The sequence below is a fragment of the Thalassobaculum sp. genome, from assembly GCF_040219615.1.
Taxonomy (GTDB): domain Bacteria; phylum Pseudomonadota; class Alphaproteobacteria; order Thalassobaculales; family Thalassobaculaceae; genus Thalassobaculum_A.
This window is the reverse complement of record NZ_JAVJSE010000009.1, coordinates 56466-110566: the sequence shown is the minus strand read 5'-3', so window position 1 is coordinate 110566 and position 54101 is coordinate 56466. Positions and strand designations below refer to the sequence as shown.

57 protein-coding genes (1 of these 57 only partly in view) are annotated in these 54101 nt (G+C 71.6%); 19 read left to right on the top strand and 38 right to left on the bottom strand.

Annotated elements, in window-relative coordinates; all coding sequences use genetic code 11:
• Nucleotides 1-92, top strand: the 3' end of a protein-coding gene (locus tag RIC31_RS04665) for an HpcH/HpaI aldolase family protein (protein ID WP_350103553.1). The gene continues 688 nt to the left of window position 1, outside the view; only the last 92 of its 780 coding nucleotides appear in the window; its start codon lies off the left edge, out of view; it ends in the stop codon at nt 90-92.
• A 9-nt stretch (nt 93-101) separates the two neighbouring features.
• Here the strand turns inward: RIC31_RS04665 and RIC31_RS04660 are convergent, their stop codons facing one another.
• The 5 genes from RIC31_RS04660 to deoA all read right to left on the bottom strand — a co-directional run bounded on the left by RIC31_RS04660 (nt 102) and on the right by deoA (nt 5551).
• Nucleotides 102-1457 (bottom strand): sodium-dependent transporter, encoded by a 1356-nt coding sequence (locus tag RIC31_RS04660; RefSeq protein WP_350103551.1) that lies wholly within the window; start codon nt 1455-1457, stop codon nt 102-104.
• Nucleotides 1439-1951, bottom strand: coding sequence for a DUF2937 family protein (locus RIC31_RS04655; RefSeq protein ID WP_350103548.1), 513 nt, complete (start codon nt 1949-1951; stop codon nt 1439-1441). The genes RIC31_RS04660 and RIC31_RS04655 overlap by 19 nt, the downstream gene beginning before the upstream one ends.
• Nucleotides 1952-1957: 6 nt before the next feature.
• Entirely contained in the window at nt 1958-2845 is an 888-nt protein-coding gene (locus RIC31_RS04650; RefSeq protein ID WP_350103546.1) for a phytanoyl-CoA dioxygenase family protein, read from the bottom strand.
• Between the two features lie 163 nt (nt 2846-3008).
• Entirely contained in the window at nt 3009-4232 is a 1224-nt protein-coding gene (locus tag RIC31_RS04645; RefSeq protein WP_350103544.1) for a phosphopentomutase, read from the bottom strand.
• Nucleotides 4229-5551, bottom strand: coding sequence for a thymidine phosphorylase (deoA, locus tag RIC31_RS04640; protein ID WP_350103543.1), 1323 nt, complete (start codon nt 5549-5551; stop codon nt 4229-4231). The genes RIC31_RS04645 and deoA overlap by 4 nt, the downstream gene beginning before the upstream one ends.
• Nucleotides 5552-5709: 158 nt before the next feature.
• Between deoA and RIC31_RS04635 the strand changes: the two genes are divergently transcribed.
• Nucleotides 5710-6213: an Hsp20/alpha crystallin family protein gene (locus RIC31_RS04635; protein WP_350103540.1), complete on the top strand. Its 504-nt coding sequence runs from the start codon at nt 5710-5712 to the stop codon at nt 6211-6213.
• Nucleotides 6214-6387: 174 nt separating this feature from the next.
• On the opposite strand, the gene RIC31_RS04630 is transcribed toward RIC31_RS04635, so the two are convergent.
• The 8 genes from RIC31_RS04630 to RIC31_RS04595 form a co-directional block, all read right to left on the bottom strand.
• The gene (locus RIC31_RS04630; protein WP_350103538.1) at nt 6388-7212 is read right to left on the bottom strand and encodes an acyl-ACP desaturase; all 825 of its coding nucleotides are present in this window, start codon (nt 7210-7212) and stop codon (nt 6388-6390) included.
• 121 nt (nt 7213-7333) lie between these two features.
• Nucleotides 7334-8098 carry a deoxyribose-phosphate aldolase gene (deoC, locus tag RIC31_RS04625; RefSeq protein ID WP_350103536.1) on the bottom strand — a complete coding sequence of 255 codons (765 nt, stop codon included), beginning with the start codon at nt 8096-8098 and terminating at the stop codon, nt 7334-7336.
• Nucleotides 8095-8940, bottom strand: a complete 846-nt coding sequence (locus RIC31_RS04620) for a purine-nucleoside phosphorylase (protein WP_350103533.1) — start codon at nt 8938-8940, stop codon at nt 8095-8097. Before RIC31_RS04620 ends, deoC begins: the two co-directional genes overlap by 4 nt.
• A complete protein-coding gene (locus tag RIC31_RS04615; protein ID WP_350103531.1) occupies nt 8940-9914 on the bottom strand; it encodes an ABC transporter permease in 975 nt (324 codons plus the stop codon). The genes RIC31_RS04620 and RIC31_RS04615 overlap by 1 nt, the downstream gene beginning before the upstream one ends.
• Nucleotides 9911-11014, bottom strand: coding sequence for an ABC transporter permease (locus RIC31_RS04610; RefSeq protein ID WP_350103528.1), 1104 nt, complete (start codon nt 11012-11014; stop codon nt 9911-9913). The genes RIC31_RS04615 and RIC31_RS04610 overlap by 4 nt, the downstream gene beginning before the upstream one ends.
• Before the next feature lie 207 nt (nt 11015-11221).
• A complete protein-coding gene (locus RIC31_RS04605) occupies nt 11222-12514 on the bottom strand; it encodes an anti-phage deoxyguanosine triphosphatase (RefSeq protein WP_350103525.1) in 1293 nt (430 codons plus the stop codon).
• Nucleotides 12511-14076 carry an ABC transporter ATP-binding protein gene (locus RIC31_RS04600; protein WP_350103522.1) on the bottom strand — a complete coding sequence of 522 codons (1566 nt, stop codon included), beginning with the start codon at nt 14074-14076 and terminating at the stop codon, nt 12511-12513. The genes RIC31_RS04605 and RIC31_RS04600 overlap by 4 nt, the downstream gene beginning before the upstream one ends.
• A 186-nt stretch (nt 14077-14262) precedes the next feature.
• The gene (locus RIC31_RS04595) at nt 14263-15279 is read right to left on the bottom strand and encodes a BMP family lipoprotein (protein WP_350103520.1); all 1017 of its coding nucleotides are present in this window, start codon (nt 15277-15279) and stop codon (nt 14263-14265) included.
• A 131-nt stretch (nt 15280-15410) separates the two neighbouring features.
• Here RIC31_RS04595 and RIC31_RS04590 point away from each other — a divergent pair, with 131 nt between their 5' ends.
• From RIC31_RS04590 to RIC31_RS04580, 3 genes are read left to right on the top strand one after another with little or no spacing between them, the layout of a single operon-like run.
• Nucleotides 15411-15755: a DUF1491 family protein gene (locus RIC31_RS04590; protein ID WP_350103517.1), complete on the top strand. Its 345-nt coding sequence runs from the start codon at nt 15411-15413 to the stop codon at nt 15753-15755.
• Nucleotides 15756-15757: 2 nt separating this feature from the next.
• Nucleotides 15758-16996, top strand: coding sequence for an aconitase X (locus RIC31_RS04585; RefSeq protein WP_350103576.1), 1239 nt, complete (start codon nt 15758-15760; stop codon nt 16994-16996).
• Complete coding sequence (locus RIC31_RS04580; protein ID WP_350103516.1) at nt 16993-17403, top strand: aconitase X swivel domain-containing protein; 411 nt, start codon at nt 16993-16995, stop codon at nt 17401-17403. Before RIC31_RS04585 ends, RIC31_RS04580 begins: the two co-directional genes overlap by 4 nt.
• Before the next feature lie 17 nt (nt 17404-17420).
• On the opposite strand, the gene RIC31_RS04575 is transcribed toward RIC31_RS04580, so the two are convergent.
• The 4 genes from RIC31_RS04575 to RIC31_RS04560 all read right to left on the bottom strand — a co-directional run bounded on the left by RIC31_RS04575 (nt 17421) and on the right by RIC31_RS04560 (nt 20055).
• The gene (locus RIC31_RS04575; protein ID WP_350103512.1) at nt 17421-17696 is read right to left on the bottom strand and encodes a helix-turn-helix domain-containing protein; all 276 of its coding nucleotides are present in this window, start codon (nt 17694-17696) and stop codon (nt 17421-17423) included.
• Nucleotides 17693-18019, bottom strand: a complete 327-nt coding sequence (locus RIC31_RS04570) for a type II toxin-antitoxin system RelE/ParE family toxin (RefSeq protein ID WP_350103509.1) — start codon at nt 18017-18019, stop codon at nt 17693-17695. Before RIC31_RS04570 ends, RIC31_RS04575 begins: the two co-directional genes overlap by 4 nt.
• A 128-nt stretch (nt 18020-18147) precedes the next feature.
• On the bottom strand, nt 18148-19041 hold the full coding sequence (locus tag RIC31_RS04565; protein WP_350103506.1) for a DMT family transporter: 894 nt from the start codon (nt 19039-19041) through the stop codon (nt 18148-18150).
• Nucleotides 19042-19044: 3 nt separating this feature from the next.
• A complete protein-coding gene (locus tag RIC31_RS04560; protein ID WP_350103504.1) occupies nt 19045-20055 on the bottom strand; it encodes an NAD-dependent epimerase/dehydratase family protein in 1011 nt (336 codons plus the stop codon).
• A 161-nt stretch (nt 20056-20216) separates the two neighbouring features.
• Between RIC31_RS04560 and RIC31_RS04555 the strand changes: the two genes are divergently transcribed.
• Nucleotides 20217-21386, top strand: a complete 1170-nt coding sequence (locus RIC31_RS04555) for an alpha/beta fold hydrolase (protein WP_350103501.1) — start codon at nt 20217-20219, stop codon at nt 21384-21386.
• A 138-nt stretch (nt 21387-21524) separates the two neighbouring features.
• On the opposite strand, the gene RIC31_RS04550 is transcribed toward RIC31_RS04555, so the two are convergent.
• The 3 genes from RIC31_RS04550 to RIC31_RS04540 form a co-directional block, all read right to left on the bottom strand.
• Entirely contained in the window at nt 21525-22547 is a 1023-nt protein-coding gene (locus RIC31_RS04550; RefSeq protein WP_350103499.1) for an amidohydrolase family protein, read from the bottom strand.
• Nucleotides 22548-22705: 158 nt separating this feature from the next.
• A complete protein-coding gene (locus RIC31_RS04545) occupies nt 22706-23197 on the bottom strand; it encodes a peptidylprolyl isomerase (protein ID WP_350103496.1) in 492 nt (163 codons plus the stop codon).
• Nucleotides 23198-23326: 129 nt separating this feature from the next.
• Nucleotides 23327-23773, bottom strand: coding sequence for a metallopeptidase family protein (locus RIC31_RS04540; RefSeq protein WP_350103494.1), 447 nt, complete (start codon nt 23771-23773; stop codon nt 23327-23329).
• Nucleotides 23774-23959: 186 nt separating this feature from the next.
• Between RIC31_RS04540 and RIC31_RS04535 the strand changes: the two genes are divergently transcribed.
• Genes RIC31_RS04535 through RIC31_RS04520 form a run of 4 tightly spaced genes read left to right on the top strand, consistent with a single transcriptional unit; the run spans nt 23960 to nt 26876 of the window.
• A complete protein-coding gene (locus tag RIC31_RS04535; protein ID WP_350103490.1) occupies nt 23960-24745 on the top strand; it encodes a 3-hydroxybutyrate dehydrogenase in 786 nt (261 codons plus the stop codon).
• A complete protein-coding gene (locus RIC31_RS04530; protein WP_350103488.1) occupies nt 24742-25872 on the top strand; it encodes a patatin-like phospholipase family protein in 1131 nt (376 codons plus the stop codon). Before RIC31_RS04535 ends, RIC31_RS04530 begins: the two co-directional genes overlap by 4 nt.
• A gap of 60 nt (nt 25873-25932) precedes the next feature.
• A complete protein-coding gene (locus RIC31_RS04525) occupies nt 25933-26247 on the top strand; it encodes a 4a-hydroxytetrahydrobiopterin dehydratase (protein ID WP_350103486.1) in 315 nt (104 codons plus the stop codon).
• A gap of 38 nt (nt 26248-26285) precedes the next feature.
• Nucleotides 26286-26876, top strand: coding sequence for an NADPH-dependent FMN reductase (locus RIC31_RS04520; RefSeq protein WP_350103485.1), 591 nt, complete (start codon nt 26286-26288; stop codon nt 26874-26876).
• 325 nt (nt 26877-27201) lie between these two features.
• Here the strand turns inward: RIC31_RS04520 and RIC31_RS04515 are convergent, their stop codons facing one another.
• On the bottom strand, nt 27202-27963 hold the full coding sequence (locus tag RIC31_RS04515) for an SDR family NAD(P)-dependent oxidoreductase (protein WP_350103482.1): 762 nt from the start codon (nt 27961-27963) through the stop codon (nt 27202-27204).
• 120 nt (nt 27964-28083) lie between these two features.
• Here RIC31_RS04515 and RIC31_RS04510 point away from each other — a divergent pair, with 120 nt between their 5' ends.
• Nucleotides 28084-28527 carry a DUF3429 domain-containing protein gene (locus RIC31_RS04510; RefSeq protein ID WP_350103574.1) on the top strand — a complete coding sequence of 148 codons (444 nt, stop codon included), beginning with the start codon at nt 28084-28086 and terminating at the stop codon, nt 28525-28527.
• Nucleotides 28528-28530: 3 nt separating this feature from the next.
• Here the strand turns inward: RIC31_RS04510 and RIC31_RS04505 are convergent, their stop codons facing one another.
• The 3 genes from RIC31_RS04505 to RIC31_RS04495 form a co-directional block, all read right to left on the bottom strand.
• Nucleotides 28531-29049, bottom strand: a complete 519-nt coding sequence (locus RIC31_RS04505; RefSeq protein WP_350103480.1) for a PAS domain-containing protein — start codon at nt 29047-29049, stop codon at nt 28531-28533.
• Between the two features lie 109 nt (nt 29050-29158).
• The gene (locus RIC31_RS04500; protein ID WP_350103478.1) at nt 29159-30667 is read right to left on the bottom strand and encodes an adenylate/guanylate cyclase domain-containing protein; all 1509 of its coding nucleotides are present in this window, start codon (nt 30665-30667) and stop codon (nt 29159-29161) included.
• Nucleotides 30668-30767: 100 nt separating this feature from the next.
• On the bottom strand, nt 30768-31724 hold the full coding sequence (locus tag RIC31_RS04495; protein WP_350103475.1) for a DMT family transporter: 957 nt from the start codon (nt 31722-31724) through the stop codon (nt 30768-30770).
• A gap of 294 nt (nt 31725-32018) precedes the next feature.
• On the opposite strand from RIC31_RS04495, the gene RIC31_RS04490 reads away from it, so the two are divergent.
• Nucleotides 32019-32936 carry a diguanylate cyclase gene (locus RIC31_RS04490; RefSeq protein WP_350103472.1) on the top strand — a complete coding sequence of 306 codons (918 nt, stop codon included), beginning with the start codon at nt 32019-32021 and terminating at the stop codon, nt 32934-32936.
• 19 nt (nt 32937-32955) lie between these two features.
• On the opposite strand, the gene RIC31_RS04485 is transcribed toward RIC31_RS04490, so the two are convergent.
• The 4 genes from RIC31_RS04485 to RIC31_RS04470 all read right to left on the bottom strand — a co-directional run bounded on the left by RIC31_RS04485 (nt 32956) and on the right by RIC31_RS04470 (nt 37390).
• Complete coding sequence (locus RIC31_RS04485; RefSeq protein WP_350103469.1) at nt 32956-34242, bottom strand: TRAP transporter large permease; 1287 nt, start codon at nt 34240-34242, stop codon at nt 32956-32958.
• Between the two features lie 262 nt (nt 34243-34504).
• Nucleotides 34505-34963 carry a TRAP transporter small permease gene (locus RIC31_RS04480; RefSeq protein WP_350103466.1) on the bottom strand — a complete coding sequence of 153 codons (459 nt, stop codon included), beginning with the start codon at nt 34961-34963 and terminating at the stop codon, nt 34505-34507.
• Nucleotides 34964-35050: 87 nt separating this feature from the next.
• Entirely contained in the window at nt 35051-36043 is a 993-nt protein-coding gene (gene dctP, locus RIC31_RS04475) for a TRAP transporter substrate-binding protein DctP (protein WP_350103460.1), read from the bottom strand.
• A gap of 162 nt (nt 36044-36205) precedes the next feature.
• A complete protein-coding gene (locus RIC31_RS04470) occupies nt 36206-37390 on the bottom strand; it encodes a CaiB/BaiF CoA transferase family protein (RefSeq protein WP_350103456.1) in 1185 nt (394 codons plus the stop codon).
• Nucleotides 37391-37499: 109 nt separating this feature from the next.
• On the opposite strand from RIC31_RS04470, the gene RIC31_RS04465 reads away from it, so the two are divergent.
• A complete protein-coding gene (locus RIC31_RS04465; protein ID WP_350103454.1) occupies nt 37500-38438 on the top strand; it encodes a LysR family transcriptional regulator in 939 nt (312 codons plus the stop codon).
• A gap of 7 nt (nt 38439-38445) precedes the next feature.
• On the opposite strand, the gene RIC31_RS04460 is transcribed toward RIC31_RS04465, so the two are convergent.
• The 4 genes from RIC31_RS04460 to RIC31_RS04445 all read right to left on the bottom strand — a co-directional run bounded on the left by RIC31_RS04460 (nt 38446) and on the right by RIC31_RS04445 (nt 44510).
• Entirely contained in the window at nt 38446-38784 is a 339-nt protein-coding gene (locus tag RIC31_RS04460) for a P-II family nitrogen regulator (protein WP_350103452.1), read from the bottom strand.
• Nucleotides 38785-38795: 11 nt separating this feature from the next.
• A complete protein-coding gene (locus tag RIC31_RS04455) occupies nt 38796-40106 on the bottom strand; it encodes an ammonium transporter (RefSeq protein WP_350103449.1) in 1311 nt (436 codons plus the stop codon).
• Between the two features lie 142 nt (nt 40107-40248).
• Nucleotides 40249-43398 carry an efflux RND transporter permease subunit gene (locus RIC31_RS04450; RefSeq protein ID WP_350103446.1) on the bottom strand — a complete coding sequence of 1050 codons (3150 nt, stop codon included), beginning with the start codon at nt 43396-43398 and terminating at the stop codon, nt 40249-40251.
• A complete protein-coding gene (locus RIC31_RS04445) occupies nt 43395-44510 on the bottom strand; it encodes an efflux RND transporter periplasmic adaptor subunit (RefSeq protein ID WP_350103442.1) in 1116 nt (371 codons plus the stop codon). Before RIC31_RS04445 ends, RIC31_RS04450 begins: the two co-directional genes overlap by 4 nt.
• 175 nt (nt 44511-44685) lie before the next feature.
• Between RIC31_RS04445 and RIC31_RS04440 the strand changes: the two genes are divergently transcribed.
• Nucleotides 44686-44976 carry a hypothetical protein gene (locus tag RIC31_RS04440; RefSeq protein WP_350103438.1) on the top strand — a complete coding sequence of 97 codons (291 nt, stop codon included), beginning with the start codon at nt 44686-44688 and terminating at the stop codon, nt 44974-44976.
• A 16-nt stretch (nt 44977-44992) separates the two neighbouring features.
• Here RIC31_RS04440 and RIC31_RS04435 read toward each other — a convergent pair whose 3' ends face one another.
• Complete coding sequence (locus RIC31_RS04435; RefSeq protein WP_350103436.1) at nt 44993-45904, bottom strand: transcriptional regulator GcvA; 912 nt, start codon at nt 45902-45904, stop codon at nt 44993-44995.
• A gap of 161 nt (nt 45905-46065) precedes the next feature.
• Here RIC31_RS04435 and RIC31_RS04430 point away from each other — a divergent pair, with 161 nt between their 5' ends.
• Nucleotides 46066-46305, top strand: coding sequence for a DUF1127 domain-containing protein (locus RIC31_RS04430; RefSeq protein ID WP_350103434.1), 240 nt, complete (start codon nt 46066-46068; stop codon nt 46303-46305).
• Nucleotides 46306-46534: 229 nt separating this feature from the next.
• Here the strand turns inward: RIC31_RS04430 and RIC31_RS04425 are convergent, their stop codons facing one another.
• Together RIC31_RS04425 and RIC31_RS04420 are read right to left on the bottom strand one after the other, a co-directional pair.
• The gene (locus RIC31_RS04425; RefSeq protein ID WP_350103432.1) at nt 46535-47788 is read right to left on the bottom strand and encodes a methyltransferase; all 1254 of its coding nucleotides are present in this window, start codon (nt 47786-47788) and stop codon (nt 46535-46537) included.
• A 19-nt stretch (nt 47789-47807) separates the two neighbouring features.
• Nucleotides 47808-48878 (bottom strand): asparaginase, encoded by a 1071-nt coding sequence (locus RIC31_RS04420; protein ID WP_350103430.1) that lies wholly within the window; start codon nt 48876-48878, stop codon nt 47808-47810.
• A gap of 69 nt (nt 48879-48947) precedes the next feature.
• Between RIC31_RS04420 and RIC31_RS04415 the strand changes: the two genes are divergently transcribed.
• Entirely contained in the window at nt 48948-49523 is a 576-nt protein-coding gene (locus RIC31_RS04415; RefSeq protein ID WP_350103428.1) for an RNA methyltransferase, read from the top strand.
• Between the two features lie 10 nt (nt 49524-49533).
• Here the strand turns inward: RIC31_RS04415 and RIC31_RS04410 are convergent, their stop codons facing one another.
• Nucleotides 49534-50205 carry a ChrR family anti-sigma-E factor gene (locus RIC31_RS04410; protein ID WP_350103425.1) on the bottom strand — a complete coding sequence of 224 codons (672 nt, stop codon included), beginning with the start codon at nt 50203-50205 and terminating at the stop codon, nt 49534-49536.
• Nucleotides 50198-50770 (bottom strand): sigma-70 family RNA polymerase sigma factor, encoded by a 573-nt coding sequence (locus RIC31_RS04405; RefSeq protein ID WP_350103423.1) that lies wholly within the window; start codon nt 50768-50770, stop codon nt 50198-50200. The genes RIC31_RS04410 and RIC31_RS04405 overlap by 8 nt, the downstream gene beginning before the upstream one ends.
• 204 nt (nt 50771-50974) lie before the next feature.
• Here RIC31_RS04405 and RIC31_RS04400 point away from each other — a divergent pair, with 204 nt between their 5' ends.
• Together RIC31_RS04400 and rlmN are read left to right on the top strand one after the other, a co-directional pair.
• A complete protein-coding gene (locus RIC31_RS04400; protein ID WP_350103421.1) occupies nt 50975-51487 on the top strand; it encodes an invasion associated locus B family protein in 513 nt (170 codons plus the stop codon).
• A 57-nt stretch (nt 51488-51544) separates the two neighbouring features.
• Complete coding sequence (gene rlmN / locus RIC31_RS04395; protein WP_350103418.1) at nt 51545-52720, top strand: dual-specificity RNA methyltransferase RlmN; 1176 nt, start codon at nt 51545-51547, stop codon at nt 52718-52720.
• 28 nt (nt 52721-52748) lie between these two features.
• Here rlmN and RIC31_RS04390 read toward each other — a convergent pair whose 3' ends face one another.
• Nucleotides 52749-53093, bottom strand: coding sequence for a hypothetical protein (locus tag RIC31_RS04390; RefSeq protein ID WP_350103416.1), 345 nt, complete (start codon nt 53091-53093; stop codon nt 52749-52751).
• 205 nt (nt 53094-53298) lie between these two features.
• On the opposite strand from RIC31_RS04390, the gene RIC31_RS04385 reads away from it, so the two are divergent.
• The gene (locus RIC31_RS04385; RefSeq protein ID WP_350103414.1) at nt 53299-54030 is read left to right on the top strand and encodes a Bax inhibitor-1/YccA family protein; all 732 of its coding nucleotides are present in this window, start codon (nt 53299-53301) and stop codon (nt 54028-54030) included.
• Nucleotides 54031-54101 lie beyond the last annotated feature (71 nt).

The window sequence follows — 54101 nt, the reverse complement described above, 5'->3', positions numbered from 1 at the left end:
AGCTGCTGGCCGGGATCGCCGATTCCGGGGCGCTGCGGGCCGCCTTCGTGGCCGACGTGGCGGCCTTCGCGCCGGCGAAGCGCAAGGGCTGACCGGCGCCGTCAGCCGGCGGCGGAGCGGATCAGGATCGCGGCGATCGCCAGCGGTACCGGCAGCCGCAGCAGCCAGACCCACAGGGTCCCGGTCCGGGTCTGGGCGAGGTCGGCCTCGCGCAGTGCGAGGCCCTTCTCGATCCGCCAGCCGACGAACAGCGCAATCGCCAGGCCGCCGAGCGGCAGCAGCAGGGTCGAGGCGAAGGCGTCGATCGCGTCGAGGATGCCGTGCCGGCCGATCCTGACCTCGGCGAGCCACCCGAAGCTGAGGGCCGAGGGCAGGCCGAGGGTGAACACCAGTGCGCCGACCGCCAGCGCCGCGGTACGGCGGCGCAACCGCAGGCGGCGCATGGCGACCGCCACCGGCACCTCCAGCAGCGAGATCATCGAGGTGAGGGCGGCGGCGGCGAGCAGCAGGAAGAACAGGGTGCCGACGATCCGGCCGCCCGGCATCGCCAGGAAGATCTGCGGCAGGGTGATGAACGCCAGCTCGGGGCCGGCCCGGGGGTCGAGCCCGAACGCGAACACCGCGGGGAAGATCGCCAGCCCGGCGAGCACCGCGAACAGGGTGTCGCCCAGGACGATCGCGGTCGCGGACGCCGGCAGCGCCACGCTGCGCGGCAGATAGCTGCCGTAGGTCGCGAACACCGCGCATCCCACGCCGATCGAGAAGAACGCCTGGCCGAGGGCCGCGGCGTAGACCTCGGGCCGCCCGAGCGCCTGCCAGTCCGGCGCCAGCAGGAAGCGCACCCCGGCTTCGGCGCCCGGCAGGGTGACCGCGTGCAGCGCCAGGCCGAGGACGATCGCTGCCAGGGCCGGCATCAGCCAGCGGTTCAGGCGCTCGATGCCGCCCTGCACGCCGCCGACCACCACCGCGGTGGTGACCGCCAGCATCGTGGCCTGACACAGCACCGGCCAGACCGGCCCGGCGATGAACTCCCGGAAGTAGCCGCCGTAGCCGGCCGCGGCGACCGTCCAGAGTTCGCCGGTGACCGCCCCGGCGGCGTAGCCGAGCGCCCAGCCGGCGATCACGGCGTAGTAGCTCAGGATGATGACGGCGCCGGCCACGGCGATCCAGCCGGCGACCGGCCAGGAACCGGGGACGGCGGGATCGGAGAGCGTGAAGGCCGACACGGCGTCGCCCTGGGCGCGCCGGCCCAGGGACAGCTCGGCGATCACCAGCGGCAGGCCGATCAGGACGACGAACAGCAGGTAGACGACCAGGAACACTCCGCCGCCGTTCTCGCCGGCAACATAGGCGAATCGCCAGATGTTGCCGATCCCGACCGCCGAGCCGACGGTTGCCAGGATGAACCCGGTACGCGACCGCCATTGCTCCTGACCGGTCATCGCCGGCGCGGCCATTGCGGCCGGGCGATCCGCTCGATCAGGCGGGTGCCGCCGGCAAGCCCGGCATGCAGCAGCCAGCCGAGCAGCAGCCCGACCCCGCCCCAGCGCGGGTCGATGGTCAGGCTCGGCCGCCACTGCGCGTAGGCCCGCTCCAGGATCGTCCGGTCGTGCGACCGGGCCACCACCCACGGCCGCGACCAGGGGCCCGCCTCGGCCATCTCCTGCTGCAGGGCCGACAGGACCACGACACGCTCGACCAGCCGTTCGACGGCCTCGCCGGTCCGGCGGAAGGCGAGGTCGTCGGTGGTCGCCATGCGGCGGCGGTAGTCGTCGAAGCTGAGGCCGGCGCCGGCCGCAGCGCGCTCGAAGCTGTCGAGCGTGGACCGGGCCTCGTCGAGCGCGCCGCCCAGCCGTTGGGCGTAGGCGTCGACGAAGTTCGGGACCTGCGAGCCGAGAACCGCGCCGCCGATCACGAATACCAGGAACACCAGGTCGCGGATCACCACCATGGCCGCTCAGTCCGTCATGTCCGAGAAGCCGCGGAAAGGCATGCCCGGCGACCGTCGCAGCCAGTTGCCGGGATGCCAGCGCGCCGTCCCGTCCACCATGTGCAGGGTATAGGCCATCCGCGACCGGTCGGAGGTGTTCGGCGCACTGCCGTGCGGCAGCCGGCCGTGCAGCACCACCAGGGTGCCCTTGCGGGCCGGCAGCGGCACCGCGGCCGCGTCGTCGAACGGCGCCGGGTCCAGGGTCTCGGCGACCAGCGCACCGTCGACCTCGCGGAACAGCTGGCGCAGCGGGCCGCGATGGCCGCCGGGGATGGCATAGAGGCAGCCGTTCGACTCATCGGCGTCCTCCAGCGCCAGCCAGAAGCCGACCACGCTCTCCGGCTCGGTCACCAGGAAGGTGGCGTCCTGGTGGCAGGTGACCTCGCCGCCGACCGCCGGCGGCTTCCAGATCACCATGGACTGCACCAGCAGCGGGTCGGCGAGGCCGAGGCCGTGCGCCAGCGCCGCCAGCGTCGGCCGCCGCGACACCCGCTCGAACACCGGGTCCAGGTCGTGCATGGCGTGGCCGAGCTTGTTGACCGCCGCCCGCTTTGGCCGGGTCAGCGCGCCGCCGGCATCGACCGCGCCGGCCTCCAGGAACACCCGGATCTTGTCGCCGGAGTCCCGGAACCAGCGGTCGGCGGCATGCTTCGGGGCGGTGGTCGAGAACACCGCCGCTCCCTCGGCCGGGTCCCAGGTATCGACGATCGCCCGCGACCGCTCGATCAGCGCGTCGCAGTCGGCGTCCGGCACCGCGTCCTCGAGCACCAGCACGCCGTCGCGGTCCCAGGACGCCAGCATGGCCGGGGTCGGCGCGCCGTCGGCGGTCGCGGCGAAGCGCGGGACGGCGGTCATGGGAAGGGGCTCCACGGCCGCCCGACGTCGTCGAGCACCCGTCGCTTCGTGGGTCCCGGAGCCGCCCGCTCGCGCGGGCCCTCCGGGATGACGGTCTCAATTTTGTTCGTCATTCCGGAGAGGGCGCACGAGCGCCCGGCTCCGGAACCCACCCGCCGCTCCGTCATGCCGGCCTTCCCAACACGCTCCGACCGTACTCTCCCGGCGACAGTCTCAGATGCGCCGCCAGTGTCGCCCCGACATCGGCGAAGGCCATCGGCCCGAGGTCGCCGCGCGGCGCCGCCGGGCCGGCCAGCAGCACCGGCACCTGCTCGCGGGTGTGGTCGCTGCCCGGCCAGGTCGGGTCGTTGCCGTGGTCGGCGACCAGCACCGCCAGGTCGCCGGGACGCAGCCGGGCGAGGAACTCGGGCAGCCTGCGGTCGAAGGCCTCGAGCTCGGCGGCATAGCCGGCGACGTCGCGGCGGTGGCCCCACAGGCTGTCGAAATCGACGAAGTTGACCACCACCAGCGCACCGTCCGGGGCGGTGCCGGTGGCCTCCAGCAGGGCGTCCCACAAGGCGGGGTGGCCGCTGGCCTTGACCTCCTCGCCGGTGCCCCGGTGGGCGAAGATGTCGCCGATCTTGCCGATCGAGATCACCGGGCCGCCGGCATCGGAATGGCGCTGCAGCAGGGTCGGCGACGGCGGCGGCACCGCCAGGTCCTTGCGGTTGCCGGTGCGCGCGAAGTCGGCCGCACCGGTGCCGACGAACGGCCGGGCGATCACCCGGCCGACCGTGTCCGGCGCCAGCCGGCGGGCGATCCGGCACAGCTCGTACAGCCGCGCCAGCCCGAACGCCTGCTCGTGGGCGGCGATCTGCACCACGCTGTCGGCCGAGGTGTAGAGGATCGGCCTGCCGGTGCGGAGGTGCTCCTCGCCGAGCCGGGCGATGATCTCGGTGCCGCTGGCGTGGCAGTCGCCGAGCACCCCGGGCAGCCCGGCCTCGCGGATCAGCGCAGCGGTGAAGTCAGGCGGGAAGGCCGGCACGGTGGCGGGGTAGTAGGTCCAGTCGAAGTCGACCGGCACGCCGGTCAGCTCCCAGTGCCCGCTCGGGGTGTCCTTGCCGCGCGAGGTCTCGGCGGCATGACCCCAGGCGCCGGTCGTCGCGGCGGCGGCCTCCAGCCCGGGCGGCTCGGTTCCGGCGGCGCCCCGGTGGGCGGCGCCGAGGCCGAGCGACAGCAGCACCGGTATCCCGAGCGGCCCGGACCGGCCGTGGCCGTCGCCGTTCCCGGCGGCACAGGCCTCCGCGATATGGCCCAGGGTGTCGGACCCGACGTCGCCGAACGCCGCCGCGTCGGGCGCGCCGCCGATGCCGACGGAGTCCAGCACCACCAGGAAACCGCGGCTCACGGCCGAGCCCCGGTGCGGCGCTCGATCACCGCCGGCCCGACGTCCTTGCGATCCGCTCCGACGGTCACGGCGCGGCGCACCGCTTCGGCGGCGCGGTCGGCATCGCCGTCGCTGCGGGCGTGCACCAGGGCGACCGGGCGGTCGCCGCCCACCGGCTCGCCCAGGCCGGCGACCGCGTCCAGGCCGACCGCGTAGTCGATACCGTCGCCCGCCCGCCGTCGCCCGCCGCCGAGCTCGATCACCGCCACGCCCAGGGCCCGGGTGTCGACCTCCGTCACGAAGCCCGGGGCATCCGGGTGGACCGGCCGGACCACCGGCGCCTTCGGCAAATGCGCGTCCGGGCGTTCGAGCAGATCGGCCGGCCCGCCCAGGGCCGCGACCATGGCGGCGAAGCGTTCGGCGGCGCGGCCGTCGGCCAGCGCGGCCTCGGCGATCCGTCGCCCGGCGGCCGGATCGCCGGCCAGCCCGCCGAGCGCCAGCATCTCGCCGGCGAGAGCCAGGGTGACCTCCAGCAGGCGCGGGTCGCGCGCCGATCCGGTCAGGAAGTCGACCGCCTCGCGCACCTCCAGGGCGTTGCCGGCGGTGCGGCCCAGCACCTGGTTCATGTCGGTGACCAGGGCGACGGTCGGCAGCCCGGCCCGGTTGGCGGTCTCGGCGATGGCGTCGGCCAGGTTGCGGGCATCGTCGAGCGCGGCCATGAAGGCGCCGCTGCCGGCCTTCACGTCCATCACCAGGCCCTGCAGCCCGGCCGCCAGCTTCTTCGACAGGATCGAGGCGACGATCAGCGGGATCGACTCGACGGTCCCGGTGACGTCGCGGATCGCATAGAGCCGGCGGTCGGCCGGGGCCAGGTCGTCGGTCTGGCCGATCACCGCGCAGCCGGCCCGGCGCACCACGGCCTCGAAGGTGGCGAGGTCCGGCGAGGTCGAGTAGCCGGGGATCGAGTCGAGCTTGTCGAGGGTGCCGCCGGTGTGGCCGAGGCCGCGTCCGGAGATCATCGGCACGTAGCCGCCGCAGGCCGCGACGATCGGCGCCAGCATCAGGCTGACCTTGTCGCCGACCCCGCCGGTCGAGTGCTTGTCGAGCACCGGGCCGGGGAGGTCCCTCCAGGCCAGCACCCGGCCGCTGTCGGCCATCGCCCGGGTCAGGGCGGCGCGCTCGTCGGCGTCGAGGCCGCGGAAGAACACCGCCATGGCGAAGGCGGCGGCCTGGCCCTCGCTGATCGAGCCGTCGCTGACGCCGGCGACGAAACCGGCGATGGCCGCGGCCGGCAGGCGGCCGCCGTCGCGCTTGGCGCGGATCAGTTCCTGGGGCAGCACGGCCGAGCCTTCCGGTTCGCGTTCATCGGGTCACGCTAGCATCGCCGCCGCCCACTGCAAGTCGCCGCAAGGTTGATCTGGCTCAATGCCGGGCCGTCGCCGGCCGCGCAGGCTGCGGCATCTGGTGACATCACTATGGATCCTTGAGGAGGTGGATCATGGCTGAGCAGGACAAGGCTTCGGTTCCGACGACTGCGTCGGCGCGGGCGGTCGACCCGTTCTCGGCATTCCGCAGCGAGATGGACAGGGTCATCGACGGGTTCTTCGGCGGCCGCTCCCCGTTCGGGATGCCGTCCTTCGGCATGCCCGACCTCCGGGTCGGCGAGGTCGCGCTGGTCCCGCAGGTCGACGTCAGGGAGGACGACAACGCGATCAGCGTCACCGCCGAGCTGCCGGGCCTGACCGAGAAGGACGTCGAGGTCACGCTCGAGGACGGGGTGCTGACCCTGAAGGGCGAGAAGCGCGAGGAGAAGACCGACGCCGACGCCAAGCTGACCGAGCGCCGCTACGGCCGCTTCATGCGCAGCTTCCGGCTGCCGGACGGCATCGACGAGGACAAGGTCACGGCCTCGGTCGACCACGGCGTGCTGCACGTCAGCGTGCCGAAGAACCCGAATGCGGCGCCGAAGGCGCGCCGCGTCCCGATCGGCGGGAAGAGCTGAGGGGTGGGGAAGCGCCCGTCGCGCCGTGGGTTCCGGCTCGGTCGCGCCGTTAGGCGCGCCCGTCCGGAATGACGTCAGGAAGGGGAGGGCGTCCCAATCAAGTCGTCATTCCGGACCGGACCGCTGCCAGCGGGACGGATCCGGAACCCACCCGCCGCCTCGGAGGTGGAGGCGCTACGCCGCCATCTTCGCCAGCTCGCGCTGGCGCTTGGCGAGCAGCCACTTGGCGCCGTAGCTGGTGGCCTGGAACAGCTTGGAGTGGGGCTTCAGGCCGCAGGCCTTGAAGATCATCGCCAGCGCCTTCTCGATATGCGGGTCGCGGTAGTACTGGTAGGCGCGCCGCATGTAGGCGCGGCTGTTGCGCTCGCGGTCGTAGGGCTCGCCCTGGTTGTTGGCGGCGTAGAAGGCGTAGGCGAGTTCGTCGTCCTCGGTCTCCATGATCCGGCCCATCGCCAGGCGCAGGCGCTGCAGGGTGCCGATCTTGTCCTGCTCCAGGAACCGCTTCAGGTGGTCGTAGAACAGCTTGTAGTGCCGCAGCTCGTCGCCGGCGATGTAGCGGCAGATCGCCTTCAGCGCCGGTTCCCGGGCGGCGTCGCCGAGCGCGCGGTAGTAGGAACTGGTGCCGACCTCGACCATGCAGCGGGCGACCAGCTCGCCGGCGCGCGAGCCGCGGATCGACTCGGTGGCGTCGACGTCGGGGCGGAAGCCCGCGCGGAACACCGCGAAACGGGTCTCGAAGTCGAAGCCCGGATCGGCCAGCGCCGCCCACTTGCCGAGCGCCTGGCCGTGCTGGCGCTCCTCGAGGCCCCACGCCGCCGCGGCCTCCATGAAGCCCGGGTCGTCGCGGAACACGCTCTGCAGGTAGCTGACGTAGTCGGCGGAGTTGTACTCGACCATTGCCGCCGCCTTCACGATGGCGAGCTGGTCGGGTTCGACCTTGGCCGGGTCGAAGGCATCCCACGGCACGTCGTCGAGCGTCCAATGCGTGTCGGGCTTCACGGTCTTCTCACTCCATGAACGAGCTGCCCAGCGGGCTCACGGCATTCGTATCTACATGCGTCAACCGAATCGGCGGCGCAATGGTGCTGGATTTCGGTTCGGAACGGAACGCCCCGGGGATCTAGTATCCGCTGCGCGGAACCGGCCCGGCCGTCCCGTCGCCGAGCGTGGCGAGCAGGGCGCCGAGCAGCCCGCTCGCCCCGAACCGGAAACGGTCGGGGCCGACGGCAGTTCCCAGCACGCCGTCGGCGAGCCGCAGATAGGCGGCGGCCTGGGCCGGGGTGCGCACGCCGCCGGCGACCTTGACCCCGACCGGGCGGCCGGCGGCGGCCGCCACGTCGAGCAGCAGATGCGCGGATTCCAGGGTCGCCGATACCGCCGTCTTGCCGGTCGAGGTCTTCAGGAAATCGGCACCGGCCACCACCGCGGCGGCGGCGGCCGAGGTGATGGCGGCGGCGGTCATCAGCCGGCCGGTCTCCAGGATCACCTTCAGGGTGCGATCGCCGGCCGCGGCGCGGGCCGCCTCGAGCACCGCGCGGGCCGGGTCGCGGCGGCCGGACAGCCAGGCCTGGTAGGGCAGCACCACGTCGATCTCGTCGGCGCCGTCGTCGACCGCCGCCCGGGTCTCGGCGGCCACCGCCGCGGCGTCCTCGCGGCCGTGCGGGAAGTTGACGACCGTGCACACCCGCACGCCGCTGCCGTCCAGCAGCCGCCGGCACAGCGGCACGAAACGGGGGTAGACGCAGACCGCCGCGACCGGGCCGGCCGGGGTCACGGCGCGGCGGCACAGCGCTGTGATTGCCGCGTCGCTGTCGTCGTCGTTCAGCGAGGTCAGGTCGAGGCAGGCGATCGCGCGGACCGCGGCCTCCGCGAGGGTGTCGGTCATGTCCGGTCGCTCGGTTGGGGCCAGGCGGTCAGGCAGCGGGCGAGCAGGCGGGCGAGCTCGCCGGCCATCGCCGAGCCCCGGGTCATGGTCTCGGCGTGGTCGAGGGCCGAGCCGGCGACCATGCCGGCGGCCAGGTTGGTGATGCCCGAGACCGCCGCCACCCGCACCCCCATATGGCGCAGCGCGATGGTCTCCGGCACCGTCGACATGCCGACCGCGTCGGCGCCGAGGGTGCGGAACGCCCGGATCTCCGCCGGGGTCTCGAAGCTCGGCCCGAGCGCCCAGTAGTAGACGCCCTCGGCGAGGTCGATGGACTCGGCCCGGGCGGCGTCGCGCAGCCGGTCCTGCAGCCCGGCGTCGTAGGCCGACGTCATGTCGAAGAACCGCTCGCCCAGCGCCGCCTCGTTCGGGCCGGCCAGCGGGTTCAGGCCGGTGCCGTTGATGTGGTCGGTGATCAGCATCAGCCGGCCGGGGCCGACCTCGGCGCGCAGGCTGCCGGCGGCGTTGCTCAGGATCACCGTGCCGCAGCCGAGCCGGGCCAGGGTCCGCACGGGGCGCACCACGTCGGCCAGGCCGTGCCCCTCATAGGCGTGGGCGCGGCCCTGCAGCACCGCCACCGGGGCACCGCCGAGGGTGCCGAGCCGCAGCCGGCCGGCATGGCTGGCGACCCCCGGCCTCGGGAAGCCGGGGATCTCGCCATAGGGGATGTCGACCGCATCGGTCACCGCGTCGGCGACCGCGCCGAGGCCGGAGCCGAGCACGATCCCGACCGCCGGGGCGGCGGCCGGGGCGGCGGCCCGGATCGCGTCGGCGGCCGCGTCGATGGCATGCAACTCGGTCATCACCGCTCCTTCACATAGGGCACGCCGATCGCCTTCGGTGCGATCGCCTTGCCGATGAAGCCGGCCAGCAGGATCACGGTCAGGGCGTAGGGCAGGGCCTGGATCAGCGCCACCGGCGCCTGGCCGATGCCCGGCAGCTCGACGCCCTGCAGCCGGGTCGCCACCGCGTCCAGGAACCCGAACAGCAGGCAGGCCAGGAACGCCGGCACCGGCCGCCACTTGCCGAAGATCAGCGCGGCCAGCGCGATATAGCCCTTGCCGGCGGTCATGTCGCGCACGAAGCCGGCGGACTGGGCGGTCGAGAGATACGCCCCCGCCACCCCGCACAGCGCCCCGGTGATCAGCACCGCGCGGTAGCGCAGCGCCTGGACCGAGACCCCGGCGGTGTCGACCGCGGCCGGGGTCTCGCCGACCGCCCGCAGCCGCAGGCCGAAGCGGGTCCGGAACACCACCCACCAGGTCATCGGGACCGCGGCCAGCGCGACATAGACCAGCACGTTATGGCCGCTCAGCAGCTCGCGATACAGGTGGCCGAGCACCGGCACGTCGTGCAGCAGTCCGGCGAACGGCAGCTCGATCGGCGCGAACCGGGCGCCGTAGCCGAGCGCCGGGGTCTGGCCGCCCTGGTCGAACCAGGCGATGCCGAGCACCACCGTCAGCCCGGCCACCATGACGTTGATCGCCACCCCGCTGACCACCTGGTTGCCGCGGTAGGTGATGCAGGCCAGGCCGTGCAGCAGGGCCAGGCAGCCCGACACCAGGATCGCGACCAGCAGCCCCAGCCAGGCCGAGCCGGTGACCGCCGCGGTCGCCGCCGCCGCGAAGGCGCCGGCCAGCATCTTGCCCTCGAGGCCGATGTCGATCACCCCGGAGCGCTCGCTGAACAGCCCGGCCATGGCCGCCAGGATCAGCGGGGCGGCGACCCGGACCGTGGCGTCCAGGGTCAGGACCACCAGCAGCCAGCTCTCGCTCACGGTGCGCCCTCCCGCCTTAGGCGCTGCCACAGCCGGAGCGCCAGCGGGTGCAGCATGTAGGCCAGCGCGCCGGAGAACAGGATCACCAGCCCCTGGATCACCACCACCAGGTCGCGGGTGATGTTGTCGAACTCGAAGTCGAGCTCGGTGCCGCCCTGGTACAGCGCGCCGAACAGCAGGCTGGCCAGCACGATGCCGACCGGATGGGCCCGGCCCATCAGCGCCACCGCGATGCCGGTGAAGCCGTAGCCGGCGGTGAAGTTCAGCAGCAGCCGGTGCTGGACCCCGAGGATCTCGTTGATCCCGACGAAACCGGCCAGCGCGCCGGAGATGCACATGGTGCCGACGATCACCCGCTTCGGGTCGATGCCGGCATAGACCGCCGCCGCCTCGTTATGGCCGACCGTGCGGATCGCGTAGCCCCAGCGGGTGCGGTTGATCAGCAGCCACACGAACACGCAGGCCAGCCCGGCCCACAGGATCGACAGGTTGAGCGGCGAGCGCGCGACCTTGATGCCGGCCCAGGCCAGCATCTCGTGCACGAAGGGCAGCCAGACCGACGGCGCGAACTCCCGGCTCTCCGGCGACATCTGGCCCGGCTGGATCAGCACGTTGACCATCAGGTGCACCATCAGGGCCGAGGCCAGGAAGTTGAACATGATGGTGGTGATGACGACGTGGCTGCCGCGATGCGCCTGCAGCCAGCCCGGCAGGAACGCCCAGGCCGCGCCGAACAGGCCTGAGGCGGCGACCGCCACCGGGATCACCGCCCAGCCCGGCAGCACCCCGTCCAGGCCGAGGGCGGCCAGCCCGACCCCGAGGCCGCCGATATAGGCCTGGCCCTCGCCGCCGATGTTGAACAGTCCGGCGTGGAAGGCGACGGCGACCGCCAGCCCGGTGAACACCAGGTTGGTGGCGTAGTAGAGGGTGTAGCCGATCGCCTCGTCGTAGCCGAAGGCGCCGTTGACCAGGACCGCCAGCGCCTCCAGCGGGCTCTCGCCGGCGATCAGCACCACCAGCCCGGCGACCAGGAACGCCATCAGGATGTTGACCGCCGGGATCACCCCGACGTCGATCCAGCGGGGAAGGTCGCGGTTCACCGACGGGCCTCCGGGCGGACGCCCGTCGCTCCGTGGGTTCCGGATCCGTCCCCTCGATCAAGTCGAGGGTCCGGTCCGGAATGACGGGGATGGGGGGCGGACAGAGCCCTACACCTGACGTCATTCCGGACGGACGCGCCGCCCCGGCGCGGTCGAGCCGGAACCCACCGGCTGCCTCGCCGGTCCTGCCTCGGCGCGATCATCCCCTCACAGCTCATCGGTGCTGTTCCCGTAGCCCGGTTCGAACAGCCGGCGCCAGACCCGCTCGGCATAGGCGTCGGTCATGCCGGCGACGTAGTCGCAGACCCGGCGCGGCACGGTCTCGCGCGGGTCGAGGCCGTCCCAGAACGAGCGCGGGATCAGCTCCTCCGGGGCGGTCAGGAACTCGTCGAACATGGCGGCGATCAGGCGCCGGCCCTTGCGGCGCAGCTGCACCACCTCGGCGGTCCGGACCACGTGCTGGCGGGTGAAGTCCATCAGGAAGTCGCACAGCGCCCGGGCCTGCGGCGGCAACGTCGCGTTCCAGCGCAGCAGCGGATGGGCGAAGTCCCTGAGCTCGACCAGCGCCACATGGGTGACGAAGAAGTTCACGAGCGCGGCGATCGCCTGCTTGCGGTCGTGGCTGTGGGCCGAGAACAGCAGGCGCTGCAGGGTGTCGCGGTCCATCGACAGGCCGAGCCCGGTCAGCGCCGCGAAGTCGAGGGCGTCGTCGGCGGCGTCGAGCGCCGCCTCGAACTGGTCGCGGATCACCATGCGCCGGCCGATCGCGTCCTCCAGGTCGTGGACCGCGTAGGCGATGTCGTCGGCGCAGTCCATGATCGAGCAGTCGAACGACTTGAAGCGGGCCCTGCCGGCGGCGTCCATCGAGGTGAACAGCGCCCGGTCGGCGTCGGCGAACGGCTGCAGGATCCAGTCGACGGTGTCGCGCTCGGTGTCCATGTAGCATTTCGGCGGCCGGTCGCTGTCGGCCGGCAGCCGGCGCCGCGCCTCGGAGTAGGGCACCGGGTATTTCAGCACCGCCAGCAGCAGCCGGCGGGTCGGGTTCAGGCCGACGCCCCTGGCACGGTACTTCTCCAGCTTGGTCAGCACCCGCAGGGTCTGGCCGTTGCCCTCGAAACCGTCGTCGTCCTTCATCTTGCCGTGGATCGCCACCTCGCCGTCATGGCCGTAGGGCGGGTGGCCGAGGTCGTGGGCGTGGCAAGTCGCCAGCACCAGCGAGCGGTCCGGCAGCCATTCGCGCGCGACCGGGTCGGTCACGGTGCGCGACAGCTTTAGCAGCACGCCTTCGCCGATCTGCCCGACCTCGATCGAATGGGTCAGCCGGGTGCGGTGGAAGTCGCCCTCGCTGGTGCCCATCACCTGGGTCTTGCCCTGCAGCCGGCGGAACGCGGCGGAGTGGATCACCCGGCCCTTGTCGCGCTCGAACGGGTTGCGCACGTCCTCCGGCCTCGCCGGCTCCGGCTGGCGCCGCTCCTCGAAGCGGTCTGGCTCGGCGTTCACTGTCGGATCTCCCCGTGCCTGATTTCGTCCGGCGACACGTTGGCCATCATCAGGCCGAGGGTGCGTTCGTCGGCGCCGGCGGCGTCGATGCAGCCGACGATCCGGCCGCCGCACATGACGATGATGCGGTCCGCCAGGCTCATGATCTCGTCGAGCTCGACCGACACCAGCAGGATCGCCGAGCCGGCGTCGCGCATCGCCACCAGCTGCCGGTGGATGAACTCGATGGCGCCGATGTCGACGCCCCGGGTCGGCTGGCCGACCAGCAGCAGCTTCGGATGGCCGGCGAGCTCGCGCGCCAGCACCAGCTTCTGCTGGTTGCCGCCGGAGAACAGTGATCCGCGCAGGTGCGGGTCGGCCGGCCGCACGTCGAACGCCTGCATCTTGGCGGCGCAGTCGGCGGTGACCGCGTCGTAGTCCATCAGCCAGCCGCGGTTGTAGGCCGGGCTGTCGTGGCGCCCCAGGATGGCGCTCTCGGCGGCCTCGAACGGCAGCACCATGCCCATGCGGTGACGGTCCTCCGGCACGTGACCGACCCCGGCGGCCCGCACGGTGCGCGGATCGGTCGGCCGGTCCGGCGCGATCTCCAGGTCGCCGATGCGGATCCGGCCGGCGGCGACCGGGCGGATCCCGGCGAGCGCTTCCAGCAGCTCGCTCTGGCCGTTGCCTGAGACCCCTGCGACCCCGACGATCTCGCCGGCGGCGACCGCGAACCCGACCCCGTCGACCCGCGGCACGCCGTCGCCGTCGACCACCCGCAGGCCCTCGACCTCCAGCACCGGCCGGCCGGCATGGGCCGGTCCCTTGTCGACCCGGAACAGCACCTTGCGGCCGACCATCAGCTCGGCCAGCTCCTCGCGGCTGGTCTCGGCCGTCGGGCGGTGCGCCACCATCTCGCCGCGGCGCATCACCGAGACGGTGTCGGTGACCGCCAGGATTTCGCGCAGCTTGTGGGTGATCAGGACGACGGTCACGCCCTCGTCGCGCAGCGCCCGCAGGATCCCGAACAGCCGGTCGGTCTCCTGCGGGGTGAGCACGCCGGTCGGCTCGTCCAGGATCAGGATGCGCGCGCCGCGGTACAGCGCCTTGAGGATCTCGACCCGCTGCTGCAGCCCGACCGCCAGGTCGCCGACCAGGGCGTCGGGATCGACCTCCAGGCCGTAGTCGCGCTCCAGCCGCTCCAGCTCGGCCCGGGCCCTGGCGCGGCCGCCGGCCAGCAGGGCCGCGCCCTCGGCGCCGAGCATCACGTTCTCCAGCACCGTGAAGGTCGGGACCAGCATGAAGTGCTGGTGCACCATGCCGATGCCGGCGGCGATGGCGTCGGACGCGTTGCGGATCGCCACCGCACGGCCGCCGACCCGGATCTCGCCGGCATCGGCCTCGTAGAAGCCGTACAGGATGCTCATCAGGGTCGACTTGCCGGCGCCGTTCTCGCCGACGATGCCGTGGATCGTGCCGGCCGCCACGGTCAGCGACACGTCGCGGTTGGCCTGCACCGGCCCGAACCGCTTGTCGATCCCGATCAGCTCGATGGCGGGGGAGGTGCGTGTGCCAGCCTGCATCGGGTCACGCCGAGGCGGCGGGTGGGTTCCGGAGCCGGGCGCTCGCGCGCCCTCTCCGGAATGACGGTGGCGGCCGAGAGAGCCCCCCCTTCGCCCTCGTCATCCCGGAGAGGTCCCGGACTTGATCCGGGACGGCTCCGGGATCCACCGCGTGACGGCATGCCATGTCCTGCACGCTCGCCCCGCTTACATCGGGCAGGAATTGTCCGCCATGTAGTCGTGCACCTTGATCGAGCCGTCGACGATGCCGGCCTTGGCCTTCTCGACCGCCGCCTTCATGGCGTCGGTGATCAGCGCCTTGTTGTGCTCGTCGAGCGCCCAGTCGATGCCGCCCTCGGCGACGCCCAGCACCTGGAAGCCGGTGGTGAACTTGTCGTTCTTGGCGTCCATGAAGGCCTTGTAGGCGGCCACGTCGACCCGCTTCAGCATCGAGGTCAGCATGGTGCCCGGTTGCAGATGGTTCTGGTTGCTGTCGACGCCGATCGCCAGCTTGCCGCTGTCGGCGGCGGCCTGGTAGACGCCGATGCCGGTACCGCCGGCGGCCGCGTAGACCACGTCGGCGCCGCGGTCGAACTGGCTGCGCGCCAGCTCGCCGCCCTTGGTCGGGTCGTTCCAGGCCGACGGGGTGGTGCCGGTCATGTTCTGGAACACCTCGGCGTTGGCGTTGGCGTATTTCACGCCCTGCACGTAGCCGCAGGCGAAGCGCCGGATCAGCGGGATGTCCATGCCGCCGACGAAGCCGACCTTGCCGGTCTTCGAGGCCATCGCCGCCAGGATGCCGACCAGGAACGAGCCCTCCTGCTCCTTGAACACGATGGAGCGGACGTTCGGTAGCTCGACCACGCCGTCGATGATCGCGAACTTGGTGTTCGGGTTCTCCTTGGCGACCTTCTCGATCGCCGGCGCCTGGGCGAAGCCGACGCCGAGCACCGGGTTGGCGCCGCGGCTCGCCATGCGGGCGATCGCCTGCTCGCGCTGGGTCTCGTTGGTGACCTCGAATTCCCTGTACTTGATCCCGGTCTCCTTCGAGAACTTCTCGACCCCGTTGTAGACCCCCTCGTTGAAGCTCTTGTCGAACTTGCCGCCCATGTCGAAGACGACGGCCGGCTCGATCTCGGCGGCGGCGGCGATGCCCGTGGTCGCCAACAGCGACAGCGCGAGGGCGGCGCCCAGGACACGGGATGGCAGAACTCGCTTGCTCATGATGGTCCCCGTTCAGAAGCTCTTGGTTTCTCCGCCCGGCAGGCGGTTTACAGGCTAATCTAGGGCAAACCGAGGCCTGTTCCCAGCGGGGAACACGGCTTCCGACCGGTGGTACGTGCGGGGAACACGCCATGACCGAGGCGCGCCTGAAGGCGCAGGTGCTGGTGCAGTCGGCGATCCGCCGGGCGTCGATGCGCGGCATTGCGGCCACCGTCGCCCGCCGCGGCGACCCGGACGCCGGCGCGGTATACGTGAAGGTGAACCGCGGGCCGGCGGCCGGCTGCACGGTGCTGGCGCCGACCCGCGACTACGAGCGCGAGGTGACGTTCTGGCGGCAGGCCACCGGCGACCAGCCGGTGCCGGAGGCCGAGGCCGACGCCTATATCGAGCGCGAGCGCCGCATCGACCCCGACCTGTGGGTGCTGGAGATCGAGGACCGCGAAGGCTGGCACCCGTTCGGGGAGGATACAGCGTGAGCATGGAACTGTCGGAGAGTGACCGCGCCCTGCTGGCCGGCGAGCAGGGCGAGGCCGCGCGCTTCGCCATGGGGCTGCTGGTGCGGTTCGCCGAGGCGGTCGGGGCGCCGCGGCTGGTCGACGCCGAATGCGCCCATATCGACGGCTGCCTGTATCACGGCCAGGTCAGCCTGGACTTCGTCGAGCACCTGGTGGCGCTCGGCGGCCGGGTGCGGGTGCCGACCACCCTGAACGTCGGCTCGGTCGACCTGATCCACCCGGAACTGTTCATCGGCGACCCCGATCTCGGTACCGCCGGCGCCCGGCTGATGCGCGCGCACGAGGAACTGGGCTGCATCCCGAGCTTCACCTGCGCGCCGTACCAGACCCTGTACCGGCCGCGCTTCGGGGCGCAGATCGCCTGGGCCGAATCCAACGCCATCGTGTTCGCCAACTCGGTGATCGGCGCCCGCACCGAGCGCTACGGCGACTTCATCGACCTGTGCTGCGCGGTCACCGGCCGGGTGCCGCATTACGGGCTGCACCTGACGGAGAACCGGCGGGCCACGGTGGTGGTCGAGGTCGAGGCGGTCCCGCCGGAATGGGACGACGCCGGCCCGGCCTGCGTCGCCGTCGGCCATGCGGTCGGCCGGCGCTGCGGCGACCGGATCGCGGCGATCGTCGGGCTGCCGGCGAGCGCGACCGAGGACGACCTGAAGGCGCTGGGCGCGACCGCCGCCTCGGCCGGATCGGTGGCGCTGTTCCATGCCGTCGGCCTGACCCCGGAGGCGCCGACCCTGGAGGCGGCGCTGCAGGGCGGCCGGCCGGAGGAGACGATCCGGCTCGCCGCCGACGACCTGCGCGACATTGTGCGGCGGCTGTCGACGGTGCCGGAGGGCACGGCGCTGTCGGCGGTCAGCCTCGGCACCCCGCATTTCTCGGTCCGCGAGTTCGAGCGGCTGATGCCGCTGCTCGACGGCCCGGCGCCGGCGGTCGGCCTGTACGTCAACACCGGCCGCGAGGTCATGGCCGAGGTCCGGGCGCGCGGCTGGGAGGACCGGCTGAACGCCGCCGGGGTCACGGTGGTGCTGGACACCTGCACCTACGTCACCGCGATCATGCGCGACCTGTCGGGGGCGGTGATGACCAACTCCGGGAAGATGGCCTACTACGCGCCCGGCAATCTCGACATCGAGATCGCCTTCGGATCGCTGGCCGACTGCGTGGCGTCGGCGCGCGCCGGCCGGGTGGTGCGGCTATGAAGGCGGTCACCCTGGTGCCGGGGACGGCGGCCGGCGAGGTGTTCGTGATGGCCGAGCCGCTCAGCTTCTGGGGCGGGCTCGACGCCGCGACCGGCGCGATCATCGACCGCTGGCATCCGCAATGCGACGCCGTGCTGACCGGCAAGGTGGTGCTGATGGAGCGCGGCCGCGGCTCCAGCTCCGGCAGCTCGGTGCTGGCCGAGGCGATCCGCGCCGGCACCGGCCCGGCCGCCATCCTGCTGCTGACCCGCGACGCCATCGTCACCCTCGGCGCCCTGGTGGCGCGCGAGCTGTACGGGGCGGACTGCCCGGTGGCGATGGTGGACGCGGCGGACTGGCCGGCGCTGACGGCGGCCGGTCGGCTGACGGTCGAGGCGGGTGCGGAGGGGACGACGATCAGCGGTTGAATGGCTGGCGGTAGCTGTCAGTCCGCATTGATCAGCGCGATACGCCGCCCGGTTGCCGCCGCGTAGCGCGTGACCATTTCCAGGCTCGGCAGGCGACGGGCGTTTTCCAGACGGGCAATGACCGACTGCTTCGTGCCCATCCGCTCTGCCAGCTGCGCCTGGGTCAGGCCGGCGTCGTGGCGTGCGTCGATCAGGGCGCCGACCACCTCGTAGACGGGGCCGAGGCGGTCGTACTCGGCCTTTACTTCCGGGTCCCGCAGAAGCTGTTCCCTGAGATCCGCGAGCTTCGTCACTGCAGTACCTCCTTCGCCCGTTGCTCGGCCAGCGCGAGAGCCGATCGGGGAACCTTCCGCGTCTTCTTCGCGAACGCGTGGACGACGATGACCCGTCGCCCCGCCGCAGTGACGTAGATCGCGCGTCCGATACCGTCGCGGCCGTTCAGACGCATCTCCCAGAGCTTGCCGCGCAGATGCTTGAGATGCGGCTCGCCGATCCGCTCGATGCCGACGATCTCGATCCGCTCGGACAGGCGCAGGAAGGCAGCACGGAGGTCCTTGGGCAGTGCGCGTATTTCAGCGTCGACAGTCTCGTTCAACGTCTCGACCGACCACTTCATCGACCCGATCGGCAAATTATAGCCAATTGGCTATAATTCATCAACCGCCTCCGGAATCCGGTGATCCTTCCCGCGCTAAGGACGGTCTTGGGCTGAAACCGCTCGAGTCGAGGGACGGCAGCCGAGCCTTACCCGCGCCTCCCCGCCAGCTGCAGCAGCAATATCCCGCCGATCACCATGGCGCCGCCGGCGAACTGGCTCGCGGTCATGGCTTCGCCGAACAGCAGGAAGGCGGCGACGATCGAGGTCACCGGCTGCAGGTTGTTGATGATCGCGCTGGTCTCGGCGCCGATCCGCGGAATGGCGGCGAAGTACAGCGGGATCGAGCAGCCCTGCAGCAGCACCACGCCGGCCGCGCCGATCCAGCCGAGCGTGGTCGCCGGCGGCGTCAGGCCGGTGATCGCCGGCACCGCGACGCTGAGCACCACCGCGGCGGTCAGCGCCATGTGGAACATCACCACCAGGCTGTCGCGGCCCTTCATGACCCGGCTGGTCCAGGTGACCTGGATGCCGGCCGCGACGCCGGCGCCGAGGCCGAGCGCCAGGCCGACCGGGTTCAGCCGCTCGAACCCGACCCCCAGCATCACCGCCAGCCCGCCGAAGGCGATCAGGAAGGCGGTCAGCCGCAGCAGCCCGGGCCAGCGCCGGTCGAGGATCGCGGTGAACACGGCGACCAGCGGCGGATAGACGAAGAACAGCAGGGCCGCCACCCCGACCGGGATGAACTTCACGGCGCCGATGTTGCCGAAGAACATGTAGCCGAGCAGGGTGCCGAGGCCGACGCAGTGCAGCCAGGTGCGGCGGTCGACGCGCAGGCCGCGCCCGGACGCGACGCACCACAGGCCGACCAGCAGCACCACGAACCAGGCCCGCACGGTCGCCACCGACTGGCCGTCGGTGCCGCCCTCGAAGGCGATGCGGGCGACCGCCACGGCCAGCCCGAGGCCGATCGACGAGGCGAAGGCGAGCGCGAAGCCGGCGGCGCGACCGCCGGGCTCGGCGCCCTTCGCGTCAGTCGGCACGGTTCAGCTCTGGCCCCAGAAGTCGTCATGGGCGTCCAGCCAGCCGACGAAGTCGCGCATGGTGGCGTCCAGGTCGTCGGGCAGCCGGTGCCCGGCCTCGTCGGCCAGCCGGTCGGGCTTCATCGGAAACCGGTCCTTGTCGCCGTACAGGTCGACGGTCGGCGTCTCGCCGGGGCCGGCCAGCCGGTATTCGAAGGCCGGGAACCGGCGCTTCAGGGCGGCGCACATCTGCAGGACGCTGACCTGGCGGGCCGAGGTGACGTTGAAGATGTCGCTCTTCAGCCGCTCGCGCGGGGCCGCCATCAGGGCCTGCAGGGCGCCGCCGACATGCCGCGAGTAGGTCCAGTCCAGCTTGTCCTCGCGGGCGAACAGGGCGGGCTTGCCGGCGCGCGCCAGCAGGGTCGCCTGCATCGGCGCCGACAGGGTGTCGCGGGCGCCGGAATCGATCTCCCAGGCGCCGAAGATGGTGGACAGCCGCACCGACACCGCGTCCAGCCCGGTCAGCTCGGCGTAGCGCCGCACCAGCCGTTCCGAGCCGAACTTGGTCATGCCGTAGATCTTGAACGGCTCCTCGCGGGTGCCGTACTCGTCCAGCGGGCCGTCCCAGCCGGTGTCGCCGAACGCGCCGGTGCCGTAGGCCGCACCCGAGGAGACGTTGATCAGCCGCCGCACCCCGGCCCGGTGGGCCGCCTTCAGGGCCTGCGACAGGCCGACCAGGTTGACCTCGATCACGCTCTCCGGGGCGTCGCGCTCGCGGTCCGGGCCCGAGGTCACGGCGGCGGCGTAGACCACCGCGTCGGCGCCGTGGTCGGAGACCGCCCGGCGGATCGGCTCGGCGTGCCGGATGTCGCCGATCACCACCGTGCATCGACCGGGCAGGGCGTCGAAGGCGCGGCGGGCCACCGGGTGCAGGTCGTTGCGGTCGAACAGCACCACGTCGGTGCCGTCGGCGAGGTAGCGTTCGGCGGTCGCCAGCCCGATGAAGCCGCAACCGCCGGCGATAAGGACCTTCATTGCCTCCCCTTTCGCCGGAACAGGTCCGGCCATCCTCGTCCCCACCTCCCCTGTGGATAGCGCGAAACCGGCACGGCTGCCACCCGGGGGCGCCGACTATCCGGTCGGCCGGGGCTCCGCTACCCTCGGCGGCGACGACAGGACAGCGGAGGAGACGACCGATGGCCGACACCGGGCCGCTTCCCAGCGAACTGCTGCCGCCGGGCGTGCGCGCCCGCTTCGTCGACAATGGCAACGGCCTGTCGATGCATGTCCTGGAGGCCGGGCACGAAGGCCCGGGCGCGGCCGACCGGCCGACCGTCCTGCTGCTGCACGGCTTCCCGGAGATCGCCTACAGCTGGCGCGACGTCATGCCGGCGCTGGCCGCCGCCGGCTGGCACGTGGTGGCGCCGGACCAGCGCGGCTATGGCCGCACCACCGGCTGGAGCGCCGGCTACGACGACGATCTCGCGCCGTTCTACATGCTCAACCTGGTGCGCGACATCCTCGGGCTGGTCGCGGCGCTGGGCCGGCGCCGGGTCGCCGTGGTCGGCCACGACTACGGCTCGCCGGTGGCGGCCGCCTGCGCCCTGGTGCGCCCCGACGTGTTCCGCTCGCTGGTGCTGATGAGCGCTCCGTTCGGCGGGCCGCCGTCGCTGCTGCCGGACCCGGCGGCCGCGCCCGGGGTCGCGACCGGGCTGTCGAACGCCGACCTGACCCGCGACCTCGCCGCCCTGGCGCGGCCGCGCAAGCATTACCAGTGGTACTACTCGACCCGGCCGGCCGACCGCGACATGCGCGACTGTCCCGAGGGGATCCACGCCTTCCTGCGCGCCTATTTCCACATGAAGAGCGCCGACTGGGCCGAAAACCGGCCGCACCCGCTGCAGGCATGGCGGGCCGACGAGTTGGCCAAGCTGCCGACCTACTACGTCATGGACCTGGACCGCGACATGCCGGCGACCGTGCGCCCGGAGATGCCGTCGCCGGCGGCCGCGGCCGCCTGCCGCTGGCTGCCCGACGAGGCGCTGGCGGTCTATGCCGACGAGTACGGCCGGATCGGCTTCCAGGGCGGGCTGCAGTGGTACCGGGTGGTCACCGGCGGGCATTGGGGGCGGGAGCTGAGGACCTTCGCCGGGCGCAGTATCGACGTGCCGTCGATGTATGTCGCCGGCGCCAGCGACTGGGGCGTCCACCAGAAGCCGGGCGAGTTCGAGCGCATGCAGAACGGCGCCCTCACCGACCTGCGCGGCGTCCACCTGCTGGACGGCGCCGGCCACTGGGTGCAGCAGGAGCGGGCCGAGGCGGTGGCCGGGCTGCTGGTCGAGTTCCTGGGGCAGACACGGGGCTGACCGCGGCGGCGGCCGGTGGGTTCCGGAGCCAGACGCTCACGCGTCTCCTCCGGAATGACGAAACATAATCATATTGAGACCGTCATCCCGGAGGGGCTGCGTGAGCAGCCGGCTCCGGGACCCACGAAGCGACGGGCGCTACAGCCGGTACACCCGCGCCGCGGTGTCGTGGAACATGGCGGCCCGCTCGCTCGCCGAGTAGCCCTCGGACAGGATCTTGAAGCTGTTCCACACCACCGTGTAGCCGAAGCCCGACTTGTCGACCGGGAAGTTCGACTCGAACATGCAGCGCTCGGGACCGAAGGCCTGGATCGCATGCTCGTACCAGCGCCGGGTGGCGTCGGCGACGTCGCGGCTGGACGGTGCCGCCGGGCGGCTCTCCCAGTCGTGGCCCATCACGTCCATGCCCGAGCCGCCGAGCTTGATCACCACGTTCGGCAGGGCGGCGATGGCGTCGATCTTGCCGCGCCAGTCGGCGAACACCTCGTCGGCCTTGCCGGCATAGGGGCCGATCCCGATCGGGCCGCCCAGGTGGTTCAGGATCATGGTGGTGCCGGGGAACGCCCGGGCCAGGTCGATCGCCTCGGGAATCTGCGTGTGGTAGCACAGCATGTCGAAGCTGAGGCCGCGCGCCGCCAGCTGCCTGAACCCGGCGCGGAAGTCGTCGCGCCCGAACAGGCCTTCCGGCGGCTCCGTGCGGTGGTTGCGTACCTCCGGGCTGGGATGCCAGAAGGCGCCCTCGCGGATGCCCTTCACCCGGCCGTTGCCGGCGGCGATCTGGGCATCCAGCACCGCGCCGACCGAGTCGCCGGCCATCAGCTCGGCGGTCGCCACGATGCCGGCGGCGACCCGGGCCGGGCCGTACTGGCCGGACGCGCTCATCGCCGCCTGGCCGTTGGCGAACTCGGTCTCGCCGACGAACCGCATCGGCCGCGGCCCGTCGGCGCGCAGCATGGTGCCGCACTCGATGAACACCGTGGACACGACGTTGTGGCCGCCGGCCAGGTCGTCGAGCATCTCGTCGAGGAAGTAGCGCTTCTGCACCCCGCCGGGGCGGAAGTCCCACAGGTGGTGGTGCGGGTCGCAGATCGGGAGGTCCGGCTCCAGCGCCGTCTCGGGCGTCCTGGCCAGCCAGTCCTGATTGGTCGATCGCGTGGTCATGCCGTCCTCCCGCTTGTCCGGTTCGGTGCCTTGGCCGGAATACTGCCGCACCGCCGGGGGACGCGCACGGCCCTCGCCAGGCACGGCAGCCGTGCCGGCGGGGCAATCGAGGACGCCGAAACGGTCGGGGCGGCCCGTGGGCCGCCCCTTCTCGATGTCTATTTCGCGTCGGCCGCGACCTGCATCTTGACGATCTGGTCGGGATCGCGCGGCGGCTCGCCGCGCTTGATGCCGTCGACCAGTTCCATGCCGTCGGTGACCTGACCCCACACGGTGTACTGGCCGTTCAGGAAGCTGCAGTCCTTGAAGCAGATGAAGAACTGGCTGTCGGCGCTGTTCGGGCTCTGGGCCCGGGCCATGCCGACGGTGCCGCGGCCGTAGTTGGCGTCCGAGAACTCGGCGTCCAGGTTCTGGCCGGAGCCGCCGCGGCCGGTGCCGGTCGGGTCGCCGCTCTGGGCCATGAAGCCCTCGATGACCCGGTGGAACACCACGCCGTCGTAGAAGCCCTGGCGGGCCAGTTCCTTGATCCGGGCGACGTGCTTGGGCGCCAGGTCCGGGCGCAGCTCGATCGTCACGCGGCCGGACGCGAGGTCCATGTAAAGGGTGTCTTCCGGACCCGCCGCCGCGGCCCCGCTGCTGTCCATGCTCATGATCGCTCCGATGATGCTTGCGACGAACGCCAACCGGCGCATCGGCGTCTCTCCCTGGCTGGTGGCTGTCCTAGGCACGCCCCTCACGGGCACCATAGCCGAGCCCGACAATGAGGCAAGCGTGCGACGTCAGGCCCGCCCGACCGGCGCGTTCGCCTCGTCCTCCTCGGCCTGGCGCTCCAGCTCCTCCATCTCGTCGTCGGAGTAGCCGTAGTGGTGGCCGATCTCGTGGATCAGCACGTGCCGGACCACGTGGTACAGGTCCTCGCCGGTCTCGACCCAGTAGTCGAGGATCGGCCGGCGGTACAGGAATATGCGGTCGAGGTCGGCCGGGGTCTCGCCGGACGACCGGTGGTTCAGCGGCACGCCCTGGTACAGTCCGAGCAGGTCGAACGGGGTCTCCAGGTCCATGGCCTCGCAGGTCTCGTCGTCGGGGAACTCCTCGACCAGGATCGCGAGGCCCGCGATCGGCTTCAGGAGCTTCTCCGGAACGCTGGACAAGGCGTCTTCGGCCAGCGCCGCCAGGTGGTCGGCGGTCGGGGCCAGGATGTCGGGTCGGGCGGATTGCGCGCACATGCGGGCAGCTATAGCGGCTAACGGGTCGGCGGGAAAGGGACGCTTGCGCAACGACCCGGCGGGCCGGTGCGACAATCCGAACCAACCGGCTTGTGCCGGCGCTCGACAGGTCGACATGGTGCGGTGCAACGTAGCCAGCGAGGGCCCGCCGCGACGCGGGCCGCGACGCAACGGGAAGGAACCGACATGAGCCTCAAGGGCAAGTCCGCCATCGTCACCGGGTCGACCAGCGGCATCGGCCAGGGCATCGCCGAGGCCCTGGCCGCCGCCGGCGCCGACGTCATGCTGAACGGCTTCGGCGACCGGGACGCGATCGAGGCGCAGCGCGCCGGGCTGGAGAAGGCGCACGGTGTGAAGGCCGCCTATTCCGCCGCCGACATGTCCAAGCCGGACCAGATCAAGGCGATGGTGGCCGACGCCGAGAAGGCGTTCGGCAAGGTCGACATCCTGGTCAACAACGCCGGCATCCAGACGGTCGCGGCGATCGAGGAGTTCCCGGACGACCGCTGGGAGCTGATCCAGGCGATCAACCTGTCGTCCAACTTCTACGCCATCAAGGCGGCGATGCCGGGCATGAAGGCCCGCAACTGGGGCCGCATCGTCAATATCGCCTCGGCGCACGGCCTGGTCGCCTCGCCCTACAAGGTCGCCTATGTCGCCGCCAAGCACGGCGTGGTCGGGCTGACCAAGGTGGTGGCGCTGGAGACCGCGCAGATGAACATCACCTGCAACGCGATCTGCCCGGGCTTCGTGAAGACCCCGCTGGTCGAGGGCCAGATCGGCGAGCAGGCCAAGGCCAACGACATGTCCGAGGAGCAGGTCGTGAAGGACGTGATCCTGGCCAGCCAGCCGTCCAAGCGCTTCGTCGGGATCGACGAACTCGGCGCGCTGACCGTGTTCCTGTGCGGCGAGCAGGCGTCGTCGATCACCGGCACCTCGCTCTCGGTCGACGGCGGCTGGACGGCGCGATGAGCGACGATTCCCGGGATCCCGCACAGTCCGACGCGGCGGTCCCCGGAACCCTGCGCGAGGAAGCGGCGGCGGCCGCCCAGCCCGGGCGCCGCCCGCGCCGCGCGCTGCGCTCGGGCGAGGTCAAGCGGGTCAACCTGGCCCTGCAGGGCGGCGGCTCGCACGGCGCCTTCACCTGGGGCGTGCTCGACCGGCTGCTGGACGACGACCGCATCGAGTTCGACTCGATCAGCGGCACCAGCGCCGGGGCGATGAACGCGGTGGTGCTCGCGGCCGGCTGGGCCGAGAACGGCCGGGTCGGGGCGAAGCAGCGCCTGGCGCTGTTCTGGAACCGGGTCTCGGACGTCGGGTCGTTCAGCCCGGTCCAGCGCACGGTGATCGACACGCTGATGGGCAACTGGCGGATCGACACCTCGCCCGGCTACGTCGCCGCCGACCTGATGGGCCGGGTGCTTTCGCCCTACCAGACCAATCCGCTGAACCTGAACCCGCTGCGCGCCATCCTGGCCGACACCGTGGACATGGACCTGGTCCGCTACGCCAGCGGCCTGAAGCTGTTCCTGTGCGCCACCAACGTCCATACCGGCAAGGTGAAGGTGTTCGACAACGGGGAACTGTCGCTGGACGCGGTGATGGCCTCGGCCTGCCTGCCGTTCCTGTTCCAGGCGGTCGAGATCGACGGCGAGCACTACTACGACGGCGGCTACATGGGGAACCCGGCGATCTTCCCGCTGGCCTACGACTCCGACTGCCGCGACGTGGTGATCGTGCAGATCAACCCGCTGTACCGGCCGGGGGTGCCGCAGACCGCCCGCGAGATCCTCGACCGGGTCAACGAGATCACCTTCAACGCCTCGCTGATGCGCGAGATGCGGGCGGTGCATTTCGTCAACCGGCTTATCGCCGGCGGCAAGCTCGACCCCGACGCCTACCGCATCACCCGGATCCACATGATCAAGGGCGACGAGGACCTGGCGGAACTGCACGCCTCCACCAAGCTGAACCCGGAGCGGCTGTTCCTGCACCATCTGCGCGACATCGGCCGGCGGGTGGCGGGCGAGTGGATCGACGAGCATCTGGCCTGCGTCGGCGTGGAGTCGTCGGTCGACGTACGCAACGTGTTCATGTGACGGCGGTTGATACCCCGGACGGCCGGACGATATCCGGATGATCGGGAACAGGAGGTCGCCATGCCGAAGGTCGAGAAGCTCACCGCCGAGGCCCGCCGGGCCGCCCTGGCCGAACTGGATCGCTGGTCACTTGCGGTCGGCGAGCGCGATGCCATGACCCGGTCGTTGCGCTTCAAGGACTTCAACGCCGCCTTCGGGTTCATGACCCGGGTCGCCCTGAAGGCCGAGAAGATGGACCATCACCCGGAGTGGTCGAACGTCTACAACCGGGTCGAGGTCACGCTCTCGACCCACGACGCCGACGGCCTGACCGAGCTCGACCTGAAGCTCGCCAGGTTCATCGACGCGGCCGCGGCGCAGGCCGGGGCCGAATAGCCGGCGGGGATACCCACACGCAGCCACGGGAAGCGACTATGAGCGACAGCATCCTGGTCCTGTACGGATCCTACCGGAGCGACCGGATGGGCATCCGGCTCGCCGACTTCATCGTGAACGGCCTGGCGGCGCGCGGTGCGACGCCGGAACTGGTGGACGCCAAGGCAGTCGGCCTGCCGATGCTCGACCGCATGTACAAGGAGTACCCGGAGGGCGAGGCGCCGGCGGCGATGGAGGCCCTGGCGGAGAAGATCCGCCGGGCCGACGCCTTCGTGTTCGTCACCGGCGAGTACAACTGGGGCCCGCAGCCCGGCCTGAAGAACCTGACCGATCATTTCCTCGAGGAGTGGTTCTGGCGGCCGGCCGCGATCGCCAGCTACTCGGCCGGGCGGATCGCCGGGGCGCGCTCCGGGGTCGCCTGGCACGGCATCCTGTCGGAGATGGGGATGGTCGTGATCTCCAGCACCCTGTCGGTCGGGCCGATCTCCCAGACCCTCGACGAGAACGGCGCGCCGCAGGGCAAGCCGGGCGAGGCCCTGACCGGCGCCTTCGGCCGGTTCGCCGACGACCTCGCCTGGTGGACCGAAGCGGCGCGGGCCCAGCGGGAGCGCCGGGACCCGCCGTTCTGAGAGCTTGAGAATGTATGCCGATGAGGTCTGCGTCGCGTCTGTAAGCCCGCCGGCCAGACAGCGGGAAATTCTCACATGGCTGCGATCGTCCACCCCCCCTTTGTCGTCATTCCGGACGCCCGCGCGCCGGCGCGGGCGAGCCGGAACCCACGCGGCGACGAGCGCCGGCAGCGGCGAGGCCGGAGCAGCGGGTGGGTTCCGGCTCTTCGCGACTTCGTCGCTGCGGCCGGAATGACGACAGGGGGGGAAGCCCGGCCCCCGCCGGCGCGGCGAGCGCCCCACCAACTTTGACCAAAGTCGAGCTGAGGGACGCCGGGAGTCCGCCTCAGCGCGGGCCCATGCGGATGGCGCCGTCGAGCCGGATGGTCTCGCCGTTCAGCATCGGGTTGTCGGCGATCGCCAGCACCAGCCGGGCGTACTCGTCCGGGGTGCCGAAGCGCGACGGGAACGGCACCTGGGCGGCCAGGCTGTCCTGCACGTCCTGCGGCATGCCGAGCAGCATCGGGGTGCCGAACAGCCCCGGCGCGATGGTGCACACCCGGATGCCGGTGCGCGCGAACTCGCGGGCCGCGACGATGGTGAGCGAATGCACCGCGCCCTTGGAGGCGGCATAGGCGGCCTGGCCGATCTGGCCCTCGAAGGCGGCGACGCTGGCGGTCGACACGATGACTCCGCGCTGGCCCTCGGCGTCCGGCTCCAGCCCGGCCATGTCGGCGGCGGCCAGGCGCATCAGGTTGAAGGTGCCGATCAGGTTGATGTCGATGACCCGGCGGAAGTTCTCCAGCGGCATCGGCCCGGTCTTGCCGACGATCCGCTCGGCCGGTGCCACGCCGGCGCAGTTGACCAGCACGCGGGCGGCACCGTGCGCCTCGCGGGCCCGGGCGACCGCGGCCTCGGCCGACTCCGCCGAGGCGACGTCGCAGGCCAGCGCCAGGCCGCCGATCTCGTCGGCGACGGCGCGGGCGGCGGCCTCGTTCACGTCCAGCACCGCGACCTTCGCGCCGCGCGCCGCCAGCGCCCTGGCGGTGCCGGCTCCCAGCCCGCCGCCGCCGCCCGTCACCAGTGCCGCCTGTCCTTGCAGATCCATCGCCCTATCCTCCTGCCTGGCCGACTTGCGCGATCGTGTCGCATGGCGGTTCGACGACCGCGCCGGGCGTGATAGCAGATCGCGTGCGGCTGGACGAGAAGGAGGGTTGGCGTGGCACGAATGCAGGAGACGGCACCGCCGGCGGCTCTGGTCCTGGTCGGCCTCGGGATCGTGCCGTTCGTGGCCGGCGCCCTGGGCTTCTGGATGCTGCCCCCGGAGTGGGCGGCGCATGCGCTGGATGCCCAGGTGTTCTATGCGGTGCCGGTGCTGTCGTTTCTCGGGGCGGTGCACTGGGGCGCCGCACTGGTCGAGGGGCCCGACGGCGACCGGCTGTGGGTCCGGCTCGGCTGGGGGGTGGTACCGGCGCTGATCGGCTGGCTGGCGGCGCTGATGACCGCGGGGCCCGCCCTGATCGTCCTGATGGCCGGGTTCGGCGCGGCCTATCTGGTCGACCTCAGGGCGCGCGACCGAGGCGAGCTGCCGGCGTGGTATCTGGGCCTGCGGCGGCGCGCCACGGCGCTGGTGCTGCTGTCGCTCGGCGCGTCGCTGCTGCGGGTGGTGTGACCGCTACGCCGGCGGCCAGGGCGCGGCGACGCACAGCAGCATGTCGACGGTGCTGCCGTCGCGCGCCAGCGGGAACAGGCCGCGGTGGATGGTGACCTCGCCGATCCGGTCCTGCGGCACGGTCGCAATCCAGTAGGTCGGCGCCGCGTTCGCCACGGTGAGGTCGAAGGTCTCCAGGACGAACGGCGCGTCGACCCGGCCGAACACCGCGCTCGCCAGCTCGCCGGTGGCGTCGCGGCCGACCAGTTGGACGTTGCCGGTGCCGACCAGCCGGTAGCGATAGTCGAGCGGGACGCCGTCGCCGCCGCGGATTACGTCCATCAGGAAGATCCACGGCACCACGCCGACATCGACGTCCAGCGGGTCGAAGTGCTGACGGCCCGGCAACACGCCCGGCGCCGGGGCGATCGACTGCCAGTAGTCGCGCAACAGCACCACCGGGGACAGCGGCGGAAAGCGATCGACCTGCGCCGGTTCGGCGGCAAGCAGGCGAAAGTCGGCATAGCTCGGTTTGGTCGCCATCGGCCGGCGCTCCGGGACCGGCGCACACGCTACGCCGCAATGTCCGATTGCAGATTGTACGTCGGTTCCCGTTCATCGCCAAGGAATGCCGCCGCGCCGGCGGGCCGGGTCAGCGGTAGCGGGCGAGCGCCATCGGCTGGTCGAAGCCCTTCAGGGTGGCGACCCCGCAGTTCTCGAAGCGGCCCATGGCCGGCTTGTCCGGGTCGATGATGCCGGCGCACAGCCGTGCCTCGCCCGGATCGGCCGAGCCGGCGACCCGGGCGGCCAGCTGGACGGTGGTGCCGAAGAAGTCGTCCGCCTTGCTGATGGCCTCGCCGAAATGCCCGCCGCACCGGATCCGGTAGACCGGCACCTCGGGACGCTCGGCGAAGCCCTTCATGGCGTCGACCAGCAGCACGGCGCAGCCGGCCAGCGCCTGGGCGCTGCCGAAGCACAGCATCAGCCCGTCGCCCAGGTGTTTCACCTTGCGGCCGCCGAACTTGCGGGCGATCGACTCGACCGTCGCGTCGTGGTGGTCGACGACGGCCTGCGCCAGGGTGTCGCCCAGCTCGCCGGTCATGGCGGTTGAATCCACGATGTCGGTGAACATGATGCCGACCTTGACCCGGCCGCCGACGGTCTTCTCCATCCGGTCGTACACCCCGAAGGTCTCGCCGAACTCGCGGTTCAGATTCGCCAGGTCGGCGTCACGGTAGTAGCGGAAGCAGCGCGATCCGGCCCGGATCCAGGTCGCCGACCGTTCGTCCTTGAGGTAGCGCTCCAGGGAGTCCACGAAGTGGCTGACGGTCTGCGCCGGCTCGACCATGCGGCTCAGGCAGGCCTGGATCACGGTCCGGCCGCGCTGCGAGAACAGGTCGATATGCTCCTCGATGGTCATCAGCACGCCGATGGTGAAGATGCTGATGCCCTGGATGTATTGCGGGTTGGCCCGGGCCATCTCGGTCAGGTCGAGCGCGTCGAGGGCGGCGATCAGGTTGTGGAACTCCCGGACGACGGTCTCGGAGGTGAACAGGTCGACGGTCGGCAGGTCGACCTCGTCGGGATACTCCGTGAGGTCGCCCCGCCGCCCGGCCGGTTCCCCGGCCTCCAGCGTCTGCCTGGGCGTGCCGCCCGGCCCGACCTGGTCCCTGACCGTGGTGAACAGGAACCCCAGCAATTCGGTGATCGAGAACCGCCGCGCGCCCGGCTTCGCGGGCCGGCGGTCGGTCGCCCGGTCCGAACCGCCGGCGGTCGCCGCCGGGCGGGCGATCGGCCGCCGCCCGGTCGCGGTGGTTGCGGGCGGTACCCTGGCGGGCGGCGTCGTTGCGGGGCGCGGGCCGGGGCGGGGAGCTGGGGACCGCCTGTCGGCCCGTCCCTCGGGCCGACCGTCGGCCCGCCCGGGGGCGGGCGTTTCGGATCCGGCAGGCCCGGTCCGCAAGCCGAGCATCCGGCTGTGGAACAGGCCCCGGCGATCGACGCGCTCCTCGGTCCAGCGCACGCGGGTGACGCCGTTGTCGAGGCGGACCCGCTCGAACTGGCCCTTGGCGGCGTCCTGGTCGTCGGGACCGAAGCGGCCGACGGTCTCCCAGTCGGCGCCGCCGCGGCGAACCTGGACCTCGTATCCGACTAGCTCCGCCAAGGCCCCGCCGCCTCCCGTCCCATACCTGCCGGCCATCCCGGACAGCGATTATCGCGGGTGACCGGTCGGGATTCCAGGGGGCGCTGCGGCATGGGCCGGATCATTCGGCAGCCTGGTCCCGTACCGCCGGCAGCGGTGGCGCCGCCGTCTCGGCCGGTTCCGGCCGGCGGGCGAGCGCGGCCTCGCGCCGGGCGATGTAGAGGGTCGAGGCCACGATCAGGCCGGCGCCCATCAGGGTCTGCGGCGACGGCACGTCGCCGAACAGCAGGAAGCCGAGCAGGCCGGCGAACACCAGGCGGGAGTAGTCGAACGGCGCGACCGCGGTCGCCTCGCCGGCGCGGAAGCCCCGGATCCCGCAGTTCTGGGCAACGGTGCCGATGACCCCGATCAGCACCAGCAGCGCCAGCTCGCCGAAGGTCGGGGTCTGCCAGACCAGGATCGCCGGGCCGGCCGAGGCGGCCGTGGAGACGATCCCGAAGCTGAACAGGATGCTGAGCGGGGATTCGGTCTGGCTGAGCTTCTTGATGACGACCGACACCGTGGCGACGCAGAGCGCGCCGAACAGCGCCGCCGCCATCGCCGGGCTGGGGCCGTGCCCGCCCGGGCCGACCATGACCAGGACCCCGAGGAACCCCACGGCCGTCGCGGTCCAGCGCCGCCAGCGGACCGTCTCGCCCAGGAACAGCACGGCCAGCACGATCATGAACAGCGTGCTGGCGAAGCCGATCGCCGTGGCGTCGGCGAGCGGCAGGTGGGTGATCGAGTAGAAGCCGCAGAACATCGCGGTGGTGCCGAGCAGGCCGCGCCACAGGTGCAGGAACGGACGGTCGGTCCGCAGCGAGTCCGGTCCGACGCGGAGCATGAAGGGCACGATCGTCAGCAGGCCGAAGGCGCATCGGAAGAACCCGATCTCGAAGCTGTCCAGACGGCTGCCGACGGTCTTGACCATGGCGGACATGACGGTGAACAGGATCGAGGCCAGCACGATCCACAGGGCGCCGCGGAGGTTGCCGGGCCATGCCAGCCAGCGCGCCTCGGCGGCGCGGCGGGCGGTCACGGCGGCGGTCGTGAGGCGGGAGAGGCCCCCGGGACGGGCCGCTGGCAGATCGGGCATGATCGCCGAGCCTACGCCGATGCCGCGCCGCAGCAAATGCGCGATGCGCATGGCCGCCCTGCACCGGCGTTGCGCGTCGCGGCGGGGCGGCGGTAAGACGGGTCGGCTGTGAGGACCGGGCCGGGCGTGGCATCCTGCGGTTTCGCATCGGGAGGACTGCATGACGGACGAGGCGATCCAGCGCCGGGAAACGCCGGTCGGCCATCGGCCGGCCCGCCGGGCCGTCGTGCGGCGGCCATGATCGCCGGTGACGCCGACTCCCATCGCCACCGCTACGACCGCATCGTGTCGGCGGTGGAGCGGGCCGGCGCCGAGGTCGACGACCGGCTTGCCCGATTCCATCGGTCGGCGATCTGCAAGGTGCGGCCGGACCCCGACCTGCTGAAGCTGGGCGCGCACGGGTCGAGCAGCTTCGGGCTATGGTACGAGGAGCGCAAGGACGCCCCGCCGGTCGACCAGCCGGCCTTCGGCACCCTGGTGGCGCTGCACGAGGCGCTGCTGAACCACATCGCCCTGCTGGCCGAGCGGGCCTGGAAGGATGCCAGGGTCCCGGTCCAGGAATACGACGCGCTGCTGGAGAAGGTCACGGCCTTCAACGAGCTGGCGGGCCGGCTGACCCGGGCCTTCCAGGCGGCGATCAGCGACATCGACCCGCTGACCGGCACCCAGACCCGGCAGGTCATGCTCCGTGACCTCAAGCGCGAGCTGCAGCGGGCCCGACGCGCGGGCACCCCGGGCTGCCTGGCGCTGGCCGACGTCGATCGCTTCAAGTCGATCAACGACGGCTATGGCCATGCCGTCGGCGACATGGTGCTGGCGGCGGTCGCCGGGCTGCTGATCGAGAGCCTGCGGCCGTACGACTCGGTGTATCGCTACGGCGGCGAGGAGTTCCTGCTGTGCCTGCCCGAGACCGGCCCGGAGGAGGCGCGGCGGGTGCTGGAGCGGGTGCGCGGACGGGTGGCCGGGCAGTCGATCGCCCTCGGCGACGGCCGCAGCCTGAGCGTCACGGTCTCGTTCGGGCTGACCCTGATGACGCCGCGACGGCCGATCGAGGAACTGATCGATCGGGCCGACAAGGCGCTGTACCTCGCCAAGGAGAACGGCCGCGACCGGGTCGAGGTCTGGCGGCCGGAGGCGCCGGACGCCCGGGCCTAGCGGCTCGCGATCCCGTCGCCTAACGCCCGAATCCGGCGCTGCGCGGCAGCCACAGTGACAGCTCGGGGAACGCCCAGATGACGAACAGCCCGGCGATCAGCAGCGCCACATAGGGGGCCGCGCCCCGCATGATCTCGGACAGCGGCGCGCCGGTGACGCCCTTGATCACGAACAGGTTCATGCCGACCGGCGGGGTGATCAGCGCCAGTTCCAGGTTGATCATCAGCATGACGCCGTACCAGACCGGGTCGATGTCCAGCGCGGTCAGCGCCGGCAGGATGATCGGCGTGGTGATCAGGATGATCGCGATGGTCTCCAGGAACATGCCGAGGATGAAGACCGCGATCATGACGGCGACGATGAACCCGGTCTGCGACAGCCCGAGCGCGGTCACGGCCTCCATCAGCTGGGCCGGCAGCCGGATGATGGTGACCGCGTGGCCGAGCAGGGCGGCGGCGGCGATGATCATGAACAGCATCGCGCTGGTGCGCAGGGTCTGGTAGCCGCAGTCGACCAGATCGCGGAACGACACGTTGCGGTAGGCCAGGACCGCCACCAGCAGGGCGTAGACCGCCCCGACGGCGGCCGCCTCGGCGGCCGTGAACACGCCGAGATAGATGCCGCCCAGCACCACCGGCGGCATCAGCACCGCCCAGACCGACTTGCGCAGCGCCCGCAGCACCTCGTGGGTTCCGACCCAGTCCTGGCCGACGGTCTCGCCATGGGCGTTCGCCTGGAACCAGCTGAAGACCGCGAAGATCGCCGCCATCAGCAGCCCGGGCACCAGTCCCGCCAGGAACAGCGCGCCGATCGAGGCGTTGGTGACGATGGCGTACAGGATCATCGGTCCCGAGGGCGGGATCAGGATGCCCAGGGTCCCGCCGGCGGCGATGATCCCGTAGGTGTCGCGCGGCCGGTAGCGGAACCGTTGCATCTGCGGGATCGCGATCGAGCCGATGGTCAGCGCGGTGGCGACCGACGACCCGGAGATCGTCGCGAAGATCGTGCAGGACAGGATGGTCGCGAAACCGAGCCCGCCCTTCACATGGCCGACCAGCTTGTTGGCCATGTCGTACAGGTCGTCGACCACCCTGGCCTTGATCATGATGTGCGCCATGAAGGCGAACATCGGGATGGTGGCGAGCAGCGGGTTGTCGAGGCTCGCGAACACGGTGTCGGCCATGCTGGCGATCTTGCCCTCGTAGACCGCCAGCACGCCGAGCGAGGCGAGGCCGAGGGCGGCGAAGATCGGCATGCCGGTCAGCAGCAGCGCGAGCAGCCCGCCGAGGATCAGGGCGATTTCCATCAGCGCGGGTCCCGGCGAGCCAGGCGGGGCTCGCCCACCTGAAGGGCTCCGGCCCCGACGGCGCCTACCACCCCCCCGACGTCATTCCGGACGCCCGCGCATCGGCGCGGGCGAGCCGGAACCCACGAGGCGACGGGCGCCGGCAACGGTGCCGTCGGGGGCGGCTGGTGGGTTCCGGATGCGTGCCGCCTGCGCGGCCCGCTCCGGAATGACGCCGGGGTGCGGGGAGCCCGGCCGGATCGCACCGCGTCGGACCGCATGCTCACCGCCACACCTGCCTGATCAGTCCGGCCGCCGCCTGCAGGCCGAGCAGGGCGGCGCCCACCAGCAGCGCCGACTGCGGGATCCACAGCGGCAGGGCGAGATAGCCGTCGGAATAGGCGCCGAAGTCGCGCGAGAAGGTCACGGTGTGCCAGGCGGTCCGGAACAGCAGGACCGCGAACGCCAGGACCGCGGCGTTGGCCCACATGTCCAGGATCCGGCGCAGCCGCGGCCCGGCGTGGTCCAGGATCAGGTCGATGCGGATGTGGTCGCCGCGGCGCAGGGCCTCGGCGGCCCCGAACATGACGATCGCGACCACCAGGAAGCCGGTGCCCTCGTCGACTCCGAGGATCGGCCGGGCCAGCACGTAGCGGCTGAACACGCCGACCGCGGTGATCACGAGCACGACGAAGACCAGCGCGGCGCCGATCGCCCCGCCGGTCCACGAGATCGCGTTCACGATGGTCAGCGGCCACGGAGTTTGTGGCCACGGGGAGGGGGGCTGCCCCTCCCCGGACCCGTCATGCGGCTGTGCCATGCCCGCCTGTTACTGGATCTTCGCGACCAGTTCGAGCAGCTTCTTGCCCTCGGCCCCGGTCTCCGCCTCGAAGCCCTCGGCATAGGCCGGCTGCATGACCGCCTTGAAGGCGGCGTTCTCGGCGTCGGTCGCGATGTGCACCTTGACGCCCTTGTCGGCCAGCTGCCGCGGCGCCGCGGCGGCGGCCTCCTGGGAGGCCTCGATCGCCCAGCCCGAGGCCTTCTCGCCGGCCTGCTCGAGGGCGGCCTTGGCCTTGTCGCCGAGCCCGGCGTACCAGCCCGGGTTCACGTAGCCGTGGATGTAGGCGGCGAGCACCGGGACCACGGTCATGTGGTCCTGCACCTCGTAGTATTTGCGCGAGTAGGCGGCGGCGACGTCGGTGATCGCCGCGTCGATGACCCCGGCGGCCAGGGCCTGGTAGACCTCGCTGCCCGGCATCGAGGCGGTGGCGGCACCCATGGCGATCAGCGACCGGTCGAAGGCCGGGCCGATGCCGCGCATCTTGATGCCCTTGAAGTCGTCCGGGGTGATCAGCGCCTTGCCCTTGGAGGTGAACACGCTGGAATTGGTGATGAACATCCAGGCGACGTTCTTCACGCCCTTCTCGGACAGCTTGTCCTCCAGGAAGCCGGCGGCCTCGGAGGTCGGCCACTTCTTCCAGGCCTCGATCGACGACATGGTGTACGGGCCGAGCGTCACGTTCATCAGCGGCAGCGTCTTGCCCCACTGGAAGTTCAGCGAGAACGCGCACTCGATGTCGCCCTTGGCGACCGAGAGGATGTTGTCCTTGGCCTTGACCAGGCTGTCGGCGCCGAAGATCTGCACGTCGATCTCGCCGCCCGACAGCGCCTCGACCTCGGCCGCCCAGCGGTCGATCACCTTGGCGATGTGGTGCGGCGGCGGCAGCTGGTGGCTGCACCGCATAGTCTCGGCGGCCGACGCGGCCCCGGCGATAGAGGTCGACAGCGCGAGCGCCGCGACGGTGGTGACGATCCTGTACATGGTGTTCCTCCCGTTGGTCTTGTGTTGCCTTGAATCGGTCGGTGCAGTGTCCTCATCCGCGCCATTCGGCGGCCGGCAGCCCGGCCCGCACGACGGCGCCATACAGCGGCTCGTCCGGCATCGCGACGTGCTCGCGGGCGATCCAGTCGCGCTTGGCGCGGGTCATGCGGCCTCCCCGGTGACGCCGCGGGCGGCGGCGATGGCGGCGGCATCGAGGCCGAGCCCGCCGAGTACCGCCTCGGTGTCCTGGCCGACCGCCGGCAGGTCGCCGCCGCCGGCCAGCATCACCCCGTCGACCTCGAACGGCAGCGACGGCGCCCGGAAGCTCTGGCCGTCGGGCAGCCGCGAGGTGGCCAGCCCGCCCGGCCGCATGACATGCGGATCCTGATACATGTCGCAGGGCCGGGCGATCGGCGAGTAGGGAATGCCGATCTTCTCGAACTCGCGCTCCAGCTCGCGGGAATCCTGTCCGGCGATCGCCCGGGCGACGATCGGGATGGTCCAGGCCCGGGCCTCGATCTGGTCGGGCCGGTTCTGCAGCCGCGGGTCGGCCAGCAGCTCGGCCAGGCCCAGCAGCCCGCACAGCGCCGACCACTGGCCCTCGGTGACGGCACCGACGAACATCTGCCGGCCGTCGGCGGTGTCGAAGATGTCGTAGACCGGCCAGGAGAACTCGCGCTCCGGCATCGGCGGCGGGTTGCGGCCCTCCAGCTCGAACTGCACCATGTGCTGGGCGACCAGCAGCAGGCAGTTCTCGAACAGCCCGATCCGCAGGTCGCGGCCGCGGCCGGTCTGCCTGCGCTCCAGCAGGGCGGCCAGCACCGCGAACGCCCCGAACAGCCCGCCCATGATGTCGTTGGCCGACGATCCGACCCGCAGCGGCCGGCCGGTCGGGCCGGTCATGTAGGCGAGCCCGGTCATCATCTGGACCACCTCGTCGAGGGCGGTGCGGTCCTGGTAGGGGCCCTGCAGGAAGCCCTTGTGCGAGGCGATGACCAGGTCGGGATAGGTCGCGCGCAGCCGCTCCAGGTCGGCGCCCATCCTGGACAGCGAGGAGTCGCGGAAGTTCTCGACGAACACGTCGGCGGTCGCCAGCAGCCGGTCCAGCGCGGCGCGCCCGGCCTCGGTCTTCAGGTCGAGCTGCACCGACTTCTTGCCGCGGTTGAACAGCGGGAACATCGGCCGGCCCATGCCGCCGAGCCTGCGGGTCTTGTCGCCTTCCGGCGGCTCGACCTTGATCACCTCGGCGCCGAGGAAGCCCAGGAACATCCCGCAGGACGGCCCCATGATCATGTGGCTCATCTCGACGACGCGGATGCCGTCGAGCGGCCTGAAGTCTCCGTCCATCGGCAGCCGTCCGGTCGCGCGGTTTCGCAGCAGGACTGGAGACTAGCGTTGCCTGGGGTGTCGGGAAATTATATTGAATCTAACAAGCTGTTCTGTTTTCGAGAAACCGATGGATGCCCGCCAGCTCCGCTACTTCGCCGCGATCTACGAGCACGGCACCCTGTCGAACGCCGCCCAGCACGCGCGGGTCGCGGTCTCGGCGCTGAGCCATCACCTGGCCAATCTCGAGGCCGAGCTGTCGACCCCGCTGTTCGTGCGCAAGCCGCGCGGCCTGCAGCCGACCGCGGCCGGCGAGCGGCTCTACACCCACGCCAAGTCGATCCTCAAGGCGTTGTCGGCGGCGGAGCGCGACGTCCGGGGGTCCGGCGGCGAGATCAGCGGCGAGGTCTCGGTCGGGATGTCGCACTCGGTGGTGAAGGCGATCGCGGTGACGCTCGCGCGCACGGTCCTCGCCGACTACCCGAAGCTGCGGCTCTGCCTGACGGAAGGCCTGTCGGGTTCGGTCGTGATGCACCTGGTGAACTCGGACGTGGACATCGCGCTCGTCTACAACCCGACGGCCGAGCCGGCGCTGAAGACCACGCCGGTCCTGGAGGAGCGCCTGGTCTGCGTGGGGACGAGAGAGATCATCGGCGACACCGACGCCCCGATCACCTTCGCGGAGCTGCTGGAACTGCCCCTGCTGTCGCTGCGCCCGGGCCTGTCGACGCGGGCCATCGTCGACGATCCGGGCCTGCTCAAGAAGCTGGAGAGCAGGGCGATGCTGCAGATGAACTCGCTACAGGCCATCGGTGGATCGCTGATCGCCGGCCTGGGTTGCCTGCTCGGCACCAAGCTGATCATGCAGGAGCACCTGCAGTCCGGCGCCCTGCATTTCCGGCCGGTCGTCGAGCCGGAAATGTCCCGCACCCTCTACCTGTGCGAAATGGCGGGGCGCCCGGCGACGTTCGCGCTGGAGACCATGCGCGGGCTGATGCTGTCCCTGGTCGACGAGGCGGTCCGATCGGGGCGCTGGGAAGCCCGGTCGCTGCTCGCGGGCGGCGGTTAGGGCGCCGCTACAGCGCGTCGTCGCCCTCTTCGCCGGTGCGGATCCGGACCGCCCGGTCGACGTCCAGAACGAAGATCTTGCCGTCGCCGATCCGGTCGGTCCGGGCGGCCGCCGCGATCGCCTCGACGACACGGTCGGCGATCTCGTCGGCGACCGCGGTCTCCAGCTGCACCTTCGGCACGAAGTACACCTGGTACTCGGCGCCCCGGTAGATCTCGGTCTGGCCCTTCTGGCGCCCGAAGCCCTTGACCTCGGACACGGTCATGCCCTGGACGCCGACATCGGCCAGGGCCTCGCGCACGGCATCGAGCCGGTGCGGCTTGAAGATCGCCTTGATCAGTTTCACGTCCGTTCCCCTCAGGTCAGCTCGTAGCCGCGCTCGCCATGCGCGGTGATGTCCAGGCCCTCGATCTCGGTCTCCTCGTTGACCCGCAGCGGCACGACCACCCGGATGGCCGCCAGGATCGCCCAGCTCGCGGCCGCCGACCACAGGGCGGTCACGCCGACCGCCAGCAGCTGGACGCCGAACTGGCCGGCCATGGTGACGCCGTCGGCCAGCCCGGCGCCGCCGAAGACCGGCAGCACCAGCACCGCGACCAGCAGCGAGCCCAGGATACCGCCGCCGCCATGCACCGCGAAGACGTCGAGCGAGTCGTCGACCTTCAGGCGGAATTTGATGACGCCGGACAGCCACTGGCAGAACGCGCCGGCGATCACGCCGATCAGGATGGCGCCGACCGGGCCGACCGAGCCGGCCGCCGGGGTGATCGAGGCCAGGCCCGCGATCAGGCCGGTGACGATGCCGACCAGGCTGGGCCGGCCGTAGCGCAGCCACTCGATGCCGGCCCATACCAGGGCGGCGGTGGCGGCCGAGATATGCGTCACCAGCATCGCCATGCCGGCCGAGCCGTTGGCGCCGAGCGCGCTGCCGGCGTTGAAGCCGAACCAGCCGACCCACAGCATGCAGGCGCCGGTGGCGACCATGCCGGGATTGTGCGGCGGCCGCAGCTCGGTCGGGAACCCGCGCCGTCGGCCGAGCATCAGCGCGAACACCAGCGACGACACGCCGGCGGTGGTGTGCACCACGATGCCGCCGGCGAAGTCGATGGTCCCGAGGCCGGCCAGCCAGCCGCCGCCCCACACCCAGTGGCAGACCGGCGCGTAGACCACCAGCAGCCAGACCAGGCTGAACGCCACCACGGCGGCGAACCGCACGCGCTCGGGATAGGCGCCGACGATCAGCGCCGGGGTGATGATCGCGAAGGTCATCTGGAACATGAAGAACACGGTCTCGGGGATGCTGCCCCACAGCGTGTCCGGCCCGATCCCGGACAGCATCGCCTTGCCGAGACCGCCGATCCAGGCCTGGGCGCTGCCGCCGTCGTCGAACGCCAGGCTGTAGCCGGCGGCCAGCCAGGCCAGCGAGACCACGCTGGCGATCGCCACGCAGTGCATGATGACCGACAGGACGTTCCGGGCCCGCACCAGGCCGGCGTAGAACAGCGCCAGGCCCGGCAGGGTCATGAACAGCACGAGCGCCGTCGCGGTCAGGATCCAGGCCGTATCGCCGCCGCTGAGCTCGTCAGCGGCCGCGGCAGGACCCATCGCCCACCCGTAGGCGGCCACGCCGGCGACAAGCGCGCCGGCGCGCACACCGAATTTTGCCATGGTTGTCGAACGCCCCCCTTCGAAGTGACCGGCGCCCGCCCCCGGGCGCAGGCCGGCTCGGACCCCCCGGTCCCCGGCGGCGGGCAGGATAGCCGACGCGGCGCGCGAGGCGAAGCGCCGAACGAGCGGCGCCGACCGCCGGCTATTCCGCCGCCTCGGCGTTGTCCGGGACGGTCCCGGCGTGCGCCATCTCGCGGCGCAGCCGCTCGCCGGCCCGGCCGCGCGCCGGCGACAGCCGGGCGAGGCCGAGATAGACCACCGGGGTCAGGTACAGGGTGAACGCCGCGGCCAGGCCGAGTCCGCCGAACACCACCCAGCCGATGGACTCGCGCGCCTCGGCGCCGGGGCCGCCGCTCAGGATCAGCGGCAGCCCGCCCAGCACGGTCGACACCATGGTCATGACGATCGGCCGGAGCCGCACCACGGCGGCCCGCTCGACGGCCTGGCGCACCGACATGCCGCGGTCGCGCAGCTGGTCGGCGAACTCCACCAGCAGGATGCCGTTCTTGGCCATCAGCCCGATCATCATCACCAGGCCGATCTGGCTGTAGATGTTGACCGAGGTGCCGGTCAGCAGCAGGGCGTAGATCGCGGCGGCGACCCCGAACGGCACGGTCAGCAGCACGATGGCGGCGCTGGTCACGCTCTCGAACTGCGCGACCAGCACCAGGAACACCACGACCACCGCGATCGCGTAGGTGATCGCGACCTCGCGCTCGGCCGCCTTCAGGACCTCGGCCTCGCCGAGCAGGATGAAGTCGATGTTCTCCGGCAGGGCTTCGGCCGCCAGTGCGCGCACGTCGTCGACCGCCCGGTCCAGCGGCATGCCGGGCGCGAGGTCGGCGTCGATCTCGACGGCCCGTCGCTGGACGTGGCGGTCGAGCTCGTTGGCCACGCCCTCCTCCCGCAGCGATACCAGGCTGGACAGCGGGACCAGGTCGCCGGCGGCGGTCCGCACATACAGGTTCGTCAGGTCCGTCGGGTCGTCGATCTTGCCGCTGTGCGGTTCCAGGCGGATCGGGATGGTCTCGTCGCGGACGTTCAGGTCGGCGACCTCGAAGCCGTCGATCATGACCCTGAGGGTGTCGGCCAGGTCGTCGAGCGGGATCCCGAGGTCGGAAGCGCGCTGGCGGTCGATCCGGACCGACAGCTGCGGCTGGGTCGGCTGGTAGGAGACCCGGACGTCCGACAGGATGGGAATCCGGCTCTCTATGTCGCGGGCCAGGCGGGTGGCGGCCTCGTAGAGCTGCAGGTAGTCGTTGCCGACCAGGGCCGCCTCGACCCCGCCGCCCGCACCCCGCAGGTTCAGGCTGTTGGTCCCGTACACCCGGATCCGGACGCCGGGGATGGCGTTCATCTTCCCGGCGATCTCGGCGATCAGCGACTGCTGGCTGCGGTCGCGCCGGTCCCAGGGGGCGAGCGGGGCGGCGACGAACACCCGGTGCCGGTCGTAGCGGCCGACGATGGTGAACAGCGACTCCACGATCCCGTCTTCGACATAGGGCTGCAGCACCTCCTCCATGCGGTGGGCCTGGCGGTCGCTGTAGGCCAGCCCGACGCCGTCGGGTCCGGTGCCGAACGCGTAGATCGTGCCGCGGTCCTCCGGCGGCAGCAGCTCGCGGTCCAGCTGCTGGAACGCCAGCCAGGCGCCGCCGGCCAGCGCCAGCCCGGCCGCCGCCACCAGCAGCGGGGCGGCCAGGGCGGCCCGCAGGCTGCGCGCGTACAGCCCGAGCAGCCGGTCGCCGAGCCGCGCCAGCGCGCCGCGGACGCCGCGGCCGGCCGGCGGCTGGCTGCCGAGCCGGGCCGCCAGCGCCGGCACCAGGGTGAGGGCCACGAAGGACGAGATCAGCACCGCGATCGACAGCACGAAGCCGAACTCCCGGAACAGCCGTCCGGCGGTGCTCGGCAGGAACGAGATCGGCACGAACACCGACACCAGGGTGGCGGTTGTGGCGATCACCGCGAAGAACACCTGCCGGGTGCCCAGCACCGCGGCGGCGCGCGCACCCAGGGACTGGCCGCGGCGGCGCTGGATGTTCTCCAGCACCACGATGCTGTCGTCGACGATCAGGCCGGTCGCCAGCACCAGGGCCAGCAGGGTGAGGATGTTGATCGAGAAGCCCAGCAGCCAGATCGCCGCCACCGACCCGATCAGCGCGACCGGGATCGACGCGCAGGGGATCAGCGTGGCGCTCGGCGAGCCCAGGAACACCCAGAGGGTGGCGATCACGATCAAGACCGCCAGGGCGAGGCTGATCGCCACCTCGCGGATCGACCCGCGGATAAACAGGGCGTCGTCGGAGATGACGGTCAGCTCGACCCGCTCGAAGCGGTCGTTCAGGGCCTGGGTCGCGGTCCGCACCCGCGCCGAGATCTCGACCGTGTTCGACTGCGCCTGCCGGACGATGCCGAGCCCGATCACCGGCAGGCCGTCGACCCGCACCATGCTCTCGGCATCGGCCGGCCCGAACGACACCTGCGCCACGTCGCCGATCCGGACCGGGTCGCGGATCACCATCGCCTCGATCTCGGCGGCGGTCTCGACGGTGGCGTCGGCCCGCACGATCAGCTCCTGCTCCTCGGACGCGAAGCTGCCGGTCGGGATGTCGAAGGGGGCGCGCTCGAGCACCGCGATCACGTCGGCCACCGCCAGCCGGTAGGCGGTCAGCCGCAGCGGGTCGACCACCACGCGGACCTGCCGCTCGCGGTCGCCGAACAGGGTGACGTCGGCGACCCCGTCGATCGAGATCAGCTCCGGGATGATGTCGTTCTCGACGATCCGCGCCAGATCGTCCTCGCGGATGTTCGCCCCGCGCACCGCCAGCCGCATGATCGGGCTCGAGTCGGCGTCGGCCTTGACCACGGTCAGCTGCTCGATGCCGTCCGGCAGTTCGCGCTGGGCCCGGCTGACCGCCTCGCGGACGTCGGAAGCGGCGGTGTCGAGATCGGCGCCGGGGCCGAACTCGACGCGCATGCGGAAGTTGTCCTCCTCGCTGGACGAATGGATCTCGCGAACCCCGTTCACCCGCGCGACCGCGCCCTCGACGATGCTGGTGACCTCGCGGTCCATGGTTTCCGGCGACGCGCCGTCCAGGATCCCGCGCACCGTCACGATCGGTCGGTCGACGTTCGGCAGCTCGCGGACTTCGACCGCCAGCATCGCTGCCACGCCGGCCAGCGCGATCAGCAGGTTCAGCACCAGGGCGAGCAGCGGCCGCCGGACGCTGAGCGACGGCAGGTCGCCGGCGACACCACCGTTTGCGGTCCCGCCGCTCGCGGGCAGGTCGCTCACGAGCCGGCTCCTTCGATCCGGACCTGCAGCGGGCCGACATGCGCGGGCTTGGCCGGCAGCAGGTCGGCGCGCACGCCCTCGCGCATCCGGTGATGGCCCTCGATCACCACCAGGTCGCCGACCTTCAGGCCGGCATCGACCAGGACCCGGCCGGCCTGGCGCTGCACGATCACCGCCGGGATCCGGCGCGCGACGTCGCCGGTCAGCGCCCAGAGATACGACCCTTCGCCACCCCATTGAATCGCCACCTCGGGGACCTCCGGATGCACGTTGCCCTCGATGTCGACACTCACCCGGAAGCTCATGCCGGGCCGCAGGCGGTCGTCCGGGTTGGCGATCCGGGCGCGCACCACGAAGGTCCGGGTCTGCTCCGACACCCGGCTGCCGACGTCCACGATTTCGCCGGCGATCCGGTCGTCCGCCTCGGACCAGGGCGCGACGTTGACCGACGCGCCGATGCCGAGCCTGCCGTGCAGCGCCTCCGGGACCTCGAAGCGGATCAGCAGGGTCGAGCGGTCGTCCAGGGTCGCGATCTCGGTGCCCGGGTCGATCCGGTCGCCGACGTCGATCTCGGTCAGGCCGGTGCGGCCGGCGAAGGGCGCCAGGACGAAGCGGTCGGCCAGCGCCACCTCGGCGCGCCGCAGTTCGATGCGGGTGGCTTCGAGGGCGGTGCGGGCGTCGTCCAGCGACACCTGGGCCGCCGCGCCGGTCGCGCTCAGGCGCTGCAGGCGGCGGAACACCCGGTCGGCGTCGGCCAGCCGGACGCGGGCGAGCTCGACCGCGAGTTCCTCGGTCGCCCGGTCGAGTTCCAGCAGCACGTCGCCCTGTTCGACCCGGGCGTCGGCCGAGAAGTTGACCGCCTGGACCAGCCCGGCCGCCGCCGGATGCAGGCTGGCGGACCGCAGGGCGCGGGCGGTGCCGACGGCCTTGACCCGCACCCGCTCGGCCACGAAGTCGACCTTGGACGCCACCACCACGACCCGGGTTTCGCGGTCGCCGCGCTTCGGCGCCGCTCCGGAGTCCGGTTCGGCGAGCGGGTCCAGGGTGGTCCATGCCGCCCCGCCGAGTCCGGCGATCAGGGCGAGGATCAGCAGCTGGCGGATCAAGCCCATTCCTGATTCTCCGCGGGTTGTGGGGCCGCGGCGCCTAGTCACGCCGACCGCCAGTCTAGTGTCATCGCCGGACCGGCGCACCCCCGGCACCGACGGCGCGCGGCGGCGCGTGACGGGGCGTGTGCCGCTCGCCTATAGTGCCGTCTGCTGATTCGGGTGCTGCAGGGAGGTTGGGGTGGCGTTCGACGCCGGGCGATTCAAGGACCTGGATGCGATGGTTCGCCGGATGGGCGCCATCGTGTCGGTGTTCGAGGTGCGGTCCAGCACCCTGGGGAACAAGTCGTTCTCGGCGTTCCGCGAGCTGATGGACGTGTACATCGAGATGTGCGCGCGCGAGCTCAAGCAGGGCAAGGATTTCGCCGAAGCCCCGCTGAACCCGACCAGCGACGACGTCGAGCGGGTCAACGCCGCGTTCGAGCGGATCTTCGGCAAGCGGCCGGACCAGTTCACCCCGACCGGAACCTAGGTCCGGCCGGGCCGACCTATTCGGCGGCGGTAGCGGCGGCGGCCGCGTCGCGGACGACCTCGCTCGTCACCCAGTCGCGCAGCGCCTTCACCTTCGGACGGTCCTGCGTGCCCTCCGGGCAGGCGATGTAGTAGGCGGCCTGGGTCGGCAGTTCGAGGTCGAACGGCTTGACCAACCGGCCGGCCGCCAGGTCGTCGGCGACCAGCACGCTGCGCCCGAGGGCCACTCCCAGGCCGTCGATCGCCGCCTGCAGGACCATTTCCGAGTGATTGAACGCCAGATCCCGGCGGGCCTTGATGCCGCCGACCCCGGCCGCCTCCAGCCAGGTGTCCCAGTCCTCCGGCAGGTCGTCGTGCAGCATGGTGTGATGGCGCAGGTCCTCGGGGCGCTGCAGCGGCGCCGGGCCGTCCAGCAGCTTCGGGCTGCACACCACGAACACCACCTCGGTCATCAGCCGTTCGGCATACAGCCCCTTCCAGTCGCCGCGACCGTAGCGGATGGCGACCTCGACCGCGTCGGCGGCGAAGTCGACCAGGACGTCGTTGATCGCCAGCCGCACCTCGATGTCGGGATGCGCGGTGGCGAACCGGCCGAGACGGGGGACCAGCCACTTGGCGGCGAAGCTGGTGAAGGTGCCGACCGTCAGCGCCCCGCTCCTGTCGCGCTGGCGCAGCTTGGCGGTGGCGTCCTGTATGCGGTCGAAGGACTCGCGCAGCGGCGGCAGATAGGCCTGGCCGGCGTCGGTCAGCAGCAGCGAGCGGTTCTGGCGGCGGAACAGCGGCATGCCCAGCCACTCTTCCAGCGCCTTGATCTGGTGGCTGATCGCGGCCTGGGTCACATGCAGTTCGCCGGCCGCCTTGGTGAAGCTCAGGTTGCGGGCGGCGGCCTCGAAGGCACGCAGGGCGTTGAGCGGTGGCAGGCGCCGCACGATGGTTCCATTCGAATAAGTTCAGCTAATGGATCATATGAGAAACTATCGTTTGTACGCAAGCGAGCCCCGCCATAAATATCCCGTCAGCAAACAGGTTACGAAGGTTATCCACCTTCGATCCCAGACCAGATCGTTAAACATTTATGAAGGAGGTTCCCATGAGCCGGTTCCTGATCGCGACCGCTCGCCCGATGTTCGGGGCCTCCGCCGTGTGCGGAGCCCAGTCCTCGATCGCCGAGCGCATCCTGTCGGCTCCGTTCGCCGTCCTCGCCACCTGGGGCGAGCGCCTCAAGCAGCGCGCCACCCTGGCGGAGATGGACGACCGCATGCTGCAGGACATCGGCGTCGATCGCAGCGTCGCGCGCGCCGAGGCCGACAAGCCGTTCTGGACGGCCTGACCGGATAACCGGACGCTCCGGCCCGCGCCGGGGCGTCCGCGCCCTCGGGCGCCGTCCAGACTCCCCGGTGACCATGCCGTCGGATCCCCCCTCCGCCGGCACCGGGACGGCGCCCGCGACTATCCTTGCCGGCACTTGCGGGCGCCGGCGTTCCCGCCCATGAGTTCCCTGTGGTGACTTCGGCCGGGCCTTCGGGTCCGGCCGTTTTCTTTGCGACCGCCGCGGACCCTCACCCGGCGTGCCGTACCAGCATGCGGTTGATGCCGTGAAACGCGGCGAACACGGCGCGGACCTGGCCGGCGAACCCGGCCGGGTCCGGCAGCGCGACGCCGGCCGCCGCCATGTCGGCCCGGATCGCCGCCACCGTGCGTCGCCCGTCGACCCGGGCGACGATCGCCGGTGCCAGGGCCGGCAGCGGCGCCCGGTAGGCGGCGCCGGCGATCTCGGCCTGCAGGGTGCCGCCCGGCTTCAGGCCCCTGGCGGTCGCCGCCGGGTCGAGGCCGCGCAGCGCCAGCACGCAGCCGTCGGCCCCCGGATCGGCCTCCGCGACCGCCGGACGGTCGGCGTGTCCGGCATACAGGACGTGCTTGGTCATGGCGGTCGACAGCCGCTCCGCCAGGGCCGCCCGCTCGACCGCCGGCAGCGCGGCGGCGCGTCGGCGCAGCGCCGGGTCGGCCAGATAGGTCTCGGGGGCGTAGCGCGCCGGCTCGATCCAGGCCAGCGGTGCCAGCCCGGCGCCGGCCAGCAGGGCCGACAGCTCGGGCACCCGGTAGGACCGGTCGCGGCGGTGCAGCAGCAGGTCGTAGAGATGGGCGTCCTCGCCGCCGCGGTGGTCGGCCAGCAGCGGGTTGCGCTTCAGCAGGTGGCTCGACGGCAGTCCGGCCAGCAGCTTGCGCACCGCCGCCAGGCGCTGCGGGTCGGGCAGGTCGTCGGCCAGCTGGGCGAGCGCCTCCTGCACCGGGTACACGCCGGCCCGGCCGTAGGTGCCGTACAGCATCAGGCCCATGCCGCCGGTCGGCGCCAGCTGCGCCGCCAGCGCCGCCAGCCCGGCCTCCGGGCTGGCCAGATGGTGCAGCACGCCGCAGCAGTCGATGTAGTCGTAGGGTCCGGGCGCCAGCGTCCCGACCTCCTCGAGCACCCCGGTCACGAACCGCATGTTGGCGAGTCCGCGCTCGGTGGCCCGCGCCTCCGCGATCCGGCGCGAGGCGGTCGACAGGTCGAGATAGACCACCTCGGCGTCGCTCGCGCCGGCGGTCGCCAGGTGCTGGGCCAGCATGATGGCGGCGTCGCCGGTGCCGCCGCCCGCCACCAGCGCCCGGAACGGCCGGCCGAGGTCGAGCCGGCCGCCGAACACGAAATGCCGGATCTCGTCCAGGTCGCTGGGCGAGCCCTCGACCAGGCGGCGATGCTCGTCCCGCGGGTCGCGGTGGGGGTACGGGTAGGCCTCGTACTGCTCGCGTACCCGGTCGTCGGTCGAGGTCATCGCTGCCCGGATGTCACGCTCAGAACGCCAGGTCCGGCGCCGGCCGCACCACGCCGACCAGCCGGCCCGCCCAGTTGCGGATCGGCGGGGTCAGCGCGTTCGCGAGGCGGCGCTGGGCGTCGGCGTCGAGCACGCCGAGGTGCACCAGGATGGCGCCGAACGCGGCCTGGGCGGCGCGGCCGGTGCCGTCGTCGACCTTCAGGCAGATGCCCAGCCCCCGGTCGATCGCGGCGCCGGCGAACACGCCTTCCGCCCCGCTCTTCAGCAGGCAGCGGGTGCCGGTCTCGGCCAGGACCGTGCTGTTGAACCGGTCGGTGCCGCCGATCAGCAGCGGGTGCTTGGCGCAGGCGGCGACGATCCGCTCGACCGCGGCGCGGCGGCCGGCGGACAGGCCCGCGGGATCGGCGAAGCGGGCCATGGCGGTGGCGAGCCCCTTCAGCGGGACCCCGTACACCGGGATGCCGCAGCCGTCGTAGCCGGTCGGGACGCCCGACAGGTCGCAGCCGCTCATCTCGGCCATCACCGCCTTCAGGCGCTTCTGCACCGGGTGGTCGTCGCCGGTGTAGCCCTTGGTCGGCTCGCCCAGGTGCACGGCGGTGGTCAGCATGCCGCTGTGCTTGCCGGAGCAGTTGTTGTGCGCCCGGGTCGGGGCGGTGCCGGCCTGGATCAGGGTGCGGGCCGACGGCTCGTGGCCCGGCATCTGCGGGCCGCATTCAAGGTCGTCGGCCGACAGCCCCATGCGGCCCAGCCAGGCGACCACCCGGTCGACATGCATCGGCTCGCCGGAATGGCTGGCGCAGCACAGGGTGACCTCGGCGTCGTCCAGGCCCTGGGCCTCAGCCGCTCCGCTCTCGAGCACAGGCAGCGCCTGGATCGGCTTGATAGCGGAGCGGCCGTAGACCAGCCGGTCGATGTCGCCCCAGGACGACACCGCCCGGCCGTCGGCGTCGACCACCGCGGCGATCACCCGGTGGACGCTCTCCACCATCCCGCCGCGGGTCACCTCGACGGCGATCGGGGCATCGGGGCGGCCGGCGTGTACGCGCAGGACCGAGCCGTCGGGCGCGGCGATCGGGGAAATCTCGTTCATGGCTCCAGGACTCCGCAGATGGGGGCCTCACCTTGCCTCGACGCCCGCGGTCGGGCAAGGTCGCGCGCCATGCGTGGATACTTCGGAATCGGGGCGGAAGACATCAACAAGGCGATGAACGTCGCCGCGCTGATGCGGACCGCCCACGCCTTCAGCGCCAGCTTCGTGTTCTCGATCGGCCGGGTGCACGCCGGGGCCCAATGGGGGCGCGTGGACACCTCCGACGCCACCGGAAGCCTGCCCTACTACGAGTTCGGCGAACCCGGGGCGGTGATGCTGCCGAAGGGCTGCGAGCTGGTCGGCATCGAGATCACCGACGACGCGATCCCGCTGCCCAGCTTCCACCACCCGCGGCGGGCGGCCTATGTGCTGGGCCGCGAGCGCGGATCGCTCTCGGACGAACTGCTGGCACGCTGCGACCACGTGGTGAAGATCCCGTCGCGATTCTCGATCAACCTGGCGGTCGCCGGGGCCATGGTGATGTACGACCGGATGCTGTGCATGGGGCTGTTCGCGCCCCGCCCGCACCGGCCGGGCGGCCCGGTCGAGCCGGTCCCGATGCCGCAGTTCGGCCCGCCGCTCTGGGTGAAGAAGGAGCGCAAGCGCAACGCCCGCGCGACCGCGGCGCCGCGCGTCGAGCTGTAGGCCCGGCCGGTCAGATCTTCAGGAACGGATTGAGCAGCCGGCCGATCGGGCCGGTCAGCGACAGCGGTCCGTCGATCACCGAGAAGCAGATGCACTCGCTGTCGGCGGTCGCGACCGGCCGGTGGTCCAGGTCGCTGCTCGCGGTCTCCACGTCGCCGCGCCCGAACCGGCCGGTGGCGTCCTGGTACGCGCCGCGCAGGACCAGCGTGGCCTCGGTGCCGGCATGGGTATGGGCGGGTATGGCCGCACCCGGGCGCACCCGGATCAGCGTGGCGCGCGCCGTCCCGCTGCCGATCGACAGCGGCAGTTCCCGGATCGTCGGGCCGCGCCACTTCCAGGGCAGGCCGGACAGGTTGCCGCCCAGGTAGTCGCGCAGGGGAGCGGGAATCGCGTGCAGGGTCTCGTCGTCGTAGGCGACGGCGGCCGATGGCTCGGGCTCGGCTCCAGGCTCGTCGAGGCGGGCCAGGGTGGCGGCCAGGGCGCCGGCGCTCATCGGAGCCGGCTCGATCGACGCCGTCAGGGCGCCGCCGACCGCCTCCAGCCTGGCGACCTCGGCCCGGCACCGCGGGCACAGGGCGAGGTGGGTGGCCACCAGCACGGCATGGGCCTCGTCGAGCCCGCCGGCGGCATAGGCCAGCACGGCCTCGGACTCCGGGTGAAAGGTCGGGGCGGTATCAGTCAAGGTCGTCGATCCTCTCGCGCAGCCTCTGCATGGCCAAGCGGATCCGGGACTTCACCGTGCCGAGCGGCAGGCCGCTGCGTTCGGCGATTTCCCGGTGCGATTGCTCCTCGAAGTACGCAAGCCGGATCAGATCGGATTGCTCCGGCGGCAGAGATTCGATGGCGGCGCGGACCCGGCCCTCGATCTGGCCGGTCCAGACCGTGCGGTCGGCGTCCTCGGGGGCGTCCGGCACCAGGGCGGGATCGTTCGGGTCGAACTCCGGCCGGCGCTCGCGCCGCAGACGGTCGATGCGCCGGTTCCGGGCGATCGTGAAGATCCAGGTCGAGGCCGAGGCCTGCCTGCGGTCGAAGCTCGCGGCCTTGCGCCAGATCGTGAGCATGACTTCCTGCACGACCTCCTCGGCGGTCGCAGGATCGCTGCCCAGCCGCATCAGATAAGCCTTCAGGCGGGGCGCGAAATGCGCGAACAGCTCGGCGAAGGCGGTCCGGTCGGCCCGCACCGCGATCGCTTCGACGAGCCCGTCGTAGATGTTCGCGGCGGTGCTCGAAGTGGTCGTGGTCTCCATCGGGCGACTTTGCGGCAGGCATCGGCCGCCCGCAACCGGCCTTGGCACCCTCGGCGTAGCCTATACCCGCAGCGGCGGTTCCGGCGAAAGTCATGCCGTTGCCTTGATGTCGCCCGATCGCCCGCATTGAATTCCGTTGCTGGGAATGGCATGCCATCCTTGGCAGCGTGATATGGGACGGACGTGCGAGGAACCATGCGGCGGATGCGCGCGAGGGCTATCGGCTCTCTGGTATGGCTCGGTCTGGTGGCGGTCGGCGGCGGGGCACTCGCGCAGACCGTGATCCCGGGCGGCGAGAATGGCGACTGGAAGGCCTACACCTTCAAGAAGGGCCAGGCGACGGTCTGCTACATGGCGAGCGCGCCGAAGAAATCCGTCGGCGACTACAGCAAGCGGGACCCCGCCTTCGTGCTGGTCACCAACGATCCGACCACCGGCGGGCGCGGCGAAGTCAGTTTCGTGGCGGGCTATCCCTACAAGGACGACAGCACCGTCAGCGTGGCGATCGGCGGTCGGACCTTCGACCTGTTCACGGCGGCCGACAAGGCGTGGACCCAGGGCCCGGAGGACGACCGCGACATGGTGGAGGCGATGGTCAACGGCGCCGACATGGTGGTGAAGGGCATCTCGTCGCGCGGCACCGAGACCACCGACACCTATTCGCTGATCGGCTTCACCGCCACCAAGAAGACCATCGACAAGACCTGCCCGAAATAGCCGGCGGAACCAGCGGAACGCTTGCGTCGCGGGCCTTGCCGACGCATATGTGTCGCCATGTCCGATCTTGCCGCGACCCCTGATACGAGCGCGACCGAAGCGCGTGCCGAACTGCTGGCCTTCGCCGGCCGTCCGGCCGTCGCCGATCCGCGCCCGGACCTGATCGGGCTGGAGCGCGATGCGCTGGCGGCGGCGCTGGCGGAGATCGGCCTGCCGAAGTTCCGGGCCGGCCAGATCTGGCATTGGCTCTACCACCGCGGCGTCACCGATTTCCAGGCGATGACCACGCTGGCGAAGCCGCTCCGCGGCCGGTTGGCGGAGACCTTCCGGATCTCGCGACCGGCGGTGGTGACCCGCCAGGACAGCGTCGACGGCACCATCAAGTGGCTGCTGCGGTTCGCCGACGGCAACGAGGCGGAGGCCGTGTTCATCCCGGAGGAGGATCGCGGCACGCTCTGCGTCTCCTCGCAGGTGGGCTGCACGCTGACCTGCTCGTTCTGCCACACCGGGACCCAGCGCCTGGTGCGCAACCTGACGCCGGCGGAGATCGTCGGCCAGGTGCTGGTCGCGCTCGACCACCTGGGCGGCTATCCGACCAGCCAGCCCGACCGCCGTCTCACCAACATCGTTCTGATGGGCATGGGCGAGCCGCTGTACAATTTCGACGGCGTGGCCTCGGCGCTGCGGATCGTCATGGACGGCGAGGGCATCGCCCTGTCGAAGCGGCGGATCACGCTGTCGACCTCCGGCGTGGTGCCGATGATGGCGCGCTGCGGGGCCGAGCTCGGGGTCAACCTGGCGATTTCGCTGCACGCCACCACCGACGCGGTCCGCGACGAGCTGGTGCCGATCAACCGCAAATGGCCGATATCCGAGCTGCTGGACGCCTGCCGGAGCTATCCGGGCCTGAACAACGCGCGCCGTATCACCTTCGAATACGTCATGCTGGCCGGCGTCAACGACGCGCCCGAGGACGCCCGGCGGCTGGTCGCGCTGATCGACGGCATCCCGGCCAAGATCAACCTGATCCCGTTCAACCCTTGGCCGGGCTCGAACTACGTGTGCTCGGACGACGACACCATCGAGCGGTTCGCCCAGGTGGTGCTCAAGGCCGGCTACGCCTCCCCGGTGCGCACGCCGCGCGGCCGCGACATCCTGGCCGCCTGCGGCCAGCTCAAGAGCGAGAGCGCCAGGCTCAACCGCCGCGAGGCGCGTGCCGCCGCGGCCGAGTGACCCCGGCTTTTCCCGCGGTCGCCGGATCCTAGTCGAGCGGCGGCCCCTCGGTCTCGCGCTCCGGTTTGCCGACGGTCTCGATCCGGTAGCCCACGCCCTTCTCCGGCGGCAGCGGCGACAGGTGGCTCAGAAGGCCGTGCCGGCGGGCCTCCAGAAGCAGGCGGCCGATCGGCTGGAACAGGGTCTCGCCACCGCCCTCCGGCGGCGGCTGCAGCTGGACACGGATGCTGCGCGGTTCCGTGAAGCGGTTGCGCTCCAGCATCCGGCGCACCGACTCCTCGGCATGCAGGCGGTCGAGGCCGCGCAGATCCAGTTCGTAGTCGGCGTCCGCGCCGGCCGCGGACAGCCTTCGCAACAGGCGTTCGGGGTCCATTCCCGCCTCCTCTCGGCGCCCCTCAGGTAGCGCGGTCCGGCGCGGGCGACAAGCGGCTCGACGGCGGTCGCCGGTCGGCCGGACGGTTCCGGCCCGGAAGTCGCCGAATCGCGAACGGTTTCGGTCCGGCCCGTATTGAATGGTCGCCCTGCCCGCCTTATCTTCTCAGCATCTCCGACCGTGTCGGCACAGCATGAGGTTTCAGATGGACTATGATCGCAAATACATGAGCCGGGCCGACGCCGATGTCGCGCACTACGACGTCGGGCTCCGCCAGTACATGCTCGGCGTCTACAACCACATGGTGGCGGCGCTTGCCTTCACCGGCCTGGTCGCGTTCGGCACCACGCTGCTGGCGGTCCAGGACGGCGCGCTGACCGGCTTCGGCCAGGCGATCTACCTGTCGCCGCTGAAGTGGGTGATCATGTTCGCCCCGATCGGCATGGTGTTCCTGCTGTCGGCGCGCGTCAGTTCGATGTCGCTCGGCGGCGCCCGGATCGCGTTCTACGTGTTCGCGGCCCTGATGGGGCTGTCGCTATCGTCGGTGTTCATGGTCTTCACCGGCGAGAGCGTGGCGCGGGTGTTCTTCATCACCGCCGCCGCCTTCGGCGGGCTCAGCCTGTACGGCTACACCACCAAGCGCGACCTGTCGGGCTTCGGATCGTTCCTGATCATGGGGCTGTTCGGCATCATCATCGCCTCGATCGTGAACATCTTCCTGGCCTCGACGGCCCTGCAGTTCGCGATCTCGGTGATCGGCGTGCTGGTGTTCTCCGGCCTGACCGCCTACGACACCCAGCAGATCAAGGAGATGTACAACGAACTCGACGGCTCGGACGTCGCCGGCAAGAAGGCGATTATGGGTGCGCTGAGGCTGTACCTCGACTTCATCAACCTGTTCATCATGCTGCTGCACCTGTTCGGCAATCGCGAATAGCGCGGCCGCCGCGACACGATCGGAGGGCCCCGCCGGGAAACCGGCGGGGCCTTTTTGTTGAGCCGTAGCCG

What these genes read in the sequence shown, in the direction of transcription:
- dctP (WP_350103460.1), bottom strand. Translation starts at nt 36,043, where the DNA reads ATGTACAGGATCGTCACCACCGTCGCGGCGCTCGCGCTGTCGACCTCT.
- RIC31_RS04455 (WP_350103449.1), bottom strand. Translation starts at nt 40,106, where the DNA reads ATGGCAAAATTCGGTGTGCGCGCCGGCGCGCTTGTCGCCGGCGTGGCC.
- RIC31_RS04535 (WP_350103490.1), top strand. Translation starts at nt 23,960, where the DNA reads ATGAGCCTCAAGGGCAAGTCCGCCATCGTCACCGGGTCGACCAGCGGC.
- RIC31_RS04590 (WP_350103517.1), top strand. Translation starts at nt 15,411, where the DNA reads ATGACCGAGGCGCGCCTGAAGGCGCAGGTGCTGGTGCAGTCGGCGATC.
- RIC31_RS04385 (WP_350103414.1), top strand. Translation starts at nt 53,299, where the DNA reads ATGGACTATGATCGCAAATACATGAGCCGGGCCGACGCCGATGTCGCG.
- RIC31_RS04550 (WP_350103499.1), bottom strand. Translation starts at nt 22,547, where the DNA reads ATGACCACGCGATCGACCAATCAGGACTGGCTGGCCAGGACGCCCGAG.
- RIC31_RS04445 (WP_350103442.1), bottom strand. Translation starts at nt 44,510, where the DNA reads ATGGGCTTGATCCGCCAGCTGCTGATCCTCGCCCTGATCGCCGGACTC.
- RIC31_RS04595 (WP_350103520.1), bottom strand. Translation starts at nt 15,279, where the DNA reads ATGAGCAAGCGAGTTCTGCCATCCCGTGTCCTGGGCGCCGCCCTCGCG.
- RIC31_RS04560 (WP_350103504.1), bottom strand. Translation starts at nt 20,055, where the DNA reads ATGAAGGTCCTTATCGCCGGCGGTTGCGGCTTCATCGGGCTGGCGACC.
- RIC31_RS04655 (WP_350103548.1), bottom strand. Translation starts at nt 1,951, where the DNA reads ATGGTGGTGATCCGCGACCTGGTGTTCCTGGTATTCGTGATCGGCGGC.
- RIC31_RS04510 (WP_350103574.1), top strand. Translation starts at nt 28,084, where the DNA reads ATGCAGGAGACGGCACCGCCGGCGGCTCTGGTCCTGGTCGGCCTCGGG.
- RIC31_RS04555 (WP_350103501.1), top strand. Translation starts at nt 20,217, where the DNA reads ATGGCCGACACCGGGCCGCTTCCCAGCGAACTGCTGCCGCCGGGCGTG.
- RIC31_RS04660 (WP_350103551.1), bottom strand. Translation starts at nt 1,457, where the DNA reads ATGGCCGCGCCGGCGATGACCGGTCAGGAGCAATGGCGGTCGCGTACC.
- RIC31_RS04420 (WP_350103430.1), bottom strand. Translation starts at nt 48,878, where the DNA reads ATGAACGAGATTTCCCCGATCGCCGCGCCCGACGGCTCGGTCCTGCGC.
- RIC31_RS04570 (WP_350103509.1), bottom strand. Translation starts at nt 18,019, where the DNA reads ATGAAGTGGTCGGTCGAGACGTTGAACGAGACTGTCGACGCTGAAATA.
- RIC31_RS04465 (WP_350103454.1), top strand. Translation starts at nt 37,500, where the DNA reads ATGGATGCCCGCCAGCTCCGCTACTTCGCCGCGATCTACGAGCACGGC.
- RIC31_RS04540 (WP_350103494.1), bottom strand. Translation starts at nt 23,773, where the DNA reads ATGTGCGCGCAATCCGCCCGACCCGACATCCTGGCCCCGACCGCCGAC.
- RIC31_RS04425 (WP_350103432.1), bottom strand. Translation starts at nt 47,788, where the DNA reads ATGACCTCGACCGACGACCGGGTACGCGAGCAGTACGAGGCCTACCCG.
- RIC31_RS04430 (WP_350103434.1), top strand. Translation starts at nt 46,066, where the DNA reads ATGAGCCGGTTCCTGATCGCGACCGCTCGCCCGATGTTCGGGGCCTCC.
- RIC31_RS04390 (WP_350103416.1), bottom strand. Translation starts at nt 53,093, where the DNA reads ATGGACCCCGAACGCCTGTTGCGAAGGCTGTCCGCGGCCGGCGCGGAC.
- RIC31_RS04600 (WP_350103522.1), bottom strand. Translation starts at nt 14,076, where the DNA reads ATGCAGGCTGGCACACGCACCTCCCCCGCCATCGAGCTGATCGGGATC.
- RIC31_RS04485 (WP_350103469.1), bottom strand. Translation starts at nt 34,242, where the DNA reads ATGGAAATCGCCCTGATCCTCGGCGGGCTGCTCGCGCTGCTGCTGACC.
- RIC31_RS04545 (WP_350103496.1), bottom strand. Translation starts at nt 23,197, where the DNA reads ATGAGCATGGACAGCAGCGGGGCCGCGGCGGCGGGTCCGGAAGACACC.
- RIC31_RS04635 (WP_350103540.1), top strand. Translation starts at nt 5,710, where the DNA reads ATGGCTGAGCAGGACAAGGCTTCGGTTCCGACGACTGCGTCGGCGCGG.
- RIC31_RS04650 (WP_350103546.1), bottom strand. Translation starts at nt 2,845, where the DNA reads ATGACCGCCGTCCCGCGCTTCGCCGCGACCGCCGACGGCGCGCCGACC.
- deoC (WP_350103536.1), bottom strand. Translation starts at nt 8,098, where the DNA reads ATGACCGACACCCTCGCGGAGGCCGCGGTCCGCGCGATCGCCTGCCTC.
- RIC31_RS04490 (WP_350103472.1), top strand. Translation starts at nt 32,019, where the DNA reads ATGATCGCCGGTGACGCCGACTCCCATCGCCACCGCTACGACCGCATC.
- rlmN (WP_350103418.1), top strand. Translation starts at nt 51,545, where the DNA reads ATGTCCGATCTTGCCGCGACCCCTGATACGAGCGCGACCGAAGCGCGT.
- RIC31_RS04470 (WP_350103456.1), bottom strand. Translation starts at nt 37,390, where the DNA reads ATGGACGGAGACTTCAGGCCGCTCGACGGCATCCGCGTCGTCGAGATG.
- RIC31_RS04515 (WP_350103482.1), bottom strand. Translation starts at nt 27,963, where the DNA reads ATGGATCTGCAAGGACAGGCGGCACTGGTGACGGGCGGCGGCGGCGGG.
- RIC31_RS04520 (WP_350103485.1), top strand. Translation starts at nt 26,286, where the DNA reads ATGAGCGACAGCATCCTGGTCCTGTACGGATCCTACCGGAGCGACCGG.
- RIC31_RS04525 (WP_350103486.1), top strand. Translation starts at nt 25,933, where the DNA reads ATGCCGAAGGTCGAGAAGCTCACCGCCGAGGCCCGCCGGGCCGCCCTG.
- RIC31_RS04530 (WP_350103488.1), top strand. Translation starts at nt 24,742, where the DNA reads ATGAGCGACGATTCCCGGGATCCCGCACAGTCCGACGCGGCGGTCCCC.
- RIC31_RS04580 (WP_350103516.1), top strand. Translation starts at nt 16,993, where the DNA reads ATGAAGGCGGTCACCCTGGTGCCGGGGACGGCGGCCGGCGAGGTGTTC.
- RIC31_RS04405 (WP_350103423.1), bottom strand. Translation starts at nt 50,770, where the DNA reads ATGGAGACCACGACCACTTCGAGCACCGCCGCGAACATCTACGACGGG.
- RIC31_RS04620 (WP_350103533.1), bottom strand. Translation starts at nt 8,940, where the DNA reads ATGACCGAGTTGCATGCCATCGACGCGGCCGCCGACGCGATCCGGGCC.
- RIC31_RS04585 (WP_350103576.1), top strand. Translation starts at nt 15,758, where the DNA reads ATGGAACTGTCGGAGAGTGACCGCGCCCTGCTGGCCGGCGAGCAGGGC.
- RIC31_RS04400 (WP_350103421.1), top strand. Translation starts at nt 50,975, where the DNA reads ATGCGCGCGAGGGCTATCGGCTCTCTGGTATGGCTCGGTCTGGTGGCG.
- RIC31_RS04415 (WP_350103428.1), top strand. Translation starts at nt 48,948, where the DNA reads ATGCGTGGATACTTCGGAATCGGGGCGGAAGACATCAACAAGGCGATG.
- RIC31_RS04505 (WP_350103480.1), bottom strand. Translation starts at nt 29,049, where the DNA reads ATGGCGACCAAACCGAGCTATGCCGACTTTCGCCTGCTTGCCGCCGAA.